At 62.0% G+C, this 56738-nt stretch carries 55 protein-coding genes, 1 tRNA gene, 1 pseudogene and 3 riboswitches (2 of these 60 cut by a window edge); of the genes and pseudogenes, 43 read left to right on the plus strand and 14 right to left on the minus strand.

Annotation, left to right across the window (positions count from 1 at the left end; translation table 11 throughout):
• Positions 1-180, plus strand: partial view of a copper resistance CopC/CopD family protein gene (locus FE782_RS15095; protein ID WP_138195047.1) — the 3' end only. Its footprint begins 1716 nt before the window's first position; the window shows 180 of its 1896 coding nt (coding positions 1717-1896); the start codon falls outside the window, past its left edge; it ends in the stop codon at positions 178-180.
• 225 nt (positions 181-405) lie between these two features.
• Here the strand turns inward: FE782_RS15095 and FE782_RS15100 are convergent, their stop codons facing one another.
• On the minus strand, positions 406-1341 hold the full coding sequence (locus tag FE782_RS15100) for an aldo/keto reductase (protein ID WP_138195048.1): 936 nt from the start codon (positions 1339-1341) through the stop codon (positions 406-408).
• Between the two features lie 116 nt (positions 1342-1457).
• Between FE782_RS15100 and FE782_RS15105 the strand changes: the two genes are divergently transcribed.
• A tRNA-Gly gene (locus tag FE782_RS15105) sits at positions 1458-1531 on the plus strand.
• Positions 1532-1699: 168 nt separating this feature from the next.
• Here the strand turns inward: FE782_RS15105 and FE782_RS15110 are convergent.
• Positions 1700-2194, minus strand: coding sequence for a CBO0543 family protein (locus tag FE782_RS15110; RefSeq protein ID WP_138195049.1), 495 nt, complete (start codon positions 2192-2194; stop codon positions 1700-1702).
• A gap of 215 nt (positions 2195-2409) precedes the next feature.
• Positions 2410-2599, plus strand: a riboswitch (cyclic di-AMP (ydaO/yuaA leader).
• A gap of 127 nt (positions 2600-2726) precedes the next feature.
• Here FE782_RS15110 and FE782_RS15115 point away from each other — a divergent pair.
• Positions 2727-3389, plus strand: coding sequence for a potassium channel family protein (locus FE782_RS15115; RefSeq protein WP_138195050.1), 663 nt, complete (start codon positions 2727-2729; stop codon positions 3387-3389).
• A 10-nt stretch (positions 3390-3399) separates the two neighbouring features.
• Positions 3400-4743, plus strand: a complete 1344-nt coding sequence (locus FE782_RS15120; protein WP_238392500.1) for a TrkH family potassium uptake protein — start codon at positions 3400-3402, stop codon at positions 4741-4743.
• Here FE782_RS15120 and FE782_RS32900 read toward each other — a convergent pair.
• The 3 genes and pseudogenes from FE782_RS32900 to FE782_RS15130 all read right to left on the minus strand — a co-directional run bounded on the left by FE782_RS32900 (position 4740) and on the right by FE782_RS15130 (position 5769).
• Positions 4740-4949: an excalibur calcium-binding domain-containing protein gene (locus tag FE782_RS32900; RefSeq protein WP_238392506.1), complete on the minus strand. Its 210-nt coding sequence runs from the start codon at positions 4947-4949 to the stop codon at positions 4740-4742. The genes FE782_RS15120 and FE782_RS32900 overlap by 4 nt on opposite strands.
• Positions 4944-5390: pseudogene (locus FE782_RS32905) on the minus strand (hypothetical protein); the annotation flags it as partial. The pseudogene FE782_RS32905 and the gene FE782_RS32900, both read right to left, overlap by 6 nt.
• A gap of 154 nt (positions 5391-5544) precedes the next feature.
• Positions 5545-5769, minus strand: coding sequence for an alpha/beta-type small acid-soluble spore protein (locus tag FE782_RS15130; protein ID WP_138195052.1), 225 nt, complete (start codon positions 5767-5769; stop codon positions 5545-5547).
• A 131-nt stretch (positions 5770-5900) separates the two neighbouring features.
• Between FE782_RS15130 and FE782_RS15135 the strand changes: the two genes are divergently transcribed.
• The 3 genes from FE782_RS15135 to FE782_RS15140 all read left to right on the plus strand — a co-directional run bounded on the left by FE782_RS15135 (position 5901) and on the right by FE782_RS15140 (position 7970).
• Positions 5901-6761, plus strand: a complete 861-nt coding sequence (locus FE782_RS15135; protein WP_138195053.1) for an ATP-dependent DNA ligase — start codon at positions 5901-5903, stop codon at positions 6759-6761.
• 364 nt (positions 6762-7125) lie between these two features.
• Positions 7126-7233 carry a YjcZ family sporulation protein gene (locus FE782_RS32910; RefSeq protein WP_238392501.1) on the plus strand — a complete coding sequence of 36 codons (108 nt, stop codon included), beginning with the start codon at positions 7126-7128 and terminating at the stop codon, positions 7231-7233.
• A 152-nt stretch (positions 7234-7385) separates the two neighbouring features.
• Positions 7386-7970, plus strand: coding sequence for a CBO0543 family protein (locus tag FE782_RS15140; RefSeq protein WP_138195054.1), 585 nt, complete (start codon positions 7386-7388; stop codon positions 7968-7970).
• A 32-nt stretch (positions 7971-8002) separates the two neighbouring features.
• Here FE782_RS15140 and FE782_RS33305 read toward each other — a convergent pair whose 3' ends face one another.
• Entirely contained in the window at positions 8003-8152 is a 150-nt protein-coding gene (locus FE782_RS33305; RefSeq protein WP_138195055.1) for a helix-turn-helix domain-containing protein, read from the minus strand.
• Between FE782_RS33305 and FE782_RS15150 the strand changes: the two genes are divergently transcribed.
• Both FE782_RS15150 and FE782_RS15155 read left to right on the plus strand, forming a co-directional pair.
• Positions 8141-8290: a Sec-independent protein translocase family protein gene (locus tag FE782_RS15150; protein ID WP_138195056.1), complete on the plus strand. Its 150-nt coding sequence runs from the start codon at positions 8141-8143 to the stop codon at positions 8288-8290. The genes FE782_RS33305 and FE782_RS15150 overlap by 12 nt on opposite strands.
• A gap of 146 nt (positions 8291-8436) precedes the next feature.
• Positions 8437-8515: riboswitch (ZMP/ZTP riboswitch) on the plus strand.
• A gap of 63 nt (positions 8516-8578) precedes the next feature.
• Complete coding sequence (locus tag FE782_RS15155; protein WP_138195057.1) at positions 8579-9211, plus strand: trimeric intracellular cation channel family protein; 633 nt, start codon at positions 8579-8581, stop codon at positions 9209-9211.
• Between the two features lie 65 nt (positions 9212-9276).
• Here the strand turns inward: FE782_RS15155 and FE782_RS15160 are convergent, their stop codons facing one another.
• On the minus strand, positions 9277-9498 hold the full coding sequence (locus tag FE782_RS15160; protein WP_138195058.1) for an alpha/beta-type small acid-soluble spore protein: 222 nt from the start codon (positions 9496-9498) through the stop codon (positions 9277-9279).
• 364 nt (positions 9499-9862) lie between these two features.
• On the opposite strand from FE782_RS15160, the gene FE782_RS15165 reads away from it, so the two are divergent.
• The 4 genes from FE782_RS15165 (at position 9863) to FE782_RS15180 (ending at position 15780) form a co-directional block, all read left to right on the plus strand.
• A complete protein-coding gene (locus FE782_RS15165; protein ID WP_138195059.1) occupies positions 9863-10624 on the plus strand; it encodes a sulfite exporter TauE/SafE family protein in 762 nt (253 codons plus the stop codon).
• A gap of 345 nt (positions 10625-10969) precedes the next feature.
• Positions 10970-12004: a phenylalanine--tRNA ligase subunit alpha gene (gene pheS / locus FE782_RS15170; RefSeq protein ID WP_138195060.1), complete on the plus strand. Its 1035-nt coding sequence runs from the start codon at positions 10970-10972 to the stop codon at positions 12002-12004.
• Positions 12005-12019: 15 nt separating this feature from the next.
• On the plus strand, positions 12020-14476 hold the full coding sequence (pheT, locus tag FE782_RS15175; RefSeq protein ID WP_138195061.1) for a phenylalanine--tRNA ligase subunit beta: 2457 nt from the start codon (positions 12020-12022) through the stop codon (positions 14474-14476).
• A 149-nt stretch (positions 14477-14625) separates the two neighbouring features.
• Positions 14626-15780, plus strand: a complete 1155-nt coding sequence (locus tag FE782_RS15180) for a cell division protein ZapA (RefSeq protein WP_138195062.1) — start codon at positions 14626-14628, stop codon at positions 15778-15780.
• Between the two features lie 124 nt (positions 15781-15904).
• Here FE782_RS15180 and FE782_RS15185 read toward each other — a convergent pair whose 3' ends face one another.
• Positions 15905-17113 (minus strand): Gfo/Idh/MocA family protein, encoded by a 1209-nt coding sequence (locus tag FE782_RS15185; RefSeq protein WP_158299407.1) that lies wholly within the window; start codon positions 17111-17113, stop codon positions 15905-15907.
• 216 nt (positions 17114-17329) lie between these two features.
• Here FE782_RS15185 and FE782_RS15190 point away from each other — a divergent pair, with 216 nt between their 5' ends.
• The 4 genes from FE782_RS15190 (at position 17330) to FE782_RS15205 (ending at position 21622) form a co-directional block, all read left to right on the plus strand.
• The gene (locus FE782_RS15190; RefSeq protein WP_138195064.1) at positions 17330-18187 is read left to right on the plus strand and encodes a helix-turn-helix transcriptional regulator; all 858 of its coding nucleotides are present in this window, start codon (positions 17330-17332) and stop codon (positions 18185-18187) included.
• Between the two features lie 248 nt (positions 18188-18435).
• Complete coding sequence (locus FE782_RS15195) at positions 18436-19590, plus strand: Gfo/Idh/MocA family protein (RefSeq protein WP_138195065.1); 1155 nt, start codon at positions 18436-18438, stop codon at positions 19588-19590.
• 15 nt (positions 19591-19605) lie between these two features.
• Positions 19606-20769: a dihydrodipicolinate synthase family protein gene (locus FE782_RS15200; protein WP_138195066.1), complete on the plus strand. Its 1164-nt coding sequence runs from the start codon at positions 19606-19608 to the stop codon at positions 20767-20769.
• A gap of 28 nt (positions 20770-20797) precedes the next feature.
• Positions 20798-21622 (plus strand): sugar phosphate isomerase/epimerase family protein, encoded by an 825-nt coding sequence (locus FE782_RS15205; RefSeq protein WP_138195067.1) that lies wholly within the window; start codon positions 20798-20800, stop codon positions 21620-21622.
• Positions 21623-21712: 90 nt separating this feature from the next.
• Here the strand turns inward: FE782_RS15205 and FE782_RS15210 are convergent, their stop codons facing one another.
• Positions 21713-22090, minus strand: coding sequence for a cupredoxin domain-containing protein (locus tag FE782_RS15210; protein ID WP_138195068.1), 378 nt, complete (start codon positions 22088-22090; stop codon positions 21713-21715).
• 172 nt (positions 22091-22262) lie between these two features.
• Positions 22263-22625: a phage holin family protein gene (locus tag FE782_RS15215; RefSeq protein ID WP_138195069.1), complete on the minus strand. Its 363-nt coding sequence runs from the start codon at positions 22623-22625 to the stop codon at positions 22263-22265.
• Positions 22626-22742: 117 nt separating this feature from the next.
• On the opposite strand from FE782_RS15215, the gene FE782_RS15220 reads away from it, so the two are divergent.
• On the plus strand, positions 22743-25100 hold the full coding sequence (locus FE782_RS15220; RefSeq protein ID WP_138195070.1) for an endonuclease MutS2: 2358 nt from the start codon (positions 22743-22745) through the stop codon (positions 25098-25100).
• A 203-nt stretch (positions 25101-25303) separates the two neighbouring features.
• On the opposite strand, the gene FE782_RS15225 is transcribed toward FE782_RS15220, so the two are convergent.
• The gene (locus tag FE782_RS15225) at positions 25304-27505 is read right to left on the minus strand and encodes a golvesin C-terminal-like domain-containing protein (protein WP_138195071.1); all 2202 of its coding nucleotides are present in this window, start codon (positions 27503-27505) and stop codon (positions 25304-25306) included.
• Between the two features lie 155 nt (positions 27506-27660).
• Between FE782_RS15225 and FE782_RS15230 the strand changes: the two genes are divergently transcribed.
• A complete protein-coding gene (locus FE782_RS15230; RefSeq protein ID WP_138195072.1) occupies positions 27661-28473 on the plus strand; it encodes a helix-turn-helix domain-containing protein in 813 nt (270 codons plus the stop codon).
• A 1-nt stretch (position 28474) separates the two neighbouring features.
• Here FE782_RS15230 and FE782_RS15235 read toward each other — a convergent pair whose 3' ends face one another.
• Complete coding sequence (locus FE782_RS15235; protein ID WP_138195073.1) at positions 28475-29386, minus strand: NAD-dependent epimerase/dehydratase family protein; 912 nt, start codon at positions 29384-29386, stop codon at positions 28475-28477.
• Positions 29387-29628: 242 nt separating this feature from the next.
• On the opposite strand from FE782_RS15235, the gene FE782_RS15240 reads away from it, so the two are divergent.
• From FE782_RS15240 to FE782_RS15325, 19 genes are all read left to right on the plus strand, one after another.
• Positions 29629-30087 (plus strand): hypothetical protein, encoded by a 459-nt coding sequence (locus FE782_RS15240; protein ID WP_138195074.1) that lies wholly within the window; start codon positions 29629-29631, stop codon positions 30085-30087.
• Between the two features lie 130 nt (positions 30088-30217).
• Positions 30218-31438 (plus strand): MFS transporter, encoded by a 1221-nt coding sequence (locus FE782_RS15245; RefSeq protein ID WP_138195075.1) that lies wholly within the window; start codon positions 30218-30220, stop codon positions 31436-31438.
• Positions 31439-31531: 93 nt separating this feature from the next.
• On the plus strand, positions 31532-31768 hold the full coding sequence (locus FE782_RS15250) for a hypothetical protein (RefSeq protein ID WP_138195076.1): 237 nt from the start codon (positions 31532-31534) through the stop codon (positions 31766-31768).
• A gap of 130 nt (positions 31769-31898) precedes the next feature.
• Complete coding sequence (locus FE782_RS15255; RefSeq protein WP_138195077.1) at positions 31899-32390, plus strand: Lrp/AsnC family transcriptional regulator; 492 nt, start codon at positions 31899-31901, stop codon at positions 32388-32390.
• An 18-nt stretch (positions 32391-32408) separates the two neighbouring features.
• Entirely contained in the window at positions 32409-33584 is a 1176-nt protein-coding gene (locus FE782_RS15260) for an aminotransferase class I/II-fold pyridoxal phosphate-dependent enzyme (RefSeq protein ID WP_138195078.1), read from the plus strand.
• A gap of 101 nt (positions 33585-33685) precedes the next feature.
• Positions 33686-33894: riboswitch (cobalamin riboswitch) on the plus strand.
• Positions 33895-34091: 197 nt separating this feature from the next.
• Positions 34092-35069, plus strand: coding sequence for an ABC transporter substrate-binding protein (locus FE782_RS15265; protein ID WP_138195079.1), 978 nt, complete (start codon positions 34092-34094; stop codon positions 35067-35069).
• A 1-nt stretch (position 35070) separates the two neighbouring features.
• The gene (locus FE782_RS15270) at positions 35071-36111 is read left to right on the plus strand and encodes a FecCD family ABC transporter permease (RefSeq protein WP_138195080.1); all 1041 of its coding nucleotides are present in this window, start codon (positions 35071-35073) and stop codon (positions 36109-36111) included.
• Entirely contained in the window at positions 36112-36927 is an 816-nt protein-coding gene (locus FE782_RS15275) for a heme ABC transporter ATP-binding protein (RefSeq protein ID WP_138195081.1), read from the plus strand.
• Positions 36928-36979: 52 nt separating this feature from the next.
• Positions 36980-38062: a nicotinate-nucleotide--dimethylbenzimidazole phosphoribosyltransferase gene (cobT, locus tag FE782_RS15280; RefSeq protein WP_138195082.1), complete on the plus strand. Its 1083-nt coding sequence runs from the start codon at positions 36980-36982 to the stop codon at positions 38060-38062.
• A 62-nt stretch (positions 38063-38124) separates the two neighbouring features.
• On the plus strand, positions 38125-38700 hold the full coding sequence (gene cobU / locus FE782_RS15285) for a bifunctional adenosylcobinamide kinase/adenosylcobinamide-phosphate guanylyltransferase (protein WP_138195083.1): 576 nt from the start codon (positions 38125-38127) through the stop codon (positions 38698-38700).
• On the plus strand, positions 38697-39686 hold the full coding sequence (cbiB, locus tag FE782_RS15290; protein ID WP_138195084.1) for an adenosylcobinamide-phosphate synthase CbiB: 990 nt from the start codon (positions 38697-38699) through the stop codon (positions 39684-39686). Before cobU ends, cbiB begins: the two co-directional genes overlap by 4 nt.
• Positions 39650-40477: an adenosylcobinamide-GDP ribazoletransferase gene (gene cobS / locus FE782_RS15295; RefSeq protein WP_138195085.1), complete on the plus strand. Its 828-nt coding sequence runs from the start codon at positions 39650-39652 to the stop codon at positions 40475-40477. The genes cbiB and cobS overlap by 37 nt, the downstream gene beginning before the upstream one ends.
• A 1006-nt stretch (positions 40478-41483) precedes the next feature.
• Positions 41484-42581, plus strand: a complete 1098-nt coding sequence (gene cobD, locus FE782_RS32615; RefSeq protein ID WP_202914542.1) for a threonine-phosphate decarboxylase CobD — start codon at positions 41484-41486, stop codon at positions 42579-42581.
• Positions 42578-44140 carry a cobyric acid synthase gene (locus FE782_RS32620; protein ID WP_202914543.1) on the plus strand — a complete coding sequence of 521 codons (1563 nt, stop codon included), beginning with the start codon at positions 42578-42580 and terminating at the stop codon, positions 44138-44140. Before cobD ends, FE782_RS32620 begins: the two co-directional genes overlap by 4 nt.
• Positions 44137-44712, plus strand: coding sequence for a cob(I)yrinic acid a,c-diamide adenosyltransferase (locus tag FE782_RS15305; RefSeq protein ID WP_138195086.1), 576 nt, complete (start codon positions 44137-44139; stop codon positions 44710-44712). The genes FE782_RS32620 and FE782_RS15305 overlap by 4 nt, the downstream gene beginning before the upstream one ends.
• Positions 44709-45647 carry an RluA family pseudouridine synthase gene (locus FE782_RS15310; protein ID WP_138195087.1) on the plus strand — a complete coding sequence of 313 codons (939 nt, stop codon included), beginning with the start codon at positions 44709-44711 and terminating at the stop codon, positions 45645-45647. The genes FE782_RS15305 and FE782_RS15310 overlap by 4 nt, the downstream gene beginning before the upstream one ends.
• Positions 45644-46003, plus strand: a complete 360-nt coding sequence (locus FE782_RS15315) for an arsenate reductase family protein (protein WP_138195088.1) — start codon at positions 45644-45646, stop codon at positions 46001-46003. Before FE782_RS15310 ends, FE782_RS15315 begins: the two co-directional genes overlap by 4 nt.
• Positions 46000-47193 carry an aminotransferase class I/II-fold pyridoxal phosphate-dependent enzyme gene (locus FE782_RS15320; RefSeq protein WP_138195089.1) on the plus strand — a complete coding sequence of 398 codons (1194 nt, stop codon included), beginning with the start codon at positions 46000-46002 and terminating at the stop codon, positions 47191-47193. The genes FE782_RS15315 and FE782_RS15320 overlap by 4 nt, the downstream gene beginning before the upstream one ends.
• Before the next feature lie 38 nt (positions 47194-47231).
• Positions 47232-47840 (plus strand): carbohydrate-binding family 9-like protein, encoded by a 609-nt coding sequence (locus tag FE782_RS15325; RefSeq protein ID WP_138195090.1) that lies wholly within the window; start codon positions 47232-47234, stop codon positions 47838-47840.
• Between the two features lie 58 nt (positions 47841-47898).
• Here the strand turns inward: FE782_RS15325 and FE782_RS15330 are convergent, their stop codons facing one another.
• Both FE782_RS15330 and FE782_RS15335 read right to left on the minus strand, forming a co-directional pair.
• The gene (locus FE782_RS15330) at positions 47899-48276 is read right to left on the minus strand and encodes a RidA family protein (protein ID WP_138195091.1); all 378 of its coding nucleotides are present in this window, start codon (positions 48274-48276) and stop codon (positions 47899-47901) included.
• A gap of 108 nt (positions 48277-48384) precedes the next feature.
• Positions 48385-49785 (minus strand): ABC transporter substrate-binding protein, encoded by a 1401-nt coding sequence (locus tag FE782_RS15335; RefSeq protein WP_138195092.1) that lies wholly within the window; start codon positions 49783-49785, stop codon positions 48385-48387.
• A 253-nt stretch (positions 49786-50038) separates the two neighbouring features.
• Between FE782_RS15335 and FE782_RS15340 the strand changes: the two genes are divergently transcribed.
• The 5 genes in view from FE782_RS15340 to FE782_RS15360 are tightly spaced (at most 26 nt apart) and all read left to right on the plus strand, a layout consistent with a single transcriptional unit that may run on beyond the window.
• The gene (locus tag FE782_RS15340) at positions 50039-51169 is read left to right on the plus strand and encodes an ABC transporter ATP-binding protein (RefSeq protein ID WP_138195093.1); all 1131 of its coding nucleotides are present in this window, start codon (positions 50039-50041) and stop codon (positions 51167-51169) included.
• Positions 51166-54165, plus strand: coding sequence for an extracellular solute-binding protein (locus FE782_RS15345; RefSeq protein ID WP_138195094.1), 3000 nt, complete (start codon positions 51166-51168; stop codon positions 54163-54165). Before FE782_RS15340 ends, FE782_RS15345 begins: the two co-directional genes overlap by 4 nt.
• Before the next feature lie 3 nt (positions 54166-54168).
• Positions 54169-55161, plus strand: a complete 993-nt coding sequence (locus FE782_RS15350; protein ID WP_138195095.1) for a carbohydrate ABC transporter permease — start codon at positions 54169-54171, stop codon at positions 55159-55161.
• Positions 55161-56012 carry a carbohydrate ABC transporter permease gene (locus FE782_RS15355; RefSeq protein WP_238392502.1) on the plus strand — a complete coding sequence of 284 codons (852 nt, stop codon included), beginning with the start codon at positions 55161-55163 and terminating at the stop codon, positions 56010-56012. The genes FE782_RS15350 and FE782_RS15355 overlap by 1 nt, the downstream gene beginning before the upstream one ends.
• Before the next feature lie 26 nt (positions 56013-56038).
• Positions 56039-56738, plus strand: partial view of a YIP1 family protein gene (locus FE782_RS15360; protein ID WP_138195097.1) — the 5' end (the start) only. The gene runs 1328 nt beyond the window's last position; 700 of the gene's 2028 nt are visible here — the first part of the coding sequence; it begins with the start codon at positions 56039-56041; its stop codon lies beyond the right edge, outside the window.

Here is a 56738-nt window from a genome sequence, read left to right on the forward strand (position 1 = left end):
GCTTCGCTGACGGCGAAGGAGCTGCCGAAGGAGGAGTGGGAGAGCTTCTCCGGCTTCGAGGATTATACGTTCGTCGGCAAGCTCGACGTCGCCGATCCGGCTTCGGCCGAGCTGCGCGTGCGCATTCAGCGCAGCAACGGCGAGACGATCGACTACGCGAAGAAGCTGATCGACCCGTAAGGGCGATCAGCTTCTTTTTTTCAATATCGGAAGGGAAAACCTCCCGTTTATTTTCGAGTGGCGCTTCGGATTCGGCCCATGGACCGGAAAAGCTCCGTTATAAGCGGCCGTTCGGCGTCCGAAAAGCGAATTTATTCGGAATAAGACGGAGGTTTTCCCGTTCGGCGGTCGCGATTGGCCCCGCCGAACGGATAGACGAGAGGAAATCCCGTCCAAGGCAGCCCTCTACACCGTACCGACGGCGTCCCGCCACGCCTGCGGATGCTTGTCGCTCGCGTACCGCGCCGCGGCGGCGTTCGCGTCGACTTGCTCCGGCGTCTTGCAGCCCGGAATGACGCAGGTGACCGCGTCGTGGCGGAGACACCAAGCGAGCGCCCACTGCGCCATGTCCATGCCGGCGGGTACCTCGTTCGCCGCGATGCGCTCGACCTCTTCGAGCTTCGCCCGGCGCTGCTCGGCGTCGTGGCGGCTGCGCACGTCGGTCGCGACGAAGGCCGCGTCCGGCTTGTACTTGCCGCTCAAGTACCCGCTTGCGAGCGGCACGCGCGCAAGCACGCCCAGATCCTGCTCCGCGCAGGACGGGAAGACGCGGCTTTCCGGCGCCCGGTCGAGCCGGTTGTAGACGACCTGGATCGCCGAGGCTCCGACCTTTGTCGCCGCCGCCGTCTGATGCAAGTTGTCGTTGCTGCCGATCGAGACGCCGAGATGGCGGATCTTGCCCGCCTGCACCTCTTTATCGAGCATCGTCCACAAGTCGTCGTTGTCGAACGCCTCGTCCGAGCCCGAGTGGAATTGATATAAGTCTATGTAATCCGTCTGCAAGGCGCGCAGCGAATCCTCCAGCTGCTTCCTCACGTCCGCCGCCGACCAGAGCTGATCGCGCTCGAACAAGCCGTTGAAGTGGTGGCCGAACTTCGTCGCCAGCACCCAATCCTCGCGCCGGTCGTTCTTCAAGAAGCCGCCGATGAGCCGCTCCGACAGATGATCGCCGTAGCACTCCGCCGTATCGATCAGGTTGATCCCTTGCTCCTTGGAGCGGCGGAGCACGGCGTCCGCCTCCGCTTGCGTATACGTAAGGCCCCATTCGCCCCCGAACTGCCACGTCCCGACGCCGATGACCGACACCTTCAGATCCGTTCGTCCCAATCTCCGGTATTTCATGCGAAACTCCTCCTTTAATCGGTTCTGCCTCCAGTTTACCAGATGTTGGCGTTCGTCCACTAATGCGCCGTACCCCCTTGAAATCCGCTTCGAAACATACTATAATTACTTTCACTGCGGGTGTAGTTCAATGGTAGAACTCCAGCTTCCCAAGCTGGTAGCGTGGGTTCGATTCCCATCACCCGCTCCATACATGAAATGTTCAGAAGCCTTGATATATACAAGGCTTCTTTTTTTGTACGGAAAAAGCCCGGCACGCGAAGAAAGCGCCGGGACGAGAAATCTTTGAGCCGAAATGGTCCAAAGCACAGATTCTGCTTGTAAGCCGGGTTAGTGAATATTCAACTCGTAATCGGGATTATAACGGAACTTGAAATACAATGACATAAAACACCACCCAAAGTACGCTTAAACCGTATGCGAGGATCGGTTTCTTGTGGTGAAGGTATAACATAGGGAACATAAAAAGCAAAAAGAAAACGGACCACCCGAAGTTCCAACCGTTATCGTAAACGATTCTTCCGGTTTGATGTCCTATCCATTCGACGCCGGCATAGAGGAATACCCATTTAAGCAAATGAACGATCTGGCGTTGTCGTTCATTCGGATAATTGGATAAAAAGAGAACGACCGTAGGCGGATAGACGATAAATAAATAAAGAAGGTCTACCCCTTTTTGCGACAATAGAACATCAGGGACCAACTTCCAGAGGCGATGGTCGCTCGTTAAGTAAAAATACAAGAGATTACATAACGGCATATACAAAATCGTGGGAAGGTACTTTCTCCAATTCGCCCAATTTCCCCAAAGCATCGAAGCGAAAGTCACCCAAACGGCGACAATGACATGCATCCGGCTGCCACCTATCTCATTTTTCCATTATTATTGTCCTTTTCGCTATCGATAAATACAGAAAGGCGCGCCGATCATGGAGGAGCTGCTCTGCACATTCGGACGGTTATCCCGGCGCATTGCCCGTTTTCCTCGATTTATCCCGGATTACGGCGCGAACTCGAACTTTACTTACCCGTTTCCGAGGCGTATGATTCATTCCATGGAAAGCGAATACCAATAGATCGCTGAGTTTCCGATATGGAAAACGGGGGACCCGCCGCAAGCCGCGCTTCATGCCGAACCGGTTTGCAAGGGGTGAATCGCGGATCGGAGCAATCGAACGCTGCTTCGAACCATCCGCGTAGGGCGACTCTTACCGCCCGAATCCGACAGCTAACCTCGTAAGCGTGGAGAAGAGGATGTGATCTTGTGATCTGCTTAGACCACGGGGGCGCAAGCCTCCGTGGTTTTTTGTTGTCATTTTCACGGATTCGGCGGTTTAGTTAAGCGCTGTAAGGTAAATAGTAGGGGAAACGGAGGGGACCAGAGGATGAAAAAACAGTTTATCGTCATTGGCCTTGGGCGCTTCGGAGGGACCGTCGCGAGAACGTTGATTTCTCTAGGGTACGAAGTGATGGCGATCGACCGGGATATTCGAAAAGTACAGGACTTTTCGAGCATCATAACTCATGTTTTTCAAGCCGATTCGACGGACGAAAAGGTTCTAAAGGAGCTGGGCGTTTCGAATATGGACCACGCGATCGTGGCGATCGGAGACGATCTCCAAGCGAGCATTCTTACTTCGCTCATCTTGAAGGATATGGGGATCAAGAAAGTCACGGCCAAGGCGACGAGCGAATACCATCGACGCGTGCTCGAGCGGATCGGCGCGGATCATATCATTCAGCCGGAGCGGGACACGGGCATCCGGGTGGCCCATCAAATCACGTCGAATAACACGGTCGATTATTTGGAATTATCTCCGGATTTCAGTCTCGTCGAGGTGTTGGCGCCGAAAGCGATGTACGATAAATCGCTCAAAGCGATCAATATCCGGGCGAAATACGGTTGTAACGTGGTGGCCATTAAGAGAAAGGACAACTCCATGATCGTGTCTCCTCTTGCGGACGACAAGATTCAAGAAGGAGACGTTCTCGTCATGATCGGATCCAACCAAGATATCACTCGTTTCGAAAAAGGGATCGCGGAATAGAGGTGAACTCGTGCTGAGATCTAATGTGAAGCGTTCCATCGAGATCAGTCCGCAGCAATGGATGGTCTTCGGTTTCGCCGCCATTATTTTGCTTGGGACGATGCTGTTGTCGCTGCCGATATCCTCGACGTCGGGCGAATCCCTCGGGCTGCTCGATTCTTTTTTTATGGCGACCTCCGCGGTTTGCGTGACGGGTCTCGCGGTGTTCGATCCGGGTCAGCAGCTTACGATGTTCGGTGAAATCGTACTGCTCGTTTTGGTCCAGCTCGGCGGTCTCGGATTTATGACCTTCGGCGTCATTATCGCCGTGCTGCTGGGCAAGCGGCTCGGGCTGAAGGAACGGACGCTCATTCAGACGTCGACGAATTCCAACTCGATCCAAGGACTCGTTCGTTTATCGCTTAGCATTTTCTTTATCGCTCTAATCGTCGAATTGGCGGGAAGCGTCATCCTCACCCTTCGTTGGGCGCCGGATATGGGGGTAGGGATAGCGGCGTACTACGCCGTCTTTCATTCCGTATCGGCGTTTAACAACGCGGGGTTCTCCCTCTGGCCCGACGGGTTGAATCGATTCGTCGGAGACCCGGTCGTGAACGTCGTCATCACTTTTTTGTTTATGATCGGGGGCATCGGGTTCACGGTGCTGCTCGATCTGTTCCGGAAGCGGAAATGGGACGCATTGTCTTTACATTCGAAAATCGTACTGCTTTCAAGCGGGTGTCTTCTGATCGGCGGGTTTGTCGTCGTGTTTCTGCTCGAACTGTTGAACCCCACGGCTTATGAAACCTTCACTTGGTCGGAGCGAGTCTGGGCCGCTTATTTCCAAAGCGTTACGCCGAGAACGGCGGGATTTAACACGATGTTTACCTCCGAATTAATGACGGCGACTCAATTTTTTATCATTTTCCTCATGTTCATCGGAGCTTCCTCGGGTTCGACCGGCGGCGGCATCAAAACCAATACGTTCGTGGTCTTATTGCTTGCGGTGTTCAGCAGTATCCGGGGCAGGGAGCAGGTTCGGATTTTTAACCGTAACATCGCGTATGAGATCGTATTGCGGGCCTTGTCCGTCATTATCATCTCGCTCGGGGTTGTGATGTTGGTAGCCTTCCTGCTCACCATTACGGAGCGGAATCAGGATTTTATCGCCATCTTGTTCGAGACGACCTCCGCGTTCAGCACCGTCGGTCTCTCCCTCGGGATTACGTTCGACTTATCGCCGGCGGGAAAGCTGCTCCTGAGCGTAACGATGTTCGTAGGTCGGCTAGGACCGCTGACGCTTGCTTATGCTTTAGCCAAGCGGAGAAGAGAATCGACGATCGGGTATCCGGAAGAGAAGGTATTGATCGGTTAAGTCTCGCACGCGATCCCGTCCCGGTCGCGGTCCAGCTTCGCGCTGTACCCTGGGTCTCCCTCGTAGAGCGGCGCTTTCCCGGCGGCTCGCACCGCGGCGCAATTCGCGTAGGAAACTGACGACGACGAGGGTTCCGCCTCCTCCGATCGAAGCGCCTCTCGCTCCGCCGTATAATCGCCGAACGTCAGCGCGGGCTTCGCCACCACGAATCGGACGCGCGTGCCGTCGGGGTAATCTTGCAGTCGATGGCCGACCCACGCGCCGGCGCCGCGGTTGTCGCTCGAGTCGATGTAGGCGACGTTCGCGCCCTCGCCGCCTTCCGCGCACATGGCCATCGGCCACTCGTCGCGGTCGTACCCGGATTGCGGTTCGATGCCGGCGAGCGATCGCTTGCGGTTGTCGTCGGCTCCGTCGCGGTCGATCGTGCATACGTCCGAGGCGCCGCCGAGCTCGATCGCATCGTAGATGTGCAAGGCCGTCTCCGGATACGCGTCGCTCGGGAAGACGAGCTCGACGTCGTACCCGGGGGCGGCGGCATCCGCGGCAGGCGCCGGCACCGCCGCCGGAGTTTCCGCCGTCAAGGAGCAGCCGCCGACGAACAGAAGGACGGACGCGAATGCGAAGAGCCATCGTAGATGTCGAATCATGAGTCGAACGCCTCCGAAACGAAATAAATTTTCCAATAGAATTCTATTTTACTACGAAAACGAACGTGCTTCGAATATTGTTTTGTAAACAAATAACAAATCCCCGTCGGCGGCCGCCGCGGGGATTATGTATGTTACCGCTACATTCTAATGCTTAGAACCGTGCGCCGCGAGCCAACGTCTCTTCGGCGATCTGTACCATGCGGCGTACCATGTGTCCGCCGATCGCGCCCGTGTCGCGAGTCGCCATGTAACCGTAGTAGCCGTCTTGCGGAATTTGCACGCCAAGCTCTTGAGCGACTTCGTACTTCAGCTGCTCCATCGCTTGGTTCGCTTGAGGAACGATCAAATTGTTGGAGCTTTGCGATCCTTTACCCATTGATGTCACCTCCCTCTGGTTGTACCCATAATATTTGCGTTTTTTTATTTTCTATTCATTTACAAATCCCCTCCACTTTCCACTCCAAACCAATTGCCGATCCTTGTACAATGGAGAGAGGTGATGCCGACATGTTTATCCCTCCCATGCTGCTCGAGACGGCCGCCGAGCCGTTCGACAGCGCTAATCATATATTTGAACCGAAAATCGACGGACATCGGACGATGTACGCGCGATTGGACGGGAAGACGAAGCTGTACACGCGTCGCGGCAACGAGGTGACGAGGAAGTATCCGGAGCTGCTCGAAGGGTTCGAAGACGATCTGATCCTTGACGGGGAAGTCGCGTTAACGGATCCGGAGACGGGGAGGATTTCCTTCGAGGCGTTGAACGACCGATTCCAATTGCGCCAGGAGGAGAAGATCGCGTTAGCGGCGTCGTCCGCGCCGGTCTCCTTCATCGCCTTCGATATATTGCGGTACCGCGGGAAGGACCTCCGTTCGCTTCCCCTCATGCGGCGCAAGGAAATCTTGGCCGGCTTGACCGTTCGTGACAACCCGAACCTGTCCATTATTCCGTACCTCGAACGACACGGTACGGCCTTGTTCGAATCGATCAAGGAACGGGGAATGGAGGGCATCGTGGCGAAGGAGAAGACGAGCCGGTACGCCGTGGGCCGAAGAGCGCGGAAGTGGCAGAAAATCATCAATTGGACGTACGTGGACGTCGTGATCACGGGATATCGGAAGTCTCAGTTCGGGTGGCTTGCGGCTATTCCCGACGGGGAGGAGCTGCAGCCGGCCGGAATGATCGAGTTCGGGGTGAGCCCGGCGCATAAGAAGGCGTTCTACGAAGTATGTCGATCGATCGAGAGCGGCTCTTATAAGGACTTCATCCATTTGGAGCCGCTGCTCCGGGCCAAGGTGAAGACGCGGAACGTGACCCGCAGCGGAACGCTCCGGGATCCGGTGTTCGTGGATTTCATCGCTTGAAGTCTGGAGCAAACGTCAATCCCCCGGTCGCCTCGACGGCGAGCGGGGGATTTTTTTCGCGTTTACGAATCGTTCTTGCCGCTTCGCGTCGAACCCGGTACCGCGGAATCGTGGTTGTTTCCGGGCGGCTTGCGCTTTTGCTGCTTCTGCGAATTGCGATGAGACATGAGAGCTCCTCCCTTCCGAAACAAGGTGCAGTGGATAGCAATAAGAGTATCCCCCTCCCGCCGCGGTCGTATGACAAGCCCGCGCGCCGGATGGGCGACCCTTCGATAAACTTTGGGCGATGGCCCCCGGGCGTTCGCACACCCGCACTTCTCGTCCCCTTCGTATATTGCAGAAGAACGGAGGGGGGTGGATCGAAATGGCAGCTGTAGGATGCGGTGTAGGCGGTGGATTCACTTCCGTAGGCGCGATCTTGGTGTTGTTCATCTTGTTGGTGATCATCAGCCGGTCGGTGTTGGGTTATTAATCGGAATCGATAAGGGGAAGAGCCTCGCGACTTGCTTCGCGGGGCTCTTTTTCCTTAGTTTCAAAAAATCGAATATTTGCGAAGAGATCGGATATTTCCGCCCTCGGACGCGAAATCTAAGGGAAAAGAGAGCTACCCGAGGAGGAGTCCGGATGTCGGACGAGCAGCAAGAGGCGCTGAAGAAGATCACCGACGAGATGGTAACGACGAAGACGCATTGGTTTGAATATTGGCAAACATTTTCGGCTTTCGACACTTGGCAATTTTGGGCGACGATATTGATCTTCGTGGCCCCGTTAATCTTATTATTTATTTTCTTGGATCGGAGCAAGGCGTTCCGAATCGGTTTCTTCGGTTTCGGGGTCCACATGATCACCGTGTACATCGACGCCTTCGGCACGACGCACGGGTTATGGGAATATCCGTTCAAGTGGTTGCCGTTCTTGACGAACAGTCTCGGATTGGACGCGTCTCTATTGCCTGTGTCTTACATGCTTCTGTACCAATTCACCCTTCGGCATAAGAAGAGTTACCTTCTGTACATGATCGGTCTGAGCCTGGTTTTCGCCTTCGGGGTTAAGCCGCTGATGGGAGCGTTGGATTTGTTCCAGTTATACAAAGGGATGAACTATGCGCATATCTTCATCGCATACCTGCTGCTCGCCTCGATTCCGTATTGGATCACGGAAGGCTTCGCGAAATACCAGGACCGGGCGGCGCGGCCGTCCGGGGCCTAAGCGAAAGAAGCCCCAGCCATACGCGAGTCGGATCAGACCGATCCGGCGGAAGAACGGGAGCTTTTCAATTTGGCCTGTTGCTTATACTCGCTGGGCGTCATCCCCGTTATTTTCTTGAATTGCGTGCAGAAGTGCGGATAGCTCGAGAAGCCGATCTGTTCGCATAGCTTATGGCTCTTCATCTCTTGGCCGAGCAGCAGCTGCTTGGCGAGCTGCCCGAGCTCGGCCGCGCGTTCGGGCGAACGCTGCACGAATTCAAGGGGGCGACCCGGGACATGATCGCCGAGAACGAGAACGAGAACGAGAACGAGAAACGATAATCCGCTGGATCGATTCGCTCAAATCCCTTCAGAAATCGAAGGGATTTTTTGCATGCCGCCGGTGCCGCGAATTGTGCTGGACATCCGGCGTAAGCGGTGATATCTTAAGTGTGTATCAAAACCGGATTCGTTATGACATGATGCATTCGAACGCGCGTAACTGGCGAAGCGTGGGGGACCACGAGGGAGCGCGCGGGGATATAGCCGTACGCCTGGGCGAAGTGTTTGACGGAAGGGGACTCCCTTGTCAGACGCTTTTTTTTCATGCACAGAGAGGGGATATGGACCATGTTCGCATGGGAGCTGTTGACGTTCATCGGCACGGTGGCGTTCGCGATGAGCGGCTCGATGTCGGCGATGGAAGAAGAGTACGATATCTTGGGCGTGTACGCGCTCGGGCTGGTGACGGCGTTCGGCGGCGGCATTCTGCGCAATCTCGTGATCGACGCGCCGACGCGCTCCTTGTGGGAGCAAGGCGATCTGCTCGTCACCGCCCTCGTCGCGAGCTCGATCGTCTACTTCGCGCCGCGTCTCTGGGCCAACCACGTACAGAAGTGGGTGTTCTTCGACGCCGTCGGCCTCGCCGCCTTCGCCATTCAAGGCGCCTTGCTCGCCGCGCAGAAGGGACTGCCGCTGCCGGCGGTCATGATCGCGGCGCTGCTCACCGGCTGCGGCGGCGGCGTCATCCGCGACATCCTAGCGCGGCGCAAGCCGCTCGTCTTCCGCGAGGAAGTGTACGGCGTCTGGGCGATGCTCGGCGGTCTCGTCGTCGCCATGGGCTTCGGCGAGACCGGCTGGGAGATGTACGTCTTGTTCGCCGGCTTGCTGGCGCTTCGCATGTGGTCGGTCAAGAAGGGATGGCAGCTGCCGAAGCGGTCGTTCCGGAGCGGCATGTCCGGTTTGGCGAAGCGAGAAGCGTAAGAAAAAAATCCCCGAGGCCAACTGTGGCCCGGGGATTTTTTTATGTACGGAGGCCGAGGCAACCCTTACGCCCGGCCGCCGCGCGCCAACGTCTCTTCCGCGATTTGCACCATTCTGCGAACCATATGGCCCCCGATAGCGCCCGTGTCGCGAGTCGAGACATAACCGTAATACCCGTCCGGCGGCAGCTGCACCCCGACCTCCTGAGCGATTTGATGTTTCAGTTGATCCATGGCCGCATTGGCTTCCGGGACGATCAGGCTGCTAGGGTTCGAATATTTGCTCATGCGATAACACCTCCATTGGATTTGAAGATATTGTTCGACAATTCTGACAACGATATGCAAGCGGTCTCCGCATTTTTTCTTTCCTTGTCTTTCCACCCCTTTGGCGAAAAGCCCCCTCATTTTCCGAACGATCCGCCTTGTACGCCCGGCCGCTCTCCGGAATCGCCGTCCGGTCCATCGAAAATTTCGCATTCGTCCGGTGCATTCGCCCACGCCCAGAACGCCCGCGAGGTTGCTTGGCGATGCGCTTTTTTTCAGAAATACTTTAAGTAAAGCCCCCCGCACCCGTCTAGGTTCCTCGAATACACTATCATAGGTTTTGATGCAACCAATAAGCAATGCTTATATAGGGCGGGGTGAAACGATGGAAGCGGAAATTGTAGCGATGGGTTTTTTGGTAGGCGCGCTCGTAGGATTGACGGGCGTCGGCGGCGCGGCCTTGTTGACCCCGGTGCTCATGTGGATCGGGATCTCCCCCAGCGTCGCGATCGCGACGGACCTGTTCTATAACTCGGTTACGAAGCTGTTCGGAAGCATTCAGCATATCCGGCAGAAGACGATTAACTTGGGGCTCGTGAAATATCTCGCGATCGGCAGCGTCCCGAGCGCGATCGGCGCGGTGCTGCTGCTGCAAGCGTATCCGCCGCTCGCGGCGCATCAGGATACGATCATGAAGCACGCGCTCGGCATCGTGTTGGTCGTCGTCGCGATCGCGACGATTCTGAAACAATTTTTCGGCAAGCTCGGGTCGAACCGATGGCAGGAGAAGCCGTTGTCTCAGAAAAGGGCGCTGACGATCCTCATCGGCGTCGTTCTCGGATTCATCGTCGGGCTGACGTCGATCGGCTCCGGCAGCCTCTTCGCGCTGGCGATGATATATTTGTATCGCTTGACCGCGGCGGAGCTCGTCGGCACGGATATTTTGCATGCGTTCCTGCTCGTGACGGCCGCGGGCGCCATTCATGCCGTGTACGGCAATATCAATTACGCGCTGGCGTTCAATCTGCTGCTCGGCTCGGTGCCGGGCGTCATCCTCGGCAGCCGGCTGTCCGCGAAGGTGCCGGGCCGGCCGCTCCGTACGTTCATGGCGGCGATCATCCTCGTCAGCGGCTTGAAGTTGATCTGACGGTCGGCTATAATAGCTGAATATATGCAACACATGCAATGACGGAGCCCAGTAGGCACGATACGCGCTGCACAGGGAGGAGAGGCCGAAGATTGAGAGCCGCTCCGCATGTCGCCCGAAGCCGAACCTTCTCTCCCGAGCAGTCGCCCGAACCGCGCCTTAATCCTTAGGCGGCGTGCGTAAGGCAGACCGGCAGGCGGCCGTTATACGCCGATCGAGTGCGCTATCGTCGACGCCGCGTTTCGGCGCGAGACGGTGCGAATGAGGGTGGTACCGCGACCTTTTCGTCCCTTAGACAGGGAGAGAAGGTCTTTTTTGCGTTTACCGATACGAGGAGGATGAGCCATGAAAGACAGGTTGGAGGCGCTGCGAGCGGAGGCGCTGCAGGAATTGGCCGGCGTGAACGATCCGAACGCGCTGAACGAGCTGCGGGTCAAGTATCTCGGCAAGAAGGGATTGCTGACGGAAATTTTGCGAGGGATGGGGGCGTTATCCGCGGAGGAGCGGCCGGTCATCGGCCAAGTCGCGAACGACGTCCGCGCCGCGATCGAGGGCGTCATCGACGAGAAGGCGGCGGCGTTCGCCCGCGCGGAGACGGAACGACGTCTCGCGACGGAGACGATCGACGTGACGCTGCCGGGCCGGCCGGCGCCGAACGGGGCGCTGCACCCGCTGACGAAGGTCGTGCAGGAGATCGAAGACATTTTCATCGGGATGGGCTTTACGGTGGCGGAAGGTCCCGAGGTCGAGACCGATTACTATAACTTCGAGGCGCTGAACCTGCCGAAGGATCACCCGGCGCGCGACATGCAGGATTCGTTCTTCATCACGGAAGACCTGCTGCTGCGCACGCAGACGTCGCCGGTGCAGGCGCGGACGATGGAAGCGCGGGGCGGCCAGGTCCCGGTCAAGATCATCTGCCCGGGCAAGGTGTACCGGCGCGACGACGACGATCCGACCCACTCGCATCAATTCATGCAGATCGAAGGGCTCGTCATCGACAAGGGCATTCGGATGAGCGATCTGAAGGGGACGCTGCTGCAGTTCGCGCGCGAGATGTTCGGGGCGAACGTGAACATCCGGATGCGGCCGAGCTTCTTCCCGTTCACGGAGCCGAGCGCCGAGGTGGACGTATCCTGCGCGGTGTGCGGCGGCAGCGGCTGCCGCGTGTGCAAGCAGTCGGGCTGGCTCGAAATTCTCGGCTCCGGCATGGTGCATCCTCGCGTGCTCGAGATGAGCGGCTACGACCCGAACGAAGTGAGCGGCTTCGCGTTCGGCATGGGCGTCGAGCGCATCGCGATGCTGCGGTACGGCGTGGAAGACATTCGGCATTTCTACACGAACGACGTGCGGTTCTTAAGTCAGTTCGCGCGAGGATAAGGGGGGAGCATCGACATGTACGTTTCGTATAAATGGTTGGAGCAGTATGTGAACTTGAACGGCGTCTCGGCGAAGGAGCTGGCCGAGAAGCTGACGCGCGGCGGCGTCGAGGTCGACGGCGTGGAGGCGCGCAATCTCGGCGTCGTGAAGGTCGTCGTCGGGCATGTCGTGGAGAAGGAGAAGCATCCGGACGCGGACAAGCTGAACGTGTGCAAGGTGGACGTCGGCGAAGCGGAGCATCTGCAGATCGTCTGCGGCGCGCCGAACGTGGCCGCGGGCCAGAAGGTGCCGGTCGCGCTCGTAGGCGCCTCGCTCCCGGGCGGGCTGGCCATTAAGCGGGCGAAGCTGCGCGGCGTCGAGTCGATGGGCATGATTTGCTCGGCGAAGGAGCTGGGGTTGAACGACAAGCTGCTGCCGAAGGAAATCCAGGAAGGCATTCTCGTGCTGCCGGAAGGGACGGACGTCGGGACGGACGCGGTCGCGCTGCTCGGCATCGACGACGAGGTGCTCGATCTCGATCTGACGCCGAATCGGAGCGATTGTCTCAGCATGATCGGCGTCGCGTACGAGGTCGGCGCGCTGCTCGGCCGCGACGTCGCGCTGCCCGACGTCGAGGAAGGCGTCGTCTTGGACGGCGGCGCGACGACGTCGGATCGGGTTCGCATCGAGATCGAAGCGGGCGAGGATTGCCCGCATTACGCGGCCCGGTTGATCGAAGGCGTGACGATCGGCCCGTCGCCGCTCTGGATGCAGAACCGGTTGATGGCTGCGGGCGTGCGTCCGATCAATAACGTGGTCGACATTACGAACTACGTGATGCTCGAATACGGGCAGCCGCTGCACGCGTTCGACGCGGATACGCTGGCGGGCAACGGCAGCCGCATCGTCGTGCGCCATGCGCGCGCGGGCGAGCGGATGACGACGCTCGACGGGCAAGACCGCGCGCTCGAGCCGCATATGCTGCTGATTACGGACGGCGAGCGGGGGATCGCGCTGGCCGGCGTCATGGGCGGCGCCGATTCGGAAGTGACGCCGGGCACGACGCGGATTTTGTTGGAATCGGCTCGGTTCGCGGGCCGCTCCGTGCGCCGCACGTCGCGCGAGCTCGGCTTGCGCTCGGAAGCGTCGCTTCGGTTCGAGAAGGAAGTGAACCCGGAGGCGGTCATTCCGGCGCTGAACCGGGCGACGGCGCTGCTGTGCAAGTACGCGGGCGGCCGCGCGTCTCAGGGGCACGCGGAGGCGGTGCTCGACGCGCCGGCGCCGCGTACGGTGCCGCTGACGGTCGAGCGCGTGAACGAGCTGCTCGGCACGTCGCTGACGGCATCGGACGTGCGCGAAGTGTTCGCGCGCCTCGGCTTCGCGGTCGCGGGCTCCGGCGACGCGCTCGAGGTGACGGCGCCGCTGCGCCGCGCCGACATGGTGCGCGACGTCGACTTGATCGAGGAGATCGCCCGACTGTACGGGTATGACAACATCCCGACGACGCTCGTGCGCGGCGCGACGACGCCGGGCGCGCTGACGAAGGCGCAGCGCGTGGCGCGGGAGACGCGGCGGACGCTCACCGGCGCGGGGCTCCACGAAGCCGTCACGTACTCGCTGACGGCGGAAGGCCGCGCGGACGCGCTCGGCGGCTTGTTCGCGTCGCCGGGGCGCATCCGCCTCGCGATGCCGATGAGCGAGGACCGCAGCGTCCTTCGCACGAGCGTGCTGCCGCACTTGCTCGAGGCGGTCGTGCATAACCGCAACCGCAACGTCGACGACGTCGCCTTGTTCGAGCTCGGCAGCGTGTTCTTGACGGAGGAGACGGGCGCGTTGACGTCGCTTCCGGTCGAGCGTCGGACGCTTGCGGCGGTCGTCACCGGCGCGAAATCGGCGGCGAATTGGTCGGACAACGGCCGCGCGAAGGTAGACTTCTACGATTTGAAGGGCCGCCTCGAGAAGCTGACGACGCATCTCGGCATCGAGACCGCGTACGTCGCTTCGGCGCCGACGGGCTTCCATCCGGGGCGTTCCGCCGACGTATTCGCGGTCCTCGCGGACGGCTCGCGCGTCAAGCTCGGCCGGATCGGCCAAATCCACCCGGCCGTTCAAGCGGAGTGGGAGCTCGACGACACGTACGCGTTCGAACTCGACTTCGAGGCGTTGGTCGAATCGGCGGTGCTTCGCGCGAATTACGAGCCGCTGCCGCGCTACCCGGCCGCGTCCCGCGACATCGCCGTCGTCGTCGATCGCGGCGTGCCGGCGGGCGATCTCGTCGCGACGGTCCGCGAGGCGGGCGGCGCGTACTTGGAATCCGTGCGCGTGTTCGACGTCTACACGGGCGAGCGGCTCGGCGCGGACAAGAAGAGCGTCGCGCTGGCGCTCGTCTACCGCCACGGCGAACGGACGCTGACCGACGAGGAAGTGACCGGCGCGCACGACGCGGTGACGGCCGCATTGGCGTCCAAGCACGGCGCGGAGCTCCGGAAATAACGCTCGGGATCACAGTTCGATAACAAAAAAACATAATCTTGTAAAAACCGAATAGCAGGAAACTGCTGCCGACGCATCGAATTAATGAGAAAGTTGCCGATGCGTCGGCATTTTTGTTGAACGCTGTCGAAAGGAGCGTGCACCCTGCAATGCATTCGGAAGAGAAGATTCGCACGACCATAGACATCTTCGGGACGACCTACAAGATGGTCGGAACGTATAGCCAATCGTATATGAAACGTCTCTCTACGTACGTTAACGAAAATATGGAAACGATCGCCAAGGGCAATCCGCGGCTCGACTCGCAGAAGGTCGGCGTCTTGGCGCTCATCCAGATGGCCGACGAATACTTCCGCCTCCAGGCGAAGGGCGACGCGATCGAGAGCGAGCATTCGCAGTCGAAGCAGCGGATCGAGGAGCTGCGCAAGGCGCTGGAGCTGACGGAAGAGAAGGAGCGCGGCCAGTCGGCGCTCGCGGCGGAGCTGCAGGAGCGCATCGAGGCGCTGGAGGCGGAGAATGTGCGCCTCGCCGAGGAGAAGGATCGCGACCGAGCGGCGATCGAGGCGCGGCTTCTGGCGAAGATCGACGAGCTGGAAGCGGAGAATCTTCGTCTCGCGGAGGAGAAGGAACGCGATCAGGCGGCGCTCGCGGCGCAGCTGCAGGCGAAGATCGACGAGCTGGAAGCGAAGAACCTTCGCCTCGCGGAGGAGAAGGAACGCGATCAGGCGGCGCTCGCGGCGCAGCTGCAGGCGAAGATCGACGAGCTGGAAGCGAAGAACCTTCGCCTCGCGGAGGAGAAGGAACGCGATCAGGCGGCGCTCGCGGCGCAGCTGCAGGCGAAGATCGACGACTTGGAGCTGGAAAATCTTCGCCTCGAGGAGGAAGAACGCGAGCGCGCGTCTACCGCAGCGCGGCTGCAGGAGAAGATCGACGCGGTGGAGCTGGAGAACCTTCGCCTCGCGGAGGAATCGGAGCTGGCGAGCCTCAGTTGGGCGGAGCGGGTGGCCGAGTGGGAGTCGAAGTATGCTGCCGCCGTCCGCGAGTCCGAGGCCGCCACGGCCGCGCTCGAGGCGCGGGTCGCCCAGCTCGAGGCGGAGCGTTCGCGGCGAGAGGCGGCTTCCGCAGCCGAGCCGAAGCCGGCTTCCCCTACGATCGTCCCGCCGGGCGGCGGTTCGTCGACGGACGGCGCCGAGACGGCCGACCCGGAGTTGTTGGAGAAATACAAGAAGCTGCAGGAGGAATACGCCAAGCTGCAGCTGGAGTTTAACGAGTGGATCGAATTGACGCAATCCGAGACGCAATAGCGGCAACGGCCCGCGACGTTCCTTTTGGGAACCGCCGCGGGCCGTTTTAAGTTTTGAAGCCGCCTTCTTTCGATGTGCCGCAAGCCGTTGCGTCGCGATTCTCCCCCTGGGATGTCCCGCTTCCCTACAACCGGAACTCGCGGAAGCCCTCTAGCGAGAAGCGCCGCGTGCGCACGGCCCAAGGTACGCCGAGTTCCGAGAGCAGGGCGCTTCGCTCGGCCGCCTCGCGGAACAGCTCCGGCAAGTCGCGTACGGTCGTGACCCGGTTCCCGTGTTCCTCTGCGATGTCGACCGCGTCCGCCGGGATCGGGTGGACGCCGCCCGACGAGAGCAGCGCGCCGTTGACGGCCGCGACGAAGGGTCGGCACCGATCGACGGTGCAATACGGCTCCGCCCGGTCGTCGATGCTGTCGATCCAATTCGAGTACATCTTGCGCATCAAGTCTTCGGCGGGGAACTGGAGCGTCTCCGGCGCGGAGCCGCCCGCCCGCCGAATTTCGAGTCGATTCGCATAATCCCACCGCAGGACGCCGCGGTCGCCGACGACCTCGATCGCCGGAGGTTCATTCGATTCGTAACACAGCGTCGTATACATACACACTTCGACGCCGCCGCGGGTCGCGAGTCGAAGGCAGGACGTGTCGTCGCCCTCGATCGGATGCGCACGGTACAGTTCCGCCCGCAGATGCAGCGGCTCGGCGTCCGCCGGATCGGCGGCGGCGGCCTCGGCGAGCAGAAGGCCATTTTGGAGCAGATGCGCGAACGGATTCATCAGCGTGCCGTCCAAGACAAGCTGTCCGCGCAAGGTTAGCTTGCCGGCCCACGGCGTCCGGCTGTAATAGCGATCGGTGCGCTTCCACATGCCGATGCCCGCGATGCGCGATACCCTGCCGATCGCGCCGGCGCGGACAAGTTCGAGCGCCCGACGGAACGCCGAGCCGGATACGTTCTGAAAATTCACGGCGCAGAGTCTGCCGGCGGCTTCCTGCGCGCGGGCCATCGCGTCTACGTCCTGCACGGCGACCGCGGGCGGCTTTTCCACAAGCACATGCCGGCCGGCCTCCAATGCACGGATCGCCATAGCGCGGTGCAGCGGCAGCGGAGTCGCGAGTACGACCGCGTCGACGTCCGGGCGTTCGGCCAGCAGCGTCGCGTCGTCGTCGCAGCGAACGGCTCCGAGCGCGGTCAAGGCGGCGAACGATTCGCCCGCCGGGTCGGCGCCCGGATCCGCGAACGCCGCGCAACGCAGTTTGCCTTCGTTCGCGAACGCGACGATCTGACGCACGTGCGCACGTCCAAACCCTTCGATGCCGATGAGAGCGACGTTGAGCATTTTCGAGATTCCTCCCAATTTCCGTAACCAATCGATGGTTCCCATTGTACCGCAAGCGCCTTGGAAAATCTTCTGACGAGCGGAACGCATTCCGAATTTCGGAACCGAGGGACATCTCCGCCCCAAGGGGGGGCGTCGAGACTTCTCGACACCTTCGCCCGAAGGGCGGTACAATGAAGAAACCGGCACGGCGCCGGGGGAACGGAGGGAACCGCCTTGGGCCTAAGGAGCATTCGACTGCCCCAGACCGGCATTTTCCTATACGAAAGCAAGCATCGGGAGGGGGACGTCGTAGACGTTCACCATCACGACGTATACCAAATTCTGTATGCGTTGGACGGGGAAGGACGGATCGCGCTCGAAGGGCGCGCGCACGAGGCCGCTAGGGACCAGGTCGTCTTCATCGCGCCCGGAGCGGAGCACGCGATCGTCTCGGACACGCGGCTGACGCTGCTCGTTCTCGCCTTCGACGCAGCAGCCCTTCGCGTGTTGTCCGCGCTCGAGCCCGCCGCCGCGACGGCGCTGAGCCGATCGTTCTTGCATAAGCCGGGCGCCTTGCAAAGCGGGGAGTGGCGCGGGTGGCTGCGGAAGCTGCTGCACGACCAGGCGCGCGCGGAGCAAGAGCCGCTCGGCGGCTCGGCCGTCAAGCTGACGCTGCTGAACGTCCTGCACATGCTGGCGAAATCCGCGCAAGCGCCGACCGCGGGCGACGCCAACACGCTGCGGGCGGAGCGCATCCGCAGGAACATCGACGAGCATTACTTTCAGCCGTTTTCATTGGAAGCGCTTGCGGATAAGATGGGCATCAGCTCCCGGTACGTCAACGCGATCTTCAAGGAGCAGTTCGGCATGACGCCTGTGCGTTATTTGACCGAGGTGCGCATCGAGCGGGCCCGGAAGCTGCTCGCCGAAACCGACAAGGATATCGTCTCGGTCTGCTTCGAGGTCGGCTACGACACGCTTTCCACCTTCTATCGAACCTTCAAGAACATCGTGCGCCTGTCGCCGAAGCAATACCGGCAGCTGGCGCGGGAGCATGGCGGGGAGGAGCAAGACCCGAGCATTCGAAAATAAGGGCGGTCCCATCTTCTTCGGAGGGGCGGCCTTTTCTTTATTTTCAGTTACACGTAATCATCTAGCTAGCGAGGAAGGCGTGGGTCATACGCTCCGCTTGCTCGTACTTAAGAGACGCCGTCTGACGGGGTTTCCTATCTGCTTCCGAAATTGCGAATGCCCTTCCGGTATTGGCAAGACGGGCCGGAATCCTCCTGCTTACAATGGAATTGTCGCGAGCGCGGCGAGGAACCGAAGGGGGAATGATCGTGACCATACATAACCTTGGCATCATTATGAACGGCGTGACGGGCCGGATGGGGACGAACCAGCATCTGATCCGGTCGATCTTGGCGATTCGAAAGCAAGGGGGCGTCAAACTCGACAACGGCGACGTGCTCATGCCCGATCCGATCCTTGTCGGAAGGCAGGAGCAGAAGCTGCGGACCCTCGCGGCGGAACACGGACTCGAGAAGTGGAGCACCGACCTCGACGCATGTTTGGCCGACCGGGACTATTCGATCTATTTCGACGCGCAGACGACGCTGCTGCGCGCGGAAAGCATCAAGAAGGCCATCGCGGCGGGCAAGCATATTTATTGCGAAAAGCCGACCGCCGCATCCCTCGAGGAGTCGCTCGAGCTCGCTCGTCTGGCGAAGCGCGCCGGCGTAAAGAACGGCGTCGTCCAAGACAAATTGTTCCTGCCGGGACTTCTCAAGCTGAAGCGGCTCGTCGATTCGGGTTTCTTCGGGCGCATCTTATCCGTGCGCATGGAATTCGGCTATTGGGTGTTCGAAGGCGACTGGGGCGTTCCGGCCCAACGGCCGTCGTGGAATTACCGGAAGGAGGACGGCGGCGGCATCATCGTCGACATGTTCGCCCATTGGCGCTACGTGCTCGACAACTTGTTCGGCGAGGTGAAGTCGGTCGCCTGCCTCGGCGCGACGCATATCCCCGCGCGGGTCGACGAGTCGGGCCGGCCGTACGCGGCGACGGCCGACGATGCGGCCTACGCGATCTTCGAGCTCGAGGGGGGCATCGTCGTTCAGGCGAATTCGTCCTGGACGACCCGCGTCAACCGGGACGATCTGCTGACCGTGCACGTGGACGGCACGGAAGGGAGCGCCGTCGCCGGACTGCGCGGCTGCAAGAGCCAGCACCGGATCAATACGCCGAAGCCGGTGTGGAATCCGGATATCCCGAACCCGCATGACTTCTTGGGGCAGTGGGAGGAGGTTCCGGACAACCGGCCGTTCGACAACGCGTTCAAGGTGCAATGGGAGATGTTCCTGAAGCATGTCGCCGTCGACGCACCGTTCCCGTGGGACCTGCTCGAAGGGGCGAAGGGGACGCAGCTCGCCGAGCTCGGACTGCAGGCATGGGCGGAGCGGCGCACGCTCGACGTGCCGAAGCTGGAAGCGTAAGGGGGCGCCGAGAAGATGGCGACAACGATTCGATTGCCGATGGCCGGCGGCGAGCTGTACGACTACGCATTGTCGGGGGCCGCGCCGTTCGGGAAGCCGTCCGCCCCGCTCGCGAGCCGGATCGCGTTCTCCGCCGCGCACGTCGTCTGCGACCCGCTCGCCGACGCCGATCCGCTGCACCGGTCGCGGATCGACTGGGACGCGACGCTCGCGTATCGGCGCCACCTGTGGTCGTACGGCCTCGCCGTCGCCGAGGCGATGGACACGGCGCAGCGGGGCATGGGGCTGCCGCCGGAAGGCGCGCGCGAGCTGATCGAGCGCTCGCTCTCCGAGGCGCGAGCCGTCGGCGGGCGCATCGCCTGCGGGGCCGGGACCGACCATCTGGCGCCCGGCCCGGCCGTCACGCTCGAGGCGGTGGAGCGCGCCTACGAGGAGCAATGCGCCCACGTCGAGCGACACGGCGGGCAGATCATTCTGATGGCGAGCCGGGCGCTCGCCGCCGCCGCGCGGGGGCCCGACGACTACGAGCGCGTCTACGGCCGCATCCTGCGGCAGGTGTCGCAGCCGGTCATCCTGCATTGGCTCGGCGACATGTTCGATCCGGCGCTCGCCGGCTATTGGGGCCACAAGGATCTCGACGCCGCCATGGAGGTATGCCTGCGCGTCATCCGGGCGAATGCGGGCAAGGTCGACGGCATCAAGATTTCGCTTCTGGACGCGGAGAAGGAAGTGCGCATGCGGCGCCTCCTGCCGGAAGGCGTCAAGATGTATACGGGCGACGACTTCAACTACCCGGAGCTGATCAAGGGCGATGCGCAAGGCTTCAGCCACGCGCTGCTCGGCATCTTCGACGCGATCGCGCCGGCGGCGTCGGCCGCGATCGCGGCGCTCGACGCCGGCGATTCCGCCGGCTTCGACGCTCTGCTTGCGAAGACGGTGCCGCTCTCGCGGCACATCTTCCAGGCGCCGACGTACGCGTACAAGACCGGCGTCGTCTTCATGGCGTACTTGAACGGCCACCAGCGGCACTTCCGCATGTTGGGCGGCGCCGAAGGCGCGAGGTCGACGGTGCATCTGGCGGAGCTGTTCGCGCTCGCGGACCAAGCCGGGCTGCTGGCCGATCCGGAGCTGGCGTGCGAGCGGATGCGGCACGTGCTGGCGTTATCGGGCATTCGATAGAACGAGCCCATAAGGAGGAGATACCCGGATGGCAGCATCCTTAACGAATTTCGAACGGCTCAGCCTGAATCAAATTACGACGGACCGGTGGAGCCTTCGGGAAGCGGCGGACGGCTGCGCCCGCGCGGGCGTGCCTTGGATCGCGTTGTGGCGGCATAAGATCGCGGAGGCGGGGCTGTCCGAGGCGAAGCGGGCGGTGCGAGACGCCGGGCTGCGCGTGTCGAGCGTCTGCCGCGGGGGCATGTTCCCGGCGGCGACGGCCGCCGAACGGCAGGCGCGCATCGACGATAACCTGCGCGCGGTCGACGAGGCGGCGGAGCTCGGCGCGGACACGCTCGTCCTCGTCTGCGGCCCTGCCGCGGACCGCGACATCGCGGCCGCCCGCGAGCAGGTCGCCGAAGGCATCGCCCGCGTCGCGCCGTACGCGAAGGAGCGCGGCGTGAAGCTCGGCATCGAGCCGCTGCACCCGATGTACGCCGCGGAGCGGTCGGTCGTGAATACGCTCGCGCAGGCGATCGACCTTGCGGAGCGTTTCGACCCGGCCGAGGTCGGCGTCGTCGTCGACGTTTTCCATGTCTGGTGGGATCCGGAGTTGTACGCGGGCATCCGAAGGTCGTCGGGTCGAATTCTAGGCTTCCACGTCTCCGACTGGATCGTGCCGACGCCGGATTTGCTCATGGGCCGCGGCATGATGGGCGACGGCGTCATCGAGCTCCGGCGCATCCGGGAGGCGGTGGAGGCGGCCGGCTACGACGGACCGATCGAGGTGGAAATTTTCAACCGCGACATCTGGGATCGGCCGGGCGACGACGTTCTCGCCCTGATGAAGGAGCGATATCTCGAGCACGTGTAGCGGCGGGGAGCATTCGTATCGCCGCAGAGCCGCGCCAACGCAAAAAAAGAAGCCGACGCCTCCCAAGGCGCCGGCTTTTCCAGCTTTACGTTATTCCACGATCAATGTCGATTTCATTTGCGAGTGGCCCGTGCCGCACATAATGTTACAGATGATCTCGTATTCCCCGGGCTGGGCGACGAACGAAGCGCTGTTGCCGTCCTTGAGCTTTAGATCCGTGCCGCGAATGTCGATGCCGTGCATCCCTTGCGTGGACGCGAACGTCACGTTGACCGTGTCGCCCGCCTTCACGCGGTATTCCTTCTCGTTAAACTCGAAATTCGTCGCTTCGATCTTCAGTTCGACCGTGTTGCCGGTCGGCTCCACCGCCGGCGCCGCTTGTTCCGAACCGCCGCCGCCTCCGCCGCAGGCCGCCAGCGCGCCGCCTAGAACGATAGCCATCGCGAAGCTGGATAACCGCTTTTTCATACGTAAAAGACCCTCCCCGGATCATAGGTTGTGAAAGAATACACTACCCACATTGTACTCCGATTCGGGAAGATGTCCATGCGGTTTCGACAGGGGACTGTGACAACATGTTGAACTTTGCTATGTAGGAAAAAACCAGCCCGCACCTGGCGTGCAGACTGATTTTCCGCGCTTACTCCGCACGGCGTCGTTCGCCGCGATCGAACGGGGAAGCGACCGGGAGGAACAAGTCGATGATACCGATGACCAGCGCCGCGAGCAGCGCGCCGATGACGGTCACGTCGACGCCGCCGACGATGAACTGCGCCGCGTAGATGACCAGCGCGCTCACGATGAAGCCGACGATGCCCCGGCCGAACGGAGTGATCCGCTTGCCGAAGATCCCCTCGATCACCCAGCCGAACAAGGCGATCACAAGCGCCAAGAACAACGCGCTCCAGAAGCCGCCCACCTCGAATTGAGGAACCAGGGCGCCGACCAATAACAAAACGAGTGCCGAAACGATGAATCTGACGACATGTCCTAATAAATGCATGTTTCAAGTCCTCCTCGTATTCATTTGTGTCGCACGCTCATGAGACGACGTTTCGGTGCTTCCCTAGTGTTCCCCCGGCGCTTTGGATATAATACTTTCTTGAGGGGAGTGCGTCCCATGGACAAGAAGTTATTGGAAAAATTAGAGTATCCGAAAATATTAAATAAACTGGAGTCCCACGCCGCCACATCGGTGGGGAAAGCGCTTGCCGCGGCGGCGCTGCCGAGCGGCGATCTGGAAGAAGTTCGCCATCGCCTGGCCGGCACCGACGAGGCCGCCGCGATCGATCGGATGAAGGGCGCGGCGCCGTTCGGCGGCATTACCGACATCCGCGCGAGCCTGAAGCGGGCCGCGATCGGCGGTACGCTCAGCGCGTTCGAGCTGCTCGGCGTCGCCGATACGGTGCAGGGCGGCCGCCGGGTGCGGCGGTTCGTCGAGGCGTATCAAGAGAAGCACGACGCTCCGATTCTCGGCGCGTTGGCAGAAGGCATCGAGGAGCTGCGTACGCTCGAAGACGCGATCCGCCGCTGCATCGACGAGAACGGGATCGTCGTCGACACCGCTTCCGACGAGCTGTACAAGGTGCGCCGGGAGCTGCGCTCCGGCGAGGCGCGCGTGCGCGAGAAGCTGGAGTCGATGGTGCGCAGCTCCTCGACGCAGAAGATGCTGCAGGAGGCGCTCATCACGGTGCGGAACGACCGCTTCGTCATCCCGGTGAAGAGCGAATACCGCAGCGCGTTCGGCGGCATCGTGCACGACCAGTCGTCTTCCGGCGCCACGATGTTCATCGAGCCGGAGCAGGTCGTGCAGATGAACAACAAGCTGCGCGAGCTGCGGATCCAAGAAGAGCGGGAAATCGAGAAAATATTGCAGCGCTTGTCCGCCGCCGTCGCGGAACACACCGACCCGCTCGAGTCGAACGTCGACCTGCTCGGTCAGCTGGACTTCCTGTTCGCGAAGGCGCGGCTCGCCCGCGAGATGAAAGCGAGCCTGCCGGCCATGAACGGCAAGGGCTTCCTGCGCATCCGCCGGGGCCGCCATCCGCTCATCCCGGTCGAGCACGCCGTGCCGCTCGACATCGAGCTCGGCGGCTCGTACTCGGCGATTATCGTGACCGGACCGAACACCGGGGGCAAGACGGTATCGCTGAAGACGGTCGGACTGCTGAGCCTGATGGCGATGACGGGGCTGTTCGTCCCGGCCGAGGACGGCAGCGAGCTGTGCGTGTTCGACGCGGTGTTCGCCGACATCGGCGACGAGCAGAGCATCGAGCAGAACCTCAGTACGTTCTCGTCGCACATGACCAACATTATCGGCATCTTGAAGAAAATGACCCCGCGCTCCCTCGTCCTGCTCGACGAGGTCGGAGCGGGCACCGATCCCGCCGAGGGCTCGGCGCTCGCGATCGCCATTCTCGAGCACATCCGGGCGATGGGGTGCCGCTTGATCGCGACGACGCACTACAGCGAGCTGAAGGCGTACGCGTACGACAAGGCAGGCGTCATTAACGCTTCGATGGAGTTCGACGTCGAGACGCTGCGTCCGACGTACCGGCTGCTGGTCGGCGTGCCGGGCCGAAGCAACGCGTTCGCGATCGCCGAGCGGCTCGGCCTGTCGCGCCGCGTCATCGAAGACGCGCGCGTGCAGGTGACGGAAGAGGACCAGCGCGTCGAGTCGATGATCGCGAAGCTCGAGGAGCATCGGATCGCCGCGGAGGCCGAGCGCCGGGAGGCGGAGCGGCTTCGCCGCGAGACGGAGGAGCTGCGCCGCGAGCTGACGGAAGAGAAGCGCAAGCTCCACGAGCAGCGCGACAAGTGGATGGCGGAGGCGGAGCGCGAGGCGGCGGATGCGGTGGCGAAGGCGCGCCGCGAAGCGGACGCGATCATCGCCGATCTGCGCAAGCAGGCGATGGAGGAAGGCGCGTCGATCAAGGAGCATAAGCTGATCGAAGCGAAGCGCCGGTTAGAGGAGACCGCGCCGAAGCCGCGAAAGCCTTCCGCGTCGCCGAGCGCCTCGCGGGCGAAGGCGCAGGTGTCGCCGGGCGACGAGGTGAAGGTCGTCTCCCTCGGGCAGCGCGGTCACGTCGTCGAGCGCCAAGCGGACGGCGCCGTCGTGCAGCTCGGCATCATCAAGATGAAGGTCGCGCTCACCGACCTCGAGCCGGTCGGCGCTTCCGCGCCGTCGAAGCAGCAGCGGAGCGTCGCCACCGTGAAGCGGACCCGCGACGAGAACGTCCGTACCGAGCTCGACCTCCGCGGCTCCAACGTCGAGGAAGCGATCGTCGAGGTGGATCGCTTCCTCGACGAAGCGATCATGGCGAACCTGTCGCAGGTGTACATCATTCACGGCAAGGGGACCGGCGTACTGCGGACCGGCATTCAAGATTTCCTGCGCCGTCACAAGCACGTCCGCACGTTCCGCATCGGCGCCTTCAACGAGGGCGGCCACGGCGTCACCGTCGCCGAGCTGAAGTAACTAGACGCGAATCTGCGGTAAGCGGAAATTCCGCCAATAGCCGCACATGGCGCCTTAACCGACGAAGTAAGCCGCATACTGTGAGGAATAACCGTCAGGCAATCGCCTGGCGGTTATTTTTTCGCCGGATTCCCGCGTACCATCCGCCAAAGAAAAAGCCGCCCGCCCCCCATCGAAAGGGGGACAAGCGGCTGCCGACCGACTCAGTCGTTCGCGGGTATAAAGGCGACGGCGTTCGTTCGTAAGTAGCTGACGGCTTGCTGGGGATTCGCCCGGGACATCCGGACGAACCCGCCGGCGCCTTCGGCGAACTCGAAGGTTCCCAGCTCGATCCACCCGGATTGGCCTGCCGTGAAGTCCGAGACGACCTCGGTCACGCCGCCGGCATGATGCACGGCCAGCTTCGTGGCCGGCTCGCTGGCCGGATGCACGATGCGGTACGCAAGCACCTGGTACGTGCCCGCTTCTAAATTCGGCGTCCAAGTCGCGGCTCCGCCCGCCGTCCCGCTATAGCGCGTAATGGAACCGTTGTAGCCGGTCAATCCGCTCAGCGCCCACGAGCCGACGACCTCCTTGTACTGCGGGCTGGTCGGGTCCACGACGATCGCCTCTGCCGGCAGCGCGGCATCGCCGCGCTCTTCGACGACGGGGACGCCGTCGTTATTGACGATGTTTTCCGTGCTCGGTATGTTTACTTTAATCGGGTGATTGACGTTGATATACGTATTGCCGCTCAGCTCTACATTGCGGGCGTTCTTCAGATGGACGGCCGTCGCATGCGCGCCGATGTGCAGATCCTTGAACGTATTGTTGCGAATGACGATGCCGTCGTTATACTTCTCCTTATTGAAGGAAGCGTGATTTTCGAACGTCGTGATCGTCCCGTCGTACGAGTTATACTTCTGAATCCACGTCGATTGCTCGAACAGGTTGTTCTGAATGACGACGTTCCGCGCGAAAGGACCGGTATTGACGCTGGTCGGTCCCAATCCGATATTGGAGTATGCGTTATTGCGGAAGACGCTGTTTTCGACGAGCAAATTTTTGTTCATGAACACCAAGGCGGTGCCGAAATTGCCCTCGACCGTACTGTTCCGGAGGATGACCTGATCCCATTCGTAGCCTTGATGCGTCAACCGGGAGCCGACCTTCACCGTATCGGGGAGCGGGTCCGCGAAGGTGAGAACATCCATAACGCCCCCCTCGTTCGCGGCCGATGCGATAACGCGTTCGAACGGCTGATCCCCGACCCAGAAGGCGACCGTGTCGCCGGCGTCGAACGACAGCGACCCGACGCCGTAAGACGTACGGATGGAATAGTCGTCGATTCGCTCCTTCACTTCGACGAAGGTGCTTCGGCTGACGAGCGGATCCCATCGCACGCCCTTCACGTACACTTCATCCATCAAGAGCTGACCCCTGTTATTGGAAAAGTGGAACGCGTCGCGCGGTCCGACGGCCAAGGAGCTGCCCTGCGGCTCCACCCGGACGTTCTTGACCGTGAAATTTTTGTTATACCCGGCCAGCATGGACATGCCCAGCGAATTGTAAATCCGGACATTTTCTAACGTGATATTCTCGGAGTACATGACCCGCAAATTCGGATTCGCGGTGTCGACGTTGAAGTGCCAAGAGATCCCTTGACCGACCTCGACCCGATTCGAGAAGCCCATCCCCGAAATCCGGTACCGGTCGTCGCTTCCGTCCTGCACCTTGCTCCACGTCGTCGCGAAGTACCCGTCCTTATCCGTGCCGATCGTCAGCGCGTCTACGGGAAGAAGCATCCCCGTCTCGAGATCCCAGCTGTTCGCGGAGTACGCCTTCATTCCGTCGAAGTGAGGCATCCCTGGGAAAATGTCGACGACGACCGTGTCGCTCGCCCGGTCCACCGAGACGATTTCGCCGGCGGTGGCGAAGCGGGGACCGTAATCCAAAATCAGATTTTCGAGCTTTACGTTTTTCGCGTTTTCGATGAAGAAATGGCCGGCCGCGGCCGCTCCGCTCACGTCGTTCCCGAGCGGAAGGTTGACCTGAAGCGCGGTCGCCGGGGCGCCGTCCGCATACGTCGCGCCGCGGACGGTGACGTTGCGCATATGCGAGAGGCGAAGCATCGCCTCTTCTCCCGCGGCCGTGCCGAGATTGTACACGCCTTCCTCGAAGGCGAGCACGTTCCGGCTGTTGCTCGAAGCCGCCGCTTGGATCGCCAGCTGAATGGCCGGCGCGTCGTCGGCGCCGTCGTTCGCGACCGCGCCGTAATCCGCAACGTTGAGAATCATCGGATACGGTTCCGCTCCTTCCGCATGAACGCCGCCGGCGCCCAACCCTTGTCCCGCCGTCAGAAACAGCATCGCGGCGACGCACGCGCCAAGCGGCTTCGTCAGTGTTCTCCTCGCGTTCGATATCAACGCATCATCCCCTTTAGAAAGTAATACCCTCCGGCGCCCCGTATTGAAAGCGCTTCAAAGGGCTTATTTACATTCATCTTAAGTTCAACTAAGATGCAAGTAAATGTCTTGCTTTTTATCGAAAATATACTTTTTTTACGATAGGGGACGCGCAAATGTCCGTATCCTTATTCGAATACAAAACGGAATTATCTTATTATAAATTTTGGCGCCGGAAGGATCGCTTCATCTTGTACGAAGACGTCTACGACGAATGGAGCTTGGTCGGCGTCGAGGAAGGCTCGTTCGAATACGAGATTAACGGGGAAAAAGGAACCGCGGCGTTCGGCGATCTCGTCGTTTGTCCGCCGAAGGTGCCTTTTCGCAGAGTGGTCATCTCGCCCTTGTCGTTCCACCATGCCAAGGTCGTCCTGCGTCGCGACGGCGTCGCTTTGCAGGAGGCGAGGGAGAAACGGCTCTCGGGCAAAATCAGCGTGTCCGATACGGAGCGTCTGAAAGCCAATTACGACATCCTGAAGGTGAGCGGGCGGGCGTGGAAGCAAGCGGAGCAATTCGCGAAGTGCAATCACTACGTCTATGACACCTGGTATTTATGCTTCCGCGAGCTCGAGGCGATGGCGCGCGAGGAGCAGGAGACCGGGGTCGAAGACGAATCTATGGCTCGGGCGATGCAGCTTATTCGCCAACAGGCGTTCCGTCCGCTGCATCTCGGCGAGCTGGCCGTCTCGCTTCGGCTGTCTCCGTCCCGCTTCACGCAGCGATTCAAGAAGACGTACGGCCTTGCGCCGAGCGAATACGTGACCTCGCTTCGGCTGGAGAAGGCCAAGACGCTGCTGCTGGAGACGGACCTGCTCCTGGACGACGTCGCGGAGAGCTGCGGGTATCAGAACGGGTATTATTTCAACCGGGTGTTTACGAAAGAGATGGGCGTGACGCCGGGACGGTTTCGGAAAACGAACCAAATGTAACCTACCGCAAATACTCGCGGATGCCGTCCGAAAACCGGATCGGCGGCGTTCGATATGCCTCGTAGAAGGGCGTGCCTTCGCGGCAAATGTTTTCTTCGAGCAGCATGGCCAGCTGATTGCCGGTGATCGGGAAGAAGGGGAACCGCTCGAACAGGCGCACGGCCGGCTTCATAAGCCAGAGCGGCGCATGGACGAGGGCGATACGACGGCGGCCGATCGCGGCGCCGATATCCCGCAGCATGTCGTTGTAGGCGATCTGCTCCGGGCCGCCGACGTCGAACGCGACGTCGACCGGCTCGTACGTCAGCGCCTTGACGAAGACGTCGGCGACGGTGCGCAGCGACACGGGCTGCATGCGGTAGCGGCCGTCGCCGATGACCGGGGTGAGCGGCAACCGCGCAAGCCCGGCCAGCATGTTGACGAATTCGTCGCCGGGGCCGAACACGACCGACGGTCGAAAGATAACGTAGGGGATTCCGCTCGACCGCACGAGCTCCTCCCCCGCCCGCTTGGAGCGGAAGTAGCCCGTCGTCGCGCCCGGACGGGCGCCTAGAGCGCTCATATGGATAAACCGCTTGCCTTCCGCGGCGGCGAAGCCGGCGTCGACGCACGCCGCGACGAGGCGCCGCGTCCCTTCTTCGTGGACCCGTTCGAAGGTGACGCCCCGCGAAGGCGCCTCGCGGATGATGCCGACGAGATGGATGACCGCGTCCGCGTCCGCCAACGCGGCCCGATACGTCTCCGGCGCAAGCAGGTCGCCCCGGACGACGCGCGCGCGCGGCGAACCGGCGGCGGCCCCGCGAAGCCGGCTTCCCGGGCGTACTAAACAGATCGCTTCGTGGCCATGTTCCGCCAAAGCGTCGACGACGGCGGTGCCGACGTAGCCGGTCGCTCCCGTGACGAATACGCGCATCCTCTTCCAACCCCTTCCACTATTCCACCTCATTGTAAATCAAAGACGTTCGAAAGGGAACGCCGGCGACGGCGACTTTTTTCCCGGGCGGGATTTCGTTACAATAAGGGAAGTCATGCTTATCGTTTCCGAAGGGGGAGAAGCCGTGAAATACTTATGGGGAACGCTGCTCGTCTTCGCCCTGATTTTCTTAATTTGCGGCGTATATTACTTTAGCAAGCTATAGAAGAGGAGAATATCCGATGTCGCAGCAGCAACAGCAAGTGTGCCCTTGGTGTCAGATGGAGATTACGTGGGACGAGGAGCTCGGACCGGAGCCGAATTGTCCCCACTGCTATAACGAGCTGGCCGAATACCGGACGGTGTCCATTCCGCTGAGGAAGGACGGGGGTATCGCGTTCGACGAAGAGTCGAACGACGACTGGAACCGGTACACGCGCGCGGCGGAGCAGTATTTGGACGCGCAAGAAGAAGTGCCGGAATGTCCGCAATGCCAGGAGTACATGGTGCACGCGGGCGAGCAGATCGTCTCCGAGACGGCGTTCGCGCCGAAGACGCCGTCGCCGATGTTCCCGCCGTTCCTCAAGGCTCCGTTCCGGCTCGATATGTTCGTATGCCCGCACTGCTTCACGGTGCATCAACGGCTGAGCTCGAAAGACAAGGCGGCGCTCGTCCGCCGTCTCGGCGAAGAGCAGGACTGATTCCCGGCTCGCGCGCGGCTTCTGCGGGCCCCCTCTTTTTTCCAAGACGTTTCCGTTCCGCGAATTTGGGCAACCTACGTGGAAGCTACGCGCAAGGGAACGAAACAAGGGGAACAAAGGGGTACGAACCATGCCGCAAAAGCTGGAGCGCTCGGGAGGCCGTCTCGACGGCCAAACTCGGCTTCTACTTCTCGTCAACGCTTTGTTTGCATGCGCCAACGCGCTATCCGGAGCCTTCGTCAACGTCTATCTGTGGAAGGCCAAACAAGATTTCGCGATGATCGGTTGGTTCGCGCTGTCTCACCAAATCGTGATGGCGACGATGTTCGTCGTGATCGGCAAGTGGGTGAAAGAACGCAACAAGATGAATTCGCTGCGGCTCGGCGTCGCGCTCGCGGCGATCTTCTACTTGCTCGTGCTGCTGCTCGGCAAGAGCGCGGCGCAGTGGGTCGTCTTGCTCGGGGGCGTACAGGGCATGTCTTCGGCGTTCTTCTGGCTCGCCTTCAACGTCGTGTATTTCGAGGTGACCGATCGCGATAACCGAGACCGCTTCAACGGCTGGGCCGGACTGCTCGGCTCCGCCGTCGGCATGGCCGCGCCGTGGATTTCGGGCTTCCTCATCACGAGGATGCCGGACACGACCGGCTACCGTCTCATCTTCTCGATCTCGCTCGGCGTGTTCGTCGTCGGCGCGTTCGTCAGCTTCTTCCTGAAGAAGCGCCCGGTGCAGCAAAACTATGAATGGCTGTACGGCATCAAGCAGCTCCGACAGCAGGGCAACGGGTGGCGGAGCGCTTACCCGGCGCTGTTCGCGCAGGGCGTAAGGGAAGGCGTCTTCGGCTTCTTGATCGGCCTGATGGTGTATATCGCGACGAAGAACGAGCTGCAGCTCGGCAATTACGCGCTGATTACGTCGGCCGTGTCGCTCGTCGCCTTCTTCTTGGCGGGGAGGCTCGTCAAGCCGGGGCGGCGGTCGATCCCGATGCTCGCGGGGGCGCTCGCCATGACGCTGATCATCTTGCCGTTCTTCTGGCAGGTGAACTACACGACGCTGATCGTCTTCGGGATCGTGGTCGCCCTGTTTTACCCGCTGTACTCGATTCCGATCACGTCGACGATCTTCGATATGATCGGCGCGAACACGGAGAGCGCGGAGCACAGGGTCGAATACGTCGTGCTGCGGGAGACGGCGCTCAATATGGGGCGGATTCTAGGTACGATCGCGTTCATCGCGGTCGTATCCTTCACGAAGGAGCCGACGCATATTACGACGTTAATGTTGATTTTGGGGGCGGCGCCGATCTTCTCGTGGTTTTTCATTCGGAAGCATCTGGCCGAAGGCGGGCGCTGAGCGCCCTTTTTTTATCGCATGGTTGCATAAAAATACGTTCGTGCGTATAATTATGAATATGGTCATACGAAAGATGAAAGGCGGCGGGTCGAAGTGAAAATCGCATTCGAAATCAAAGTCCCCGAGGCGGAAGCGTTCTTCGGTTTGATGAACGAAGCGGCGGACGCGAACGCGCGGTACGAGGCGCTGCTGAGCGCCGGTCCGAACGTGATCGCGGCCTACGACGGGGAGAAGCTGGTCGGTGTCGGCGCCGGAGGCGACGTGACGGTGCATCCGGCGTATCTACGGCGCGACATCGAGCACAATATGAAGAAATTGGTCCGTTGGTAACGGCATAACGCGGCGAAACTCCCGAGAACGGGAGTTTTTTTGTTTTGCAGGAAGGACCTCGCTTCGGGTAATATGGAAGGTATCTTCAAAAATTCAAAAGTCGATTGACGACCAGGGGGGAACGCAACACATGACGGAGCTTCAATTGAGGATTCTCGAACTGTTGAAAGAGGATTCCAGGCGCGATGCCGCGCTGCTCGCCACGATGTTGGACGAAAGCGAGGAGACGATTCGAGCGGCGATCCGCGAGATGGAAGACAACAACGTCATCGTGAAATACGCGACGGTCGTCAATTGGTCCAAGGTCGATCAAGAGAAGGTTACCGCGCTCATCGAAGTGCAAATCACGCCGGAGCGCGGACACGGCTTCGACGCGATCGCGGAGCGCATTTATTTATATCCGGAGGTCAAGAGCGTGTATTTGATGTCGGGCGCCTACGATCTGCAGGTCGAGATCGAAGGGAAGAGCCTGCGCGAGATCGCTTCGTTCGTCTCCAATAAGCTGTCTACGCTCGAGCGCGTGCTCTCGACGAAGACGTTTTTCATCTTGAAAAAATACAAACAGGACGGCATCATATTCGAGGGCCGCGAAGGCGATCACCGAATGGTCGTGTCGCCGTAATTATAGGAGGTGCGCGCCATGAAACGGTATTTGACTCCGTTCGTGCAGGCGATCCCTCCGTCGGGGATACGCAAATTTTTCGATTTGGTCAGCGGCAGCAAAGACATCATCTCCCTCGGCGTCGGGGAGCCGGATTTCGTGACGCCGTGGCGGTTCCGCGACGCGGCCGTCAACGGTCTCGAGCAAGGACGCACGACGTATACGCATAACGCCGGCCTCCCGGAGCTCCGCGAGGCGATCGCCGAGTATCTTTATAATCAATTCGCCGTGAAATACGAGCCGAGAGACGAGGTGCTCGTCACGGTCGGCGGCAGCGAAGCGATCGATCTGGCGCTGCGGGCGCTCGTGTCGCCCGGCGACGAAGTGCTCGTGCCGGAGCCGTGCTACGTGTCGTATTCGCCGATCACGGCGATCGGCGGCGGCATCCCGGTCGGCATCGAGACGTTCGCGAAGGACCAGTTCAAGCTGCGCGCGGATTCGCTGAAGGCGGCGATTACGCCGCGGACGAAGGTGCTGATCCTCAGCTACCCGAGCAACCCGACCGGAGGCATCATGACGCGCGAGGACTACGAGCCGATCGCGAAGCTCGTGGAGGAGCACGATCTCATCGTCATCTCCGACGAAATCTACGCCGAGCTGTCGTACGACGGCAAGCATTGCAGCTTCGCGTCCTTGCCGGGCATGCGGGACCGCACGATCCTCGTGAGCGGCTTCTCGAAGGCGTTCGCGATGACCGGCTGGCGCATGGGGTACGCGTGCGGCCACCCGGACATTATCGGCGCGATGCTGAAGATCCACCAGTATACGGTCATGTGCGCGCCCGTCATGGGGCAGCTGGCGGCGATCGAAGCGCTGAAGAACGGCATGGAAGAGAAGGATCGGATGGTCGAGTCGTATAACCAGCGCCGCCGTCTCGTCGTGAAGGGCTTCCGCGACATCGGCCTCGACATTCACGAACCGCACGGGGCGTTCTATGCGTTCCCGTCGATCGCGAAGACCGGCCTCTCGTCGGAGGAGTTCGCGCAGCGGCTGCTCGTCGAAGGCAAGGTCGCCGCGGTGCCGGGCCATGTGTTCGGCCTCGGCGGGGAAGGCTTCCTGCGCTGCTCGTACGCGACGTCGGTCGCGAATTTGACCGAGGCGATCGACCGGATCGGCGCGTTCGTGCATACGCTGAGAGCGACGCAGAACGCGTAAAGCGAGATCGGTTTGTCGAAAGACGTTGAAAATTGTATTGTCAGGCGGAACCATTTTCCCTATAATCGTCTTTATGAGATGAGCAACACCTGAATTGAATTGCTTGATTTACGTTCTTGGGTCCTTGTTCGCGCACGCAGCGCGGGCAAGGTGAAAAGGGAAGCCGGTGCGAGTCCGGCGCGGTCCCGCCACTGTAACTTGGGGATGCGTTTCGATATGCCACTGTTTCGCGAACGACAAGCGGAATGGGAAGGCGAAGCGCGTCATTCAACCCATAAGCCAGGAGACCTGCCTAAGAGCGATTGCTGACAACTCCTTCGAGGAAAAGGATGCGGCTCGACGCAGGACGCCAAGCGTACGCTTGGTCGCGCGTTCCTGAACTCGTTGTGCCAGCCTTCCGTTTCTATTCGAGACGGAAGGCTTTTCTTTTTTTTGTCATTCGGCAAGCAAGCGGCGGTGCGATTCTCTCTCATAGAAAAACAACAGGGTCGAGGAGAGGTTATCGGTATGTGGAAGCGTTGGTTAACAGGGTTGTTGTCGGTCGTATTGGCGGTCGCGCTGGCGGCGTGCGGAGGCAATGCCGGGGAGACGGCGCCGCCGGCGGCGGAACCGGCTCCGCAAGGCGAGGAGTCTCCTGCGGAGGCGCCGGCGGAATCGTCCGCGGAGGCGGCGTATCCGCTGACGGTGACGGACGCGTCGGGAACGGACGTCGTGTTCGAGAAGGCGCCGGAGCGGATCGTCTCCATCGCGCCGAGCGAGACGGAGGTGCTGTTCGCGGTCGGCGCGGGCGCGAACGTCGTCGGCGTCGACGATTGGAGCGACTTCCCGGCGGACGTCGAAGGGCTGCCGCGCGTCGGCGGGCTCGAAGCGAACGTCGAGGCGATTCTCGAGCTGGAGCCGGACGTCGTCTTCGCGGGTTGGTCGATGAGCGCGGCGACGATCGAGGAGCTGCGGAAGCTCGGGCTGACGGTGTACGCGTTCGAGACGCAGACGCTGGACGAAGCGATCGCGCATATCCGCGAGGTGGGCAAGATCGTAGACAACGCGGCGGAGGCGGAAGCGGTCGCGGTCAAGATGGAAGCCGACCGGCAGAAGGTCGTCGACGCGGTCGCGGGGCTGACCGACGCGGAGAAGAAGAAGGTGTACGTCGAATTTTCCCCGGGCTGGACGGTCGGCAAGGGCGAATTCATGGACGAGCTGTTGACGTTGGCCGGCGGAGTGAACGTCGCCGATCAGCCCGGCTGGTACGAGATCAGCGAGGAGAACATTATCGAGGCGAATCCGGAAGTGATCTTGTATAGCGCCGGAGTAGAAGGATTGGAAGGCATCATTACGGGACGAGCCGGGTGGAGCAAAATCGACGCGCTCGCGAACGGTCAGATGTTTGCGATCGACGACAACCTGATCTCGCGTCCGGGACCGCGCCTCACGGAAGCGCTCCTCGAGGTCGCGAAGGCGCTCTATCCGGAACGGATCGGACAATAATATGAGGCGAAAGCTGATCGGATGGGGAGGAGCGGGAGCGCTGCTCCTCCTTCTGTCTCTCGTCGTCAGCGTATCGCTCGGTTCGGCTTCCACGCTCGGCGTCGGCACGGTGTGGCGCGTCTTGGTCGGCGCGCTGCCGGGAATCGGCGGGCTCGTGGAACCGACGTGGTCCGTCGCTCACGAGCAGATCGTTCTGCAGGTGCGGCTGCCCCGCATCGCGCTCGGCATGCTCGTCGGCGCGGCGCTCGCGACGGCGGGCGCGGGCTTCCAGGGCGTGCTGCGCAATCCGCTCGCCGATCCGTTCACGCTCGGGGTCGCCTCGGGCGCGTCGGTCGGCGCAGCGTTCCTCATCTTGACGAACGCGCAGTTTCTCTTCGGCTTCGCGACGATCCCCGTCGTCGCGTTCTGCACCGGCATGGCGACGCTGTGCGCGGTGTACCTGCTGGCGCGGGTCGACGGCGGCATGCGGCGGGAGACGCTCATCCTCGCCGGAGTCGTGCTGAGCGCGTTCCTCGGCGCGGTCGTCTCCTTCATGGTGTCGCTGTCCGACGACGTCGTCAACCAGATCGTCTTCTGGCTGATGGGCAGCCTCACGCTGCGCGGTTGGCCGTATTCCGCGGCCGTCGCGCCGTACGTCGCCGTCGGCGTCGTCGTCTTATGCGCGTACGCCCGGACGCTCAACTTGTTCGAGCTGGGCGAGCGAAGCGCCGCCCACCTCGGGGTGCGGGTCGAGCGGACGCGTTGGATCGTGCTCGCGGTGTCGACGCTCATGACGGCCGCCGCCGTATCGGTCACCGGCGTCATCGGCTTCGTCGGCCTCGTCGTTCCGCATATGATCCGGCTGCTGTTCGGCTCGGATTACCGGTTGATCGTGCCGCTGTCGGCGATCGGCGGCGCGGCGTTCGTCGTCTGGGCGGACACGCTCGCCCGGATGGCGCTCGCCCCGACGGAAATCCCGCTCGGCGTCGTGACGGCGTTCCTCGGCGCGCCGTTCTTCTTGTATTTGTTGACCCGGCACAAAAAGACGATAGGAGGCGGCTAGATGATTCGAGCGACGAATGTCAGCAAACGCTACGACAGTGCGCCGGTCTTGTCCGACGTTAGCTTCCAGGTTCGCGAGGGCGAGTTTTTCGGCATTCTCGGCCCGAACGGCAGCGGCAAGACGACGCTGCTGAAGCTGCTGTCCGGGCTCGAGCGTCCCGACGCCGGAGAGGCGTCGATCGGCGATCGCCCGGCGTTCGAATATAAGCGCAAAGAGCTGGCGCGTCTGCTCGCCGTGCTGCAGCAGGACGCGCTGCCTCCGGTCGGCTTTTCCGTGCGGGACGTGGTGGAGATGGGGCGGTATCCGTACCAAAACTGGCTAGGGGAAGAGCGCGGCGCCGACGCATCGGTCGTCGACTCGGTGCTCGATTGCATGGGACTGACGGCGCTGGCGGAGCGGTCGGTGGACCGGCTCAGCGGCGGCGAACGCCAGCGGGTCGCTTTGGCGAAAGCGATGGCGCAGCAGCCGAAGGCGCTGCTGCTCGACGAGCCGACGACGTACCTCGATATCGGATATCAGATTCAATTGATGGACCTCATCCGCATGTGGCAGAAGGATTCGTCGCTGACGGTCGTGGCGGTGCTTCACGACTTGAACCTGGCGGCGATGTACTGCGACCGTCTCCTGCTGATGGATCGGGGCCGCGCGGTCTGCTGCGGTTCGCCGCGGGAGGTGCTGACGCCCGGGCGCATCCGGGCCGTCTACGGCGCGAACGCCACCGTGCTGGCGCACCCGACGAACGGCGCGCCGCAGGTGCTGCTCGAATCGGGCGTTCCGGCGGCGACAAGCGCGTCGGCTTCGGGTATAATAAGCTAAATTTGGTAACGGACGAATTTGGTAACGGAAGAAACAGGGGACGGAGATGCACATGGACGATAAGTGGCTTACACGCGTCTGCCGTTCGATCGAACCGCTTCGCGAAGAGGCGATGGCGGCCGCGCGGGAGCGGCTCGATTCGCTCACGAAGCCGCCGGGCAGCTTAGGCGCGCTGGAACGGCTCGCGGAACGGCTCTCCGGCATCGCGGGGGCGATGCCGCCGCCGCTCGGGAAGAAGGTCGTCGTCGTCATGGCGGGCGATCACGGCGTCTGCGAGGAAGGCGTCAGCGCCTTCCCGCAAGCGGTGACGGAGCAGATGGTGTTGAATTTCTTGCGCGGGGGCGCCGCGGTCAACGTGTTCGCGAAGCACGCGGGCGCCGACGTCGTCTGCGTCGACATGGGCGTCGCGGCGACGATCGACCATCCCGGCCTGGTCGCTTCGAAGATCGCGCCGGGCACGGCGAACATGACGAAGGGGCCGGCGATGACGCGCGAGCAGGCGCTGAGCGCCTTATCGGCGGGCGTCGAGCTCGTCGGTCGGCTCGCGGGCGACGGCGTGCGGCTGATCGCGGTCGGCGAGATGGGCATCGGCAACTCGACGGCGGCCGCCGCGGTGACGAGCGCGCTGTTAGGCGTCCCGCCGGAAGCGTCCGTCGGCCGCGGCACCGGCGTCGACGACGCGGGGCTCGCCCGCAAGCGGGACGCGGTGGCGCGGGCGTTGGCGGCGAACGGCCTCGCGGCCGGCGCCGGCGCTTCGGGCCCGGAAGGCGCGCTCGAGACGCTGGCGAAGGTCGGCGGCTTCGAGCTCGCGGGCATCGCGGGCGTCTGCCTCGGCGCGGGCGTCTATCGCGTGCCGGTCGTCGTCGACGGCTACATCTCGACGGCGGCCGCCTTGGTCGCGTCCCGGTTGTCGCCGCACGTCGCATCGTATTTGATCGCTTCGCATCGCTCCGAGGAGCCGGGCCACGGCGTCGTCCTGGACGCGCTCGGGCTCGAGCCGATGCTGGAGCTCGGCATGCGTCTCGGCGAAGGGACCGGCGCGGCGCTTTCCTTGCGCATCGTGGAAGCGGCGGTCGATGTGCTCGGCAGCATGGCGACGTTCGCGTCGGCGGGCGTCTCGGGCAAGCTGGAGTAAGGGGTAACGTCGTAGTCTGAGTCGAAGTCGAAGTCGAAGTCGAAGTCGGAGGAGTAACGGCTATGGTCGTGGTATTGGTGACCGGGGGCGCCCGCAGCGGCAAGAGCGCCTTCGCGGAACGGTACGTCGAGCGGTACGCGGAGGAGGGTGTCTACGTCGCCACCGCGCAGTCGTTCGACGAGGAGATGGAGCGGCGCATCGCGACGCATCGGTCGCGGCGGGATACGGCCGGATTCGTCTGGAAGACGGTCGAGGAGCCGCTGAGGCTGCCGGAATGCTTGGAGGCGCTCGACTTCGAATATAACGTATACCGGTCCGGGCATACGGTCGTCCTCGTGGATTGTCTGACGCTATGGCTGTCCAATCTGCTCCTGCAATGGGAGGCGGAGCCGGACGCGGAAGCGCGCTGTCTGGCGCGCGTGGACGAGCTGGTCGCCGTCCTGCGCCGATTCCAAGGCACCGTCGTGCTCGTCACGAACGAGGTCGGCTTCGGCATCGTGCCGGCGACGCCGCTCGGCCGCCTGTACCGTGACGCCGCCGGACGGATGAACCAGAAGGTCGCCGCGGCGGCCGACCAAGTGTTCCTCGTCGCCTCCGGCATCCCGATCGAGCTGAAGAGCCGGGAGTATCGGTTATGACGGGGCTCGCGCTGTTTACGTGGGAGGAGACGCTGTGGATGGTCGCCGCGGCGCTCGCCGTCGACCTCGCCGTCGGCGACCCGTCGCGGCTGCCGCATCCCGTCGTCGCGATCGGCCGCTGGATCCGATGGATGGAAGCGAGAACGTACGTCGAAGCGCCGAGGGAGCGGTCGTTCCTGTTCGGCGTTTTGCTATGTGTAACGACGGCGGCCGGCAGCGCCGCGGCGGCATGGCTGATCGTACGGTGTTGTTTGTGGATCCACCCTTGGCTCGGCTACGCCGCGAACGTCTGGCTCGTCTCGACGACGATCGCGTGGCGCGGGCTCGCGGACGCCGGGCTGCGCGTGTACCGGCCGCTCGTCGCGGGCCGGCTGGACGAAGCCCGAATGTACACGGGATATATTGTCGGTCGGGACACGGCGGCGCTGGACGAGCCGGAGCTGACGCGAGCGACGGTGGAGACGGTAGCGGAAAATACGGTCGACGCCGTGCTGTCGCCCGTCGTCTTCGCACTGCTCGGCGGCGCCGCGGGGGCGATGCTTTATCGGGCGGCGAACACGCTCGATTCGATGGTCGGGTACCGGAACGCGCGGTACTTGTGGTACGGCAAAGCGTCGGCGCGGCTCGACGACGTCTTGAATTGGATTCCGGCGCGGCTGTCGGCATTGTTGTTGGCGGGCGCCGCCAGGCTGCGCGGGCTGCCGGGCGGCGCTGCGTTGCGGACCGTCCGGCGGTACGCGCGGCTGCATCCGAGTCCGAACAGCGGTTATCCGGAGTCGGCCGTCGCCGGCGCGCTCGGCGTTCGGCTCGGCGGCGTGAACATGTACAGCGGCGTCGAAAGCTTCCGGGCGTACATGGGCGAGCCGCGGGAGCCGCTTCGCAAGGAACATATCGTACGCACCGTCGGACTGCTCCATGCGTTCGGCGGATTGCTGTTAGGAGGCTTGTTATGCGCGGCGGTTCTGGTCACTTGGGGGATTGGGTAAGCGCGGCGGCGGCGGCCGTGCAGCTGATGACGCGGGTGCCGCTGCCGTTCGCTTCCGCGTGGAACGAGCGGGTCGCTCGGCGCAGCATCGCGTTTTACCCGTTGGCGGGGCTCGTCGTCGGCATCATCGCGGCGTTCCTGTATTGGGGAGGCTCGTTGCTGCTGCCGCCGGCGGCAGCAAGCGCGATCGTCGTCGCGGCGTGGGTGTGGTCGACGGGGGGGCTGCATCTGGACGGCTGGATGGATACCGCCGACGCGCTCGGCAGCAACCGCTCGCGAGAGCGGATGCTGGAAATCATGAAGGATCCCCGCGTCGGCGCGATGGGTGTGGCGGCTGGCGCGCTGCTGCTGCTCGGCAAGTACGCGTTCGTCCTGTCGCTCTTGGAATATACGGCCGCCGGCAGCCTGAATCTCGCGGCGGCGGTCGCCTGCGTGCCGATCGTCGCGCGCGCGTTCGCGCCGTGGGCGGTCGCCCTGTGGCCGTACGCCGGCGGCAGCGGCGGCATGGGCGCCGCGATGCGCTCGGCCGGACCGCGGCACGCCTTGGCGTCGGCGGCGGTCGGCGCGGCATGCCTCGCGGCGGCGCTCGCGCTGTTCGGCTCGGGCGACCCGCTGTTCCTGCTGCCGGTCGCTCTGGCCGGGGCGGCGCTCGCCGCCTTGGCCGGCGCCGTCGGCGCCGCTTGGCTGAACCGCCGCTTCGGGGGGCTCACCGGCGACACGTACGGCGCCTTGATCGAGGGCATCGAGCTGGCGCTGCTGCTCGCTCTCGTCGTGGCGGGGGCCTCCGGATAGCGGCCGAGGGTGGTGTCATGCGCCGCGCTCCTTCTCCCCGAGTTCCTCTCGCTCAGCCGAGCAGCTGAGCGAAGGGAAGACGAGGAGAAGGAGCCGCGGAAGAGATGCCTCCCGGCCCGGCTGAGGGTCTGGCGGTACATGCGCCGCGCTCCATCTCCCCGAGTTCCCTTCGCTCAGCCGAGCAGCTGAACGAAGGGAAGACGAGGAGAAGGAGCCGCGGAAGAGAGGCCTGCGGCCCGACTGAGGGTATGGCGGTACATGCGCCACGCTCCTTCTCCCCGAGTTCCTCTCGCTCAGCCGAGCAGCTGAACGAAGGGAAGACGAGGAGAAGGAGCCGCGGAAGAGAGGCCTGCGGCCCGACTGAGGGTATGGCGGTACATGCGCCGCGCTCCTTCTCCCCGAGTTCCTCTCGCTCAGCCGAGCAGCTGAACGAAGGGAAGACGAGGAGAAGGAGCCGCGGAAGAGAGGCCTGCGGCCCGACTGAGGGTATGGCGGTACATGCGCCGCGCTCCTTCTCCCCGAGTTCCCTTCGCTCAGCCGAGCAGCTGAACGAAGGGAAGACGAGGAGAAGGAACCGCGGAAGAGATGCCTGCGCCCCGACTGAGGGTATGGCGGCACATGCGCCGCGCTCCTTCTCCCCGAGTTCCTCTCGCTCAGCCGGGCAGCTGAGCGAAGGGAAGACGAGGAGAAGGAGCCGCGGAAGAGAGGCCTGCGGCCCGACTGAGGGTATGGCGGTACATGCGCCGCACTCCTTCTCCCCGAGTTCCTCTCGCTCAGCTGGGCAGCTGAACGAAGGGAAGACGAGGAGAAGGAGCCGCGGAAGAGAGGCCTGCGGCCCGTCTGAGGGTATGGCGGTACATGCGCCGCACTCCTGCTCCCCGAGTTCCCTTCGCTCAGCCGAGCAGCTGAACGAAGGGAAGACGAGGAGAAGGAGCCGCGGAAGAGAGAACCACATGAGGTAGGGTAGTCCCTTCTCCGAGGGGCTCGAACGGGAGGAGTAAGCGCTATGTTGGAACGATACGGACACGGGGGAGATTTGCGCACCGCGGCGGCGCTGTACGGCCGGCCGGCGGAGGCGTTCGTCGACTTCAGCTCGAACATGAATCCATGGGGGCCGCCCGAGGGAGCGCGAGCGGCGATGCTGCGCGCGTGGGAGCGCATCGACGCGTACCCGGACCCGGCGGCTCGAACGCTGCGGGGCGCGCTCGCCGAGAAGCACGGCGTGCCGATCGAGGCGATCTGGGTCGGCAACGGCGCGGCGGAGGCGATCGACCTCGCCCTCCGCGCGCTGCGGCCGACGATCGCCGCCGTGGCGGCGCCGGGCTTCGCCGAATACGAGACGGCGGTCGAGCACGCCGGCGGAACGACGCGCCCCATCACGCTGCGCCCGGACGACGACTTCCGGCTTCGCGCCGAAGACGTGAGAGCCGCGGCGGAAGAAGGAGCCGACGCGATCGTGCTCGGCCACCCGAACAACCCGACGGGGCAGCCGCTTGCGCAAGACGTCGTCGAAGCCGCGCTCGAAGCGTTCCGCGGCGTCGTCATCGACGAAGCGTTCCTCGACTTCTCTCCCGAGGAGGAGTCGCTGACGCTCGTTCGACGCGCGGCGGAGCGGCCCGGCCTCTTCGTCACGCGCTCGCTCACGAAGTTCTACGCGATCCCGGGGCTCCGCCTCGGCTACGTCGTCGCGCACCCGGACGGCATCGCGCGCATCCGCGCGCTCGCCGTGCCGTGGAGCGCGAACGGCATCGCGCTCGAGGTCGGCGCCGCGGTGCTGGCGGACCGCGACTTCGCCGAGCGCACGCAGCGCTGGCTGCCGCCGGAGCGGGAGCGGTTGTCGGCGCGCCTGACGGCGCTCGGCTTGCGCGTCTTCCCGAGCGCGGCCAACTTCCTGTTGGCGCGGCTGCCCGAAGGCGCGAAGGCCGGAGAGCTGCAGACGGCGCTCGGGCGCGAAGGCGTGCTCGTCCGAAGCGGATCGACGTTCCGCGCCCTCGAGAAGGACGCCTACATTCGCCTCGCCGTGAAGAAGCGGGACGCGAACGAGCGGCTGCTAGAGGTAATGGCGGCTTACCTTGCGACGGCGAGGGAGGCGAGCGCGCGATGAAACCGCAGCCGCAAGCCCCCTGCCCGACGCTCATGATTCAAGGAACCGCGTCCGACGTCGGCAAGAGTCTGATCGTGACGGCGCTCTGCCGTATCTTGACGAACGACGGATACCGCGTCGCGCCGTTCAAGTCGCAGAACATGTCGAACAATTCGCACGTCACCCCGGACGGGAAGGAGATCGGCCGCGCCCAGGCGGTGCAGGCCGACGCATGCCGCATCGCGGCGACGACGGACATGAACCCGATTCTGCTGAAGCCGACGGGCGAGCGCCGCGCGCAGGTCGTCGTGCACGGGAAACCGCTGAGGGACTATGACGCGATCGACTATCGGGAGAAGTATCTCCCCACCGCGGAACGGTTCGTCCGCGAGGCGCTCGACCGGCTCCGCGCCGCCCACGACGTCGTCGTGATGGAAGGCGCGGGCAGTCCGGCCGAGGTCAATCTGCGCGACCGGGACATCGTCAACATGCGCGCGGCGGCATGGGGGGACGCTCCCGTCGTGCTCGTCGCGGACATCGATCGGGGCGGCGTGTTCGCTTCGATCGTCGGTACGATGGCGATACTCCGGCCGGAGGAGCGCGACCGGGTCAAGGGCTTTATCGTCAATAAGTTTCGCGGCGACCCGGCGCTGCTGACCGACGGGCTCGACTGGCTCGAGAAGGAAACCGGCAAGCCCGTCCTCGGCGTCGTGCCGATGCTGCACGACGTCGGGCTCGAGGACGAGGACGCGGCGTCGCTCGACAACAAGCTTCGAACGCGCGCCGACCCGACGCGCGATCTCGACATCGCCGTGCTGCGGCTGCCGCGGCTGTCGAACTTCACCGACGTCGACGCGCTCGCCGGCGAGCCGGACGCGTCCGTCCGCTATGTAACTAAGCCCGAGGAGTTGGGCCGTCCGGACGCGATCGTCATTCCCGGCACGAAGAACGCGCTGATGGACCTCGCGGCGCTCCGGGAGCGCGGCCTCGACGAAGCCGTGCGACGGTACGCGTCATCGGGCGGGCGCGTCGTCGGCATCTGCGGCGGCTACCAGATGCTCGGCCTGACGCTGAACGATCCGCACGGCGTCGAATCGTCCGAGGCGGCGACGAGCCGCATGGACGGACTCGGCCTGCTGCCGCTGGAGACGACCTATGCGCGGGAGAAGCGGACGGTCCGCGTCTCGGGCGCGTTCGCGGGTTGGCCCGGCGAAGCGGCGCCTCCCGCCGTCGAGCTCCCCGTCGAGGGCTACGAGATCCATATGGGAGAGACGGCGTTCCGCGAGCCGGTGCGGCCGCTGTTTCGCTTCGACGACGGGTCGGAGGACGGAGCGGCGACGGGAGACGGACGGGTGTGGGGGACGTATGTGCACGGCATTTTCGATAACGACGGGTTTCGAAGAAGTTGGCTGAACGCGCTGCGCCGGGACCGCGGGCTTCCCTCGCTGGCATCCGACTACCGCCATCGCGAGACGCGCGAAGCCGCGTTCGACCGACTGGCGGAGCATGTGCGCAGCCACGTGGATATGGAAGCGATCTATGCTATGATAGGAATTCGTAAGGGAGGCTCTTCACGATGAAAATTTATACGAGAACCGGCGACAAAGGGCACACCGGCGTCATCGGCGGTCGCGTACGCAAAGACGACCTCCAGGTGGAGGCGTACGGCACGGTCGACGAGCTCAATTCGTTCGTCGGCGTCGCGATGGCCGGCATGGACGAGGTCAAATTCGCCGATATGCTGGAAGATTTGCTCAACATACAGCACGAGCTGTTCGATTGCGGCTCCGACCTCGCGATTCTCGACAAAGCGAAGCGCGAGTACAAGGTTACCGCAGATATGGCGGAGAAGCTCGAAGCTTTGATCGATAAATACGACGCGGAGACGCCCGACATTACGCGGTTCATCCTCCCGGGCGGCTCGGCCTCCTCGGCCGCGCTGCACGTCTGCCGCACCGTCTGCCGCCGGGCCGAGCGCCGCGTCGTGACGTTGGCTGAGCGCCAAGACATCAACGAACATGTGCGGACGTATTTGAACCGGCTGTCGGACTTGTTCTTCACGATCGCCCGGACGGCGAATTTCCGCGAAGGGCGGACCGACGTCGAATACGCGCGCAGCGCGGAAGTGTTCCGCCGCAAATCCGACCGATGACCGAACCGACGAAGCTGACGCATGTCGTGCCGCCGGAGCAAGACGGGTGGCGGCTGCGCTCCGTGCTGCTGACGGGCATGGGGCTGTCGCGCAAGCTGCTCGTGCGGCAGCGCGGACTGGAGGGGTCGATCACCGTGAACGGCTCGACCGACGTGCTGTACCGGCCGATGCGCGCCGGCGACGTCGTGGAGGTGACGCTGCCGGTGGAACAGTCGGAGACGATTCTCCCGCAGCCGATGGAGTTCGGAATCATCTACGAGGACGAGCATCTGCTCATCGTGAACAAGCCTTGGGGCCTGATCGTCCATCCGACGTCGGGCCATTACACGGGGACGCTCGCGAACGGCATCGTTCATTATTGGCAGGAACGAGGAGAGTCGTATCGGTTCCGCCCGATTCACCGCCTCGATCAGGATACGTCGGGCGTGCTCGCGGTCGCGAAGAACGGGTACGCGCATCAGTTCGTGAGCGAGCAGTTCCAAGCCGGCCAGGTGCGCAAAAGCTACATCGCCGTCGTCTACGGCCGCATGTCGGCGGACGCCGGTACCGTCGAAGGACCGATCGACCGCGATATCGACGTGCCGCATATGCGCGTCGTGACGCCTACGGGCGCGGCTTCGACGACGCATTACGAAGTCGTCGAGCGGTTCGCGGACGCGACGGTCGTGCGCGTGAAGCCGGTCACCGGCCGCACGCATCAGATTCGCGTCCATATGAAGTTCATCGGGCATCCGCTGATGGGCGACGAGCTGTACATCGACGCGGAGCGCCACCCGCCGCGCGAGCTGCCGATCGCGCGTCAAGCGCTGCACGCCGAGACGCTGTCGTTCGTGCATCCCGAATCGAAGGAGCGCGTCACGTTCGCGGCGCCGCTGACGCCCGATTTGGAGACGCTGATTACATTTCTACGCGAAGAAGGGGAACCGACATCATGACGACCGTCACCGCATATATTTACCCGAAGTGCAGCACCTGCCGCGACGCCATGAGGTCGTTGGAGGCTAAGGGAGTGCGGCCCGAGAAGATCGATCTGTTCGAGACGCCGCCTTCGAAGGAGCAGCTGCGGTCGTTCTGGGAGCTTAGCGGTCTGCCTTTGAAAAAGTTCCTGAACACCTCTGGCGAAGTATACAAGGAGATGAACCTGAAAGATCGCATCCCGCGCATGAGCGAGGACGACATCTTGGAATTGCTCGCCTCGAACGGCCGGCTGATCAAGCGGCCGATCGTCGTCGACGGCAAGCGGATCACCGTCGGGTTCAAAGAAGAGCAATATAAGGAGATCTGGTCATGACCTTCGTGCAACCGTCCGAGCGGCTCGGCCGGCTCGGTTCTTCGATCTTCAGCGAGGTCGCGTCTTGGCGCGCGGAGGCCGCCGCGTCGGGGCTCGACGTCATCGACCTCGGCATCGGGAGTCCGGACAAGCCGCCGGCGGAAGCGGTTCGCCGGACGCTCGCCGAAGCCGCGATGCGCGAGGATATGTACGGCTACCCTTCTTCGGAAGGGAGTCCGGCGTTCCGGCGAGCGGCCGTCGACTGGCTGAAGCATCGTTTCGGCGTCGAGGTCGATCCGGCGGAGGAGACGACCGTCCTCATGGGCTCGCAGGACGGCCTCGGCCATCTCGCGCTGGCCGTGACGAATCCCGACGACATCGCGATATTGCCCGATCCGGGGTACCCGATCTACGGAGCGGGACTGGCCGTCGCGGGCGTAGTGCCGTATCCGGTTCCGCTTCGGGAGAGCAACGGCTACTTGTTCGACTTCGCGTCGATCCCGGAGGACGTCGCCCGCCGCGCGAAGCTGATCGTCGTCAACTACCCGAGCAACCCGCTCAGCGCCGTGGCGGATCGTTCGTTCTATGAATCATTAATTTCATTCGCTAAACAATACGGCATCTTAGTCGTTCACGACGCGGCGTATTCCGAGCTCGCCTTCGACGGGTATCGCCCGATGAGCATCCTCGAGCTTCCGGGGGCGAAGGACGCGGCGATCGAATTTCACTCGCTGTCGAAGAGCTTTAACATGGCGGGCTGCCGCATCGGCTTCGCCGTCGGGCATGCCCCTGCGATCCGAGCCTTGCGCACGCTGAAGGCGAACCTCGATTACGGCGTCTTCATCGCCGCGCAGGAAGCGGGCATTCGCGCGTTCGCGGAAGATCTGTCGAACGAAGGCGCGAAAGCCGCCGCCGTCTATCAGTCCCGGCGCGACGTGTTTGTCGAAGCGATGCGCGAGGCCGGATGGATCGTCCCGAAGCCGAGGGCGACGATGTTCGTCTGGGCGCGCGTGCCGCAAGGGTGGACGTCTCGACAAATTTCCCAGGAAATTTGTCGGCGAACCGGCGTTGTTGTCGTTCCGGGCAACGCGTTCGGTGTCGAAGGAGAAGGATACGTGCGCATCGCCTTGGTGCAAGAGGAAGGCAGATTGCTGGAGGCGGCGCGGCGGATCGGCGAATTTTTCCGCGAGGAAGGGCTAAAAGTCGAATAAGGCAAGCCTTCGATCGGAATCGGAAGGAGGACAATCGAATGCAATATGTATGTCGTTACATCGACGCGAAACCCGAAGAGGCGATTCCTTGGGCGCGCGTGGATGCGGCGTCTCTGAAAGACGTCGTCACGGGCGGCGTCCCCCGGCAGCGCACGGAAGCGAAAGCCGTATGGACGAAGGACGCCTTGCGCATTCGGTTCGAATGCGAAGACGATTTCATCTCCGCGGCGATGACGAAGCGGGACGATCCGCTCTACGACGAAGACGTCGTCGAAGTATTTATCGACGAAGAGGGAACCGGGAAGCGATACATGGAGCTGGAGATCAACCCGCTGAACACGGTGTTCGACGCCAGAATCGCGAACGATCTTGAAGGGAACATTCAAGTCGATACGTCGTGGGATGCGGAAGGTCTGCATACGGCGGCGGTCCGGGAAGCGGGGAAGACGACGTACGAGATCTCGATTCCGTTCGAAAATTTCGAAAAGCGGCCGGACATCGGGACGACATGGCGATGGAACCTGTACAGAATCGACGCGGATCCTTCGGGGCGGCGCCATTTCTGGGCGTGGTCGCCGACGGGCGCCGTCGATTTTCACCGATCCGGGCGATTCGGCGCCCTCGTATTCGCCGCATCGGATCGCTGACGCGAAAAAAAACGACCATGGCCGGCTTGCGTTCGACGCAGCAAGCGGGCCGTGGTCGTTATTTGCGCTTCAGCCTTGCGATGACGTCGATCTCGACGAGCAGGTCGAAGTTCAATTCGCAATAGACAAGCGTTCGCGCCGGATAGGGGCGGGGGATCAGCTCGGCGTAAATCCGGTTAAATCCCTCGTAATGCTTGCGATCGGAAAGGTACACGTTGACTTTGAGAATGTCTTCCAGCGTAACTCCCGATTGCGACAGGATCGCCGCGACGTTTTGAATCGTGCGCACGGTTTGCCCTTCTAGATCGTGCGCCGCCAGCTCGCCCGTGATCGGATCGAATCCGCCTTGCCCCGAGATAAACAGCAAGGTGTCCGATTGCGTCGTTACGGAGAAGGGGACGACTTCCGTGCCGTACGAGTTGATCTTATTTTCCAATCGCCATGTTCCTCTCGTAGAGATTTCACTCGGTTCGGCGTGCCGGAGGCCGCCTGCGTCGGCGCAGACCCGCCGCCGGCAGCCTCCGCGCGGATAGAAGAAATCCGGTTACCAGCCTAACGCTTTGCGAGTATCGGCCGCTTTCCGATTATACTCCTCGACGAACGGGATCACCTCGCTGAAGTCCCCGCCTTCCGTCATAATCCGACTGATCCTCGCGCTGACGCTGTTCACGTAATCGCCGAGGTCCATCACGTTCATATCGTTCCAGTAGCAGCACATCTGCGCGGACATCTTGACCGCTTCGACGTCCTTCCCGCTCCAGATGCTCGCTTGCGCGTAATGCGCGTCGATCTCCGGACTGATGACCCAAGAGCCCGAACCGTTGTCGATGCTAAGCTTCTGCGCTTTCTCGCTGAAGAGATAGCTGAGGAACATGAACGCTTCTTCCTTATGCTTCGACGCTTTCACCATCGACATCGGGCCGACCTGGTGCAGCGTGACTTGCCGCTCGGTGCCGCGCGGGAACGGAAGAACGTCCCACTCGAAGGTCGCCTGCTGGAGCGTCGGCAAGATCCAATCCACCCCGGTGATGAACAACACGTTCCCGTTGACGAAGTTCACGGCCGGATCGGCGTTAAAGCCGTTCTCCTTGATTTGCTCCGGATTCGGCTGCACGTTCCACTTGCGGATCAAATCCTGCGACCACTGCAGATCGGCCAGCACCTCCGGCGTATTCGCGACGCTCTTCGTCCGGTCTTCGCTCAGCAGCCGGGCGCTGCCCGCGCTGCCGTTCGCGATGGCGCGGATATCGTTCATGTCGCCGGCGAGGCCGAACATGCCCCAGTCGTTGGCGTCCTTGTTCGTCGCCGTCTTCGCCATCTCGAGCAAGTCGTCGTACGTCCAGTCTTTGCCGGGCATCTCCATGCCGTATTTGCTCAGCATCTCTTTGTTGACGGCGATCCACATCGGGATGTCCGTCCACGGGAGGGCGTACGTCTTGCCGCCGGTCGTGAACGATTCCAGCAAGCCTTCGACCATCTTCGCGTTCTGCATTCTTTCGTCCACGGCGATGTAAGGCTTCAAGTCTTCCAACAGGTCGTTGCCGTTCGATACCCATTCCGTCAACCCGCGGTCCAGAATAACGAGGTCGGATTCCTCGCCGGCGATGATGTTGTTAATGACGGCCTGGTTGATCGAGGTGTTCTCCTTGATCGTGATCCAAGGATGCTCTTCCATGAAAGCCGCGATCGTCGCCTTCAGCGCCGGGCTGAAAAACCAGCCGTGAATCGTCAGCTCGACGGGCTGTCGGTCTTCGGGAGCCGGCTCCGGCTCCGGTTTCGCCTCGTCGGCAGGCGGCGTCTTCGTCTCGTCGGTCGCGGGCGGCGTCTCGACCGGCGGATCCTCCGTCCCGGATTTCGTTCCGCCCCCGGAACATGCAGACAACGCAACCATGACCGCAAGCAGCGCAGCGACAATGCCTCGAACCTTCCACCATCGTAATTTCAACGCATTTCCCCCCCGAAAAAGATAGTAAGCGCTTCCCTATCCGCAACGCCGTGAGTAATTGGAAGTTCTTGCCTCGATTTTAATCACGCCCCAATTTCAAGTCAACAAAAATATTTCACATATGCTAAAAAATATTTTTTTAAAAACGTCGAACGATTTTGAATATTCCGCTGTCATTTTTAGGATAATCGCGTTATACTTTCACGTATATAAATTAAATTCACAAATCGCAACGTGCGAGGGGGTCCGTTTTATGGGGAACGTGGCATTCGACCATGTATATAAGTTTTATAAAGGGGAGACTCGGCCGTCGGTCAACGATTTTCACCTAGAGATTGAAGACGGCGAGTTTCTCGTCATGGTCGGACCTTCGGGCTGCGGCAAGTCGACGACGCTCCGCATGCTGGCCGGCTTGGAGGAGGTGTCGAAGGGAGACATCTACATCGACGGGAAGTTCATGAACTTCGTATCCCCCAAGGACCGGGATATCGCGATGGTATTCCAAAATTACGCGTTATACCCGAACTTGACGGTATATGAAAACATGGCGTTGGGCTTGCAGCTGCATAAGGTCGCCAAACACGAGATCGAGCTTCGCGTCAATCGGGCGGCCAGAATGCTGGAAATTACGCCGTTCCTCGCGAAGAAGCCGAGCCAGCTGTCCGGCGGGCAGAAGCAGCGCGTCGCGTTGGGCCGCGCGCTCGTGCGGGAGCCGAAGGTATTCCTCATGGACGAACCGCTGTCGAACCTGGACGCGAAGCTGCGGACGCAAACCCGGATGGAAATCGCCAAGCTGCACAGCCAGCTGAAGACGACGGTCGTCTACGTCACCCACGATCAGACGGAAGCGATGACGATGGGGACGCGCATCGTGGTCATGAAGGACGGCAACATTCAGCAGGTAGCCCCCCCGCAGCAGCTGTACGACGAGCCCGCGAATTTGTTCGTGGCGGGATTTATCGGCACGCCGCAGATGAATTTCATCGACGGCGCGATCGTCGAGTCGGGAGGAGAGTTCTTTTTCGAAACGAAGCGCCTGCGCCTGAAAATTCCGGAAAACCATGTGCCCGAGATCCAGTCGGCCAAGACGAATTTGCGGCAGGTCGTCATGGGGGTGCGCCCGGAACATGTCGCATGCGAGCCATGGGCGATCGAACGATATCCCGACTGGCAAGCCGCCGCCTCGGTCGAGATGCGGGAGCCGATGGGCTCGGATACGTATCTGTACGCGACGGTCGGCGAGCATACGTTCACGCTGCGGACGGAGCCGCATGCGCCCGCGCGTCCGGGCGACCCGATCCGAATCGCCGTTCGGATGGATAAGGCTCGATTTTTCGATCGGGAGAGCGGCCTTGCGTTCGCGTACCGGGAGGGACGTTCATGAAGAAATCCGGGAGGATCGCAAGACGACTTGCCGTCGCGGGGGCGGCGGCCGCTTGCGCGGCGGCGCTCGTCTGGCGGTTCGCGTCGACCGAGCCGGCCGCGTACCCCGTCGTCGCCGAAGAGAGGCTGTACGACTTGATCGGAGCGCCGGCGGACGACGAAGGCCCCGCGCCTTACCTCCAATGGATTCGCGGCGAAGCGGTTCGATCGATGCCGATGGCGGAAGGAGCGGCCTCCGCGGTGCTCGCGACGGACTATTCGGCCGCCTCGGAAGAAGCGACCCTTCGAATCCGTTACGACGAGGCGAAACAGGCGAACGTCCTCGATTGGAACAATCCGGAGGGGTGGGTGGAATGGAAGGTGGAAGCGCCGGAGGACGGATGGTACGACATCGTCGTCGATTACGCGGGGCTTCCGGGCAGTTACTCGAATATCGTTCGGGGCATCCAGATCGACGGCGAATACCCGTTCCGCGAGGCGAGAAGGATCGGGTTCGAACGAATGTGGCGGGACGGCAAGTTCCCGTACGACCGCAACGCGATCGATAACGAGATTCGGCCGGTTCAAACGGAAGTGTCGAAGTGGACGTCGAAGCGGCTTGCGGATCATTCGCTTTCCCCGGAGCCGCTTCGGTTCGCGCTCGCGGAAGGAGAGCACACGATCCGGCTCGTTGGCGTGAAGGAACCCCTGTCCATCCATCGAATCGCGTTGGCTTCGCCGGAGCCGATCCCGACCTATTCGGAGTATGCCGCCCGGCTGCCGAAATCCGAAACTTCGAGCGCGTGGCATAGCCGTGTGGAGGCCGAACGGTTCGCATACAAGACGTCGACGAGAACTCGACCGATCAGCATCAGCGAGCCGCACGTGTCGCCCGACCCGGAAGGCCGTATCGTCTATAACGTGCTTGGGGGCACGAATTGGCAGGACCCCGGCGATTCGGTCGCATGGGAGGTGGACGTCCCGGAGACCGGCGCGTACGCGATCGATATCAAATCGTTCCGCGGGTATAACGGCAGCGCGAGCGTCTATCGAACGATCAAGATCGACGGCGGCGTGCCGTTCCGCGAACTGCTTCGATACGAATTCGAGGCGAATTCCGCCATGGACATCGCGCCGCTTGCCGACGAGCAAGGAAATCCGTATTTATTTTATTTAACGGAAGGGAAGCATCTGCTGGAGATGACCGTCGACAACTCGACGATACGGCCCGTCATCTTCGCATTGAACCGATTGAGCGGCGATATTAGCGAAATCGAGCGGAAGGTTCGCGCCGTCTCCGGAAATTACGGGTACGGCGGCGTCGTGAACGTCGATCCGTCCAGAGTATGGGAGATGGATAAGTACGATCCTGAGATGGAGTCGAAGCTGATCGCCATAAGAGACGAGATCGCGCTCGTCAGCGCATACCTGAAAGGGTTGTACCAAGGCGAGACGGATTCGACGACCGCTCTGGACGACGCCGTCAGCCGTTTGAACGGGTTGCTTCGGGACGTCGATAACTTGCCTAACGACGTAGCCGCGTTCGCGGAAATCAAATCGAATTTGAATACGTGGACGAAGACGATCGAAAATCAACCGATGCATCTCGACTTTATCGTCGTGCGCGCGCCGGGAGCGGATCCGGAGTACCGATTGCCGGACACTTGGGATAAGGTTCGGTATGCCGGCGTCAACTTCGCGCGATCGTTCTTCCAGCCTTACGACGCGGGGGTCGCGGAAGAAGAGGGGGCTTTGACGGTTTGGGTCCAACGGGGAAGAGATTACGTGGACTTGCTCGAGTCGATGATCGCTCAAGAGTTCACCCCGAGGACGGGGATTCCGGTCAACGTCAACTTGGTCGCGAACCAGAACGTGCTGTTGATGAGCGCGGCGGCCGGCCAGCAGCCGGACGTAGCGCTCGGGTTCGGGATGGAAGTTCCCGCCGATTTCGCCATGCGCGGCGCGGCTTTGGATTTGACGGATTTCGAAAATTTCGAAGACGTGTTCCGCCGGTTTAACCCGGGCGTGATGCGTTCGTACACGGTAGACGGCAAAGTGTATGCGCTTCCCGAAACCGTAACGTACAATATGTTGTTCGTGCGGACGGATATTTTGGAAGAGCTCGGGCTCGCGCCGCCGAATACGTGGGAAGACGTGCTCGCCATGCTGCCGACGCTGCAGGAGAACGCCATGACCTTCATGTTTCCGAAGCTGTCGACGCTGGATCAAGGCGCGATGACGTTCATGTCCCGAAAGCCCGACTTTATTACGCCGTATTATCAGCACGGCGCGGATTTTTACGCGGCCGACGGGCTGCGGCCGACGTTGAACAGCGAGGAAGGGTATGCGGCGTTCAAGCAATGGACGGATTGGTTCGCGAAATACGACTTGCCGAGAGACGTGCCGGAGTTTTTCAACCACTTCCGCTTCGGCAGCATCCCGGTAGGCGTGGGGGATATCTCGATGTATATCCAACTGACGGTCGCCGCGCCCGAATTGGCGGGCCAGTGGAAGATGCTCCCGATTCCGGGCATCGAGTCGCCCGACGGCACGATCGCCCGTTGGACGTCGCAAGGCCTTGCCTCCGCCATGATCTTAAGCGCCGGCGAACGGAAAGAGGAGGCGTGGAAGTTTCTGGAGTGGTGGACGTCGGACGACGTCCAATCCCGCTACGCGAACGACATCGAATCGCTCGCCGGCGTCGAGTATCGCTGGCATTCGGCCAACCTGAACGCCATGCGCTCGGTTCCTTGGACGGAGGAAGAGCTGCTCGCGATTACCGAACAGTGGAGATGGGCGAAAAACATGCCGTTCGTCCCCGGGTACTATATGCTTCCGAGGGAGATGGATTTCGCTTGGAACCGGACGCTGCTGGAGGGCGACCCGCCGAGAGAAGCGCTGGAGGAAGCGCAGATGTCCTTGATGCGGGAGATGCGCCGCAAGCAGGTCGAATTCGGGATCGAACCGGGCGACGGATGGAAGATCGAAACCTACGACGAGCCGTACGGAAAGGAGTAAGCCATGGAACCTACACGACTCTCCCCGGCGGCCGCTTCCGTGCGGCCGGCTTCCCGGAAGCCGGGACCGCCCGCATTCGCGCGGCGGATCGTCACGTTCGCTAAACAATGTTGGCGGGATCGGTTATCCTATTTGTTTTTGGCGCCGTTCCTGATTCTCTTCTCCGTCTTTATCGTCGTCCCGGTGCTCATGGCGATCTTTCTGAGCATGACCACGTTCAACGGGATCGGATTCCCGAGATTCGTCGGCATCAGCCATTTCATCGCCATGCTGACGCAGGATTTCGTGTTTATGAAGCACACGCTGCCCAATACGTTGAAATTCGCGGTCATCGTCGGACCGGGCGGCTATGCGTTGGCATTCTTCTTCGCATGGTTGATTCACCAGCTGCCCAGAGCGATTCGGGATTTCTTCACGTTAGCGTTGTACGCGCCTTCGATGGCCGTCGGGGTCGGGTTATCCGTCATTTGGGTTTCGACGTTCAGCGGCGACCGCGTCGGGTACTTGAACAATATTTTATTGCGCTTCGGAATGATCGAATCGCCGGTGCTTTGGCTGCAGGATCCGAAGACGCTCATGTGGGTCGTCATCATCATTACCTTATGGACGAGTATGGGCATCGGGTTCCTGGCCATGCTGGGCGGATTGCAGACCGTGAACACGGAATTGTACGAAGCGGGCAGAATCGACGGCATCAAGAACAGCTTGCAGGAAGTGTACTACATTACGATTCCGTCCATGAAGCCGCAGATGCTGTTCGGGGCGGTCATGTCGATCGTGAATACGCTGAAGGCGGGCGAAGTCACTACGCTGCTGACCGGCGTCGTCGTCACCCCGAATTACGCGGGTCATCTCATTAACAACCATATCGAAGATTACGCGTTCCTTCGATACGAATGGGGATACGCTTCCGCACTGTCCGTCCTGCTGCTGTTGATGGGGTATGGACTGATGCGACTCAGTTACAGGCTGTTCCGAACGAAGGAGGATGAATAATGCGCTCCCTTCGGAAAGTAACCTTTTCCCAATGGCTGCTGCTCGTCGTTCTGACCGCGATCGGCTTGTTTATGTTCATCCCGATCGTCTTCCTATTTAATAACGCGTTCAAGCCGTTGAACGAGCTGTACTTATTTCCGCCGCCGATCTTCGTTCGGCAGCCGACCATGCAAAATTTCGACCATCTGTTTTTGCAGGCCGCCGCCGGCGCGGTCCCGTTCACCCGATACTTATTCAACAGCGTCGTCGTGGCGGTCGCAACGCTCGCGGCCGTCGTTCTGGTCAGCACGATGGCCGGGTACGTCTTGTCGAAGCACCGGTTCCACTTCAAGTCCGTCATTATGGCGACGGTCATGATTTCGCTCATGTTCGTTCCTGAGATGGTGCTCATTCCCCGGTACCTGGTCGTCAGCGGATTAGGGCTTAAAGACACGTACTGGGCGCATATTTTGCCCTTCGTCGCTTCGCCGGTCGCCGTGTTTCTGATGAAGCAATTCATCGATCAAATTCCGGACGCCTTGTTGGAAGCGGCCAAGCTCGACGGCGCGACGGATATGTACATGTTTACTAGAATCGTAATCCCGTTGACGGCGCCGGCCGTCGCTACGATCTGCATCATTACGTTCCAACTCGTATTTATGGACGTAACGACGTCGACGTATTACACGACGAAGGATACGCTCAAGACGATGGCCTTCTACATGACCTCCTTCACGATCAACATTCCCGGCGTCGCGGCGGCCAGCGTCGGCGCGGCCATCGGCCTGCTGATGTTTCTCCCGAACCTGCTGTTGTTCCTGTTGTTCCAGCGGAAGATGATCCAGACGATGCTTCATTCGGGCGTGAAATAAGATGGAGGAGACAAGGGGGGCCGCAGATGCGTCGATCCGCTAAAATCTTAGCAGCCATATGCTTGTTATGCATGCTCGCGCCGGCCGTCGTTTCCGCCCGGCTTCCGTACGATACTTGGTTCGTCGATCGGCAAACCGGACGCATGTCGGCGATCCAACCGATCTACGTCCCGAAGGAGGTCGTGGACGGATCGGACTGGGAGACGCCGCTTCAATCGCCGAGCGATCTGTTTATCGCGCGCGACGGCAGCGTATATATCGCCGATACGGGGAATGACCGCATCGTCCAATTGGACCGCGAAGGGGACTATGTCCGGAGCATCGGCACCGAGGAAGGCCCGGGAAAGCTGAACGGTCCGGAAGGCGTGTTCGTCGCGGACGACGGAACGATCTACGTCGCCAACACGGGGGGCCGGACGATCGTGAAATACGGAGCGGACGGCCGGCCGCTCCGCGTCTTCGAGAAGCCCGAGTCCGATTTGCTTTACGAAGAGTACCATTTCGTCCCTACCAAGCTGGTCGTCGACCGGCGCGGCGTCATGTACATCGTCGTGAAGGATTCGTATCAAGGGTTGTTTCGGATGAACCCGGAGGGACAATTCACCGGCTTCTTCGGCGCGAACAAGGCGAAGCTGTCTTGGCTCGACCGATTGAAGCGGGCGATCTTGTCCAAGGAGCAGCTGGCGAAGGAAGCCGCGATCCGGCCGAATACGATCGGCAACGTCT

This window comes from Paenibacillus antri (genome assembly GCF_005765165.1).
GTDB classification, from domain to species: domain Bacteria; phylum Bacillota; class Bacilli; order Paenibacillales; family YIM-B00363; genus Paenibacillus_AE; species Paenibacillus_AE antri.

Bases quoted from the DNA above. Each gene is read 5' to 3' on its own strand.
- FE782_RS33305 (WP_138195055.1), bottom strand. From the start codon at position 8,152: ATGAAGAGCCATAAGCTATGCGAACAGATCGGCTTCTCGAGCTATCCG.
- FE782_RS15200 (WP_138195066.1), top strand. From the start codon at position 19,606: ATGGCGACAACGATTCGATTGCCGATGGCCGGCGGCGAGCTGTACGAC.
- FE782_RS15230 (WP_138195072.1), top strand. From the start codon at position 27,661: ATGTCCGTATCCTTATTCGAATACAAAACGGAATTATCTTATTATAAA.
- FE782_RS15260 (WP_138195078.1), top strand. From the start codon at position 32,409: ATGAAACGGTATTTGACTCCGTTCGTGCAGGCGATCCCTCCGTCGGGG.
- FE782_RS15135 (WP_138195053.1), top strand. From the start codon at position 5,901: ATGTTTATCCCTCCCATGCTGCTCGAGACGGCCGCCGAGCCGTTCGAC.
- FE782_RS15265 (WP_138195079.1), top strand. From the start codon at position 34,092: ATGTGGAAGCGTTGGTTAACAGGGTTGTTGTCGGTCGTATTGGCGGTC.
- cobT (WP_138195082.1), top strand. From the start codon at position 36,980: ATGGACGATAAGTGGCTTACACGCGTCTGCCGTTCGATCGAACCGCTT.
- FE782_RS15315 (WP_138195088.1), top strand. From the start codon at position 45,644: ATGACGACCGTCACCGCATATATTTACCCGAAGTGCAGCACCTGCCGC.
- FE782_RS15215 (WP_138195069.1), bottom strand. From the start codon at position 22,625: ATGCATTTATTAGGACATGTCGTCAGATTCATCGTTTCGGCACTCGTT.
- FE782_RS15240 (WP_138195074.1), top strand. From the start codon at position 29,629: ATGTCGCAGCAGCAACAGCAAGTGTGCCCTTGGTGTCAGATGGAGATT.
- FE782_RS15210 (WP_138195068.1), bottom strand. From the start codon at position 22,090: ATGAAAAAGCGGTTATCCAGCTTCGCGATGGCTATCGTTCTAGGCGGC.
- FE782_RS15100 (WP_138195048.1), bottom strand. From the start codon at position 1,341: ATGAAATACCGGAGATTGGGACGAACGGATCTGAAGGTGTCGGTCATC.
- FE782_RS15325 (WP_138195090.1), top strand. From the start codon at position 47,232: ATGCAATATGTATGTCGTTACATCGACGCGAAACCCGAAGAGGCGATT.
- FE782_RS15255 (WP_138195077.1), top strand. From the start codon at position 31,899: ATGACGGAGCTTCAATTGAGGATTCTCGAACTGTTGAAAGAGGATTCC.
- FE782_RS15165 (WP_138195059.1), top strand. From the start codon at position 9,863: ATGGAAGCGGAAATTGTAGCGATGGGTTTTTTGGTAGGCGCGCTCGTA.
- FE782_RS32910 (WP_238392501.1), top strand. From the start codon at position 7,126: ATGGCAGCTGTAGGATGCGGTGTAGGCGGTGGATTCACTTCCGTAGGC.
- FE782_RS15305 (WP_138195086.1), top strand. From the start codon at position 44,137: ATGAAAATTTATACGAGAACCGGCGACAAAGGGCACACCGGCGTCATC.
- FE782_RS15245 (WP_138195075.1), top strand. From the start codon at position 30,218: ATGCCGCAAAAGCTGGAGCGCTCGGGAGGCCGTCTCGACGGCCAAACT.
- FE782_RS15350 (WP_138195095.1), top strand. From the start codon at position 54,169: ATGGAACCTACACGACTCTCCCCGGCGGCCGCTTCCGTGCGGCCGGCT.
- cbiB (WP_138195084.1), top strand. From the start codon at position 38,697: ATGACGGGGCTCGCGCTGTTTACGTGGGAGGAGACGCTGTGGATGGTC.
- FE782_RS15355 (WP_238392502.1), top strand. From the start codon at position 55,161: ATGCGCTCCCTTCGGAAAGTAACCTTTTCCCAATGGCTGCTGCTCGTC.
- FE782_RS15185 (WP_158299407.1), bottom strand. From the start codon at position 17,113: ATGCTCAACGTCGCTCTCATCGGCATCGAAGGGTTTGGACGTGCGCAC.
- cobD (WP_202914542.1), top strand. From the start codon at position 41,484: ATGTTGGAACGATACGGACACGGGGGAGATTTGCGCACCGCGGCGGCG.
- FE782_RS15160 (WP_138195058.1), bottom strand. From the start codon at position 9,498: ATGAGCAAATATTCGAACCCTAGCAGCCTGATCGTCCCGGAAGCCAAT.
- FE782_RS15155 (WP_138195057.1), top strand. From the start codon at position 8,579: ATGTTCGCATGGGAGCTGTTGACGTTCATCGGCACGGTGGCGTTCGCG.
- FE782_RS15310 (WP_138195087.1), top strand. From the start codon at position 44,709: ATGACCGAACCGACGAAGCTGACGCATGTCGTGCCGCCGGAGCAAGAC.
- pheS (WP_138195060.1), top strand. From the start codon at position 10,970: ATGAAAGACAGGTTGGAGGCGCTGCGAGCGGAGGCGCTGCAGGAATTG.
- FE782_RS15205 (WP_138195067.1), top strand. From the start codon at position 20,798: ATGGCAGCATCCTTAACGAATTTCGAACGGCTCAGCCTGAATCAAATT.
- FE782_RS15115 (WP_138195050.1), top strand. From the start codon at position 2,727: ATGAAAAAACAGTTTATCGTCATTGGCCTTGGGCGCTTCGGAGGGACC.
- FE782_RS15320 (WP_138195089.1), top strand. From the start codon at position 46,000: ATGACCTTCGTGCAACCGTCCGAGCGGCTCGGCCGGCTCGGTTCTTCG.
- FE782_RS15345 (WP_138195094.1), top strand. From the start codon at position 51,166: ATGAAGAAATCCGGGAGGATCGCAAGACGACTTGCCGTCGCGGGGGCG.
- FE782_RS15275 (WP_138195081.1), top strand. From the start codon at position 36,112: ATGATTCGAGCGACGAATGTCAGCAAACGCTACGACAGTGCGCCGGTC.
- FE782_RS15110 (WP_138195049.1), bottom strand. From the start codon at position 2,194: ATGCATGTCATTGTCGCCGTTTGGGTGACTTTCGCTTCGATGCTTTGG.
- FE782_RS15180 (WP_138195062.1), top strand. From the start codon at position 14,626: ATGCATTCGGAAGAGAAGATTCGCACGACCATAGACATCTTCGGGACG.
- FE782_RS15235 (WP_138195073.1), bottom strand. From the start codon at position 29,386: ATGCGCGTATTCGTCACGGGAGCGACCGGCTACGTCGGCACCGCCGTC.
- FE782_RS15270 (WP_138195080.1), top strand. From the start codon at position 35,071: ATGAGGCGAAAGCTGATCGGATGGGGAGGAGCGGGAGCGCTGCTCCTC.
- FE782_RS15150 (WP_138195056.1), top strand. From the start codon at position 8,141: ATGGCTCTTCATCTCTTGGCCGAGCAGCAGCTGCTTGGCGAGCTGCCC.
- FE782_RS15220 (WP_138195070.1), top strand. From the start codon at position 22,743: ATGGACAAGAAGTTATTGGAAAAATTAGAGTATCCGAAAATATTAAAT.
- FE782_RS15130 (WP_138195052.1), bottom strand. From the start codon at position 5,769: ATGGGTAAAGGATCGCAAAGCTCCAACAATTTGATCGTTCCTCAAGCG.
- cobU (WP_138195083.1), top strand. From the start codon at position 38,125: ATGGTCGTGGTATTGGTGACCGGGGGCGCCCGCAGCGGCAAGAGCGCC.
- FE782_RS32620 (WP_202914543.1), top strand. From the start codon at position 42,578: ATGAAACCGCAGCCGCAAGCCCCCTGCCCGACGCTCATGATTCAAGGA.
- pheT (WP_138195061.1), top strand. From the start codon at position 12,020: ATGTACGTTTCGTATAAATGGTTGGAGCAGTATGTGAACTTGAACGGC.
- cobS (WP_138195085.1), top strand. From the start codon at position 39,650: ATGCGCGGCGGTTCTGGTCACTTGGGGGATTGGGTAAGCGCGGCGGCG.
- FE782_RS15340 (WP_138195093.1), top strand. From the start codon at position 50,039: ATGGGGAACGTGGCATTCGACCATGTATATAAGTTTTATAAAGGGGAG.
- FE782_RS15140 (WP_138195054.1), top strand. From the start codon at position 7,386: ATGTCGGACGAGCAGCAAGAGGCGCTGAAGAAGATCACCGACGAGATG.